General features: G+C 66.3%; 57 protein-coding genes and 1 pseudogene (2 of these 58 running past the window's edge). 30 read left to right on the forward strand and 28 right to left on the reverse strand.

Annotated features, from left to right (window positions below; translation table 11 throughout):
• The 6 genes from purD to QOL79_RS16440 form a co-directional block, all read left to right on the forward strand.
• On the forward strand, nt 1-571 hold the final stretch of the coding sequence (gene purD / locus QOL79_RS16415; protein ID WP_282949061.1) for a phosphoribosylamine--glycine ligase. Its footprint begins 707 nt before the window's first position; only the last 571 of its 1278 coding nucleotides appear in the window; the start codon falls outside the window, past its left edge; it ends in the stop codon at nt 569-571.
• A gap of 59 nt (nt 572-630) precedes the next feature.
• Nucleotides 631-1245 carry a helix-hairpin-helix domain-containing protein gene (locus QOL79_RS16420; protein ID WP_282949062.1) on the forward strand — a complete coding sequence of 205 codons (615 nt, stop codon included), beginning with the start codon at nt 631-633 and terminating at the stop codon, nt 1243-1245.
• A gap of 107 nt (nt 1246-1352) precedes the next feature.
• A complete protein-coding gene (locus QOL79_RS16425) occupies nt 1353-2276 on the forward strand; it encodes an alpha/beta fold hydrolase (RefSeq protein ID WP_282949063.1) in 924 nt (307 codons plus the stop codon).
• A gap of 203 nt (nt 2277-2479) precedes the next feature.
• Nucleotides 2480-3253: a helix-turn-helix transcriptional regulator gene (locus QOL79_RS16430; RefSeq protein ID WP_282949065.1), complete on the forward strand. Its 774-nt coding sequence runs from the start codon at nt 2480-2482 to the stop codon at nt 3251-3253.
• Nucleotides 3243-4487 carry a low temperature requirement protein A gene (locus tag QOL79_RS16435; protein ID WP_082657780.1) on the forward strand — a complete coding sequence of 415 codons (1245 nt, stop codon included), beginning with the start codon at nt 3243-3245 and terminating at the stop codon, nt 4485-4487. The genes QOL79_RS16430 and QOL79_RS16435 overlap by 11 nt, the downstream gene beginning before the upstream one ends.
• Before the next feature lie 3 nt (nt 4488-4490).
• Complete coding sequence (locus tag QOL79_RS16440) at nt 4491-4736, forward strand: hypothetical protein (protein ID WP_058455184.1); 246 nt, start codon at nt 4491-4493, stop codon at nt 4734-4736.
• On the opposite strand, the gene QOL79_RS16445 is transcribed toward QOL79_RS16440, so the two are convergent.
• Nucleotides 4733-5161, reverse strand: coding sequence for a hypothetical protein (locus QOL79_RS16445; protein WP_283420165.1), 429 nt, complete (start codon nt 5159-5161; stop codon nt 4733-4735). The two genes, QOL79_RS16440 and QOL79_RS16445, sit on opposite strands and share 4 nt — an antisense overlap.
• Between QOL79_RS16445 and QOL79_RS16450 the strand changes: the two genes are divergently transcribed.
• Nucleotides 5160-6317: a serine hydrolase domain-containing protein gene (locus QOL79_RS16450; RefSeq protein WP_283420166.1), complete on the forward strand. Its 1158-nt coding sequence runs from the start codon at nt 5160-5162 to the stop codon at nt 6315-6317. The genes QOL79_RS16445 and QOL79_RS16450 overlap by 2 nt on opposite strands.
• Nucleotides 6318-6368: 51 nt before the next feature.
• On the opposite strand, the gene QOL79_RS16455 is transcribed toward QOL79_RS16450, so the two are convergent.
• Nucleotides 6369-7028 carry a dienelactone hydrolase family protein gene (locus tag QOL79_RS16455; protein WP_283420167.1) on the reverse strand — a complete coding sequence of 220 codons (660 nt, stop codon included), beginning with the start codon at nt 7026-7028 and terminating at the stop codon, nt 6369-6371.
• A gap of 298 nt (nt 7029-7326) precedes the next feature.
• Between QOL79_RS16455 and QOL79_RS16460 the strand changes: the two genes are divergently transcribed.
• The 6 genes from QOL79_RS16460 to QOL79_RS16485 all read left to right on the forward strand — a co-directional run bounded on the left by QOL79_RS16460 (nt 7327) and on the right by QOL79_RS16485 (nt 14045).
• The gene (locus QOL79_RS16460; RefSeq protein WP_283420168.1) at nt 7327-7893 is read left to right on the forward strand and encodes a F0F1 ATP synthase subunit delta; all 567 of its coding nucleotides are present in this window, start codon (nt 7327-7329) and stop codon (nt 7891-7893) included.
• A gap of 40 nt (nt 7894-7933) precedes the next feature.
• Entirely contained in the window at nt 7934-9463 is a 1530-nt protein-coding gene (gene atpA / locus QOL79_RS16465; protein WP_283420204.1) for a F0F1 ATP synthase subunit alpha, read from the forward strand.
• Nucleotides 9464-9538: 75 nt separating this feature from the next.
• Complete coding sequence (locus QOL79_RS16470; protein WP_058455189.1) at nt 9539-10414, forward strand: F0F1 ATP synthase subunit gamma; 876 nt, start codon at nt 9539-9541, stop codon at nt 10412-10414.
• A gap of 24 nt (nt 10415-10438) precedes the next feature.
• Nucleotides 10439-11977 (forward strand): F0F1 ATP synthase subunit beta, encoded by a 1539-nt coding sequence (atpD, locus tag QOL79_RS16475; RefSeq protein WP_283420169.1) that lies wholly within the window; start codon nt 10439-10441, stop codon nt 11975-11977.
• 124 nt (nt 11978-12101) lie between these two features.
• Nucleotides 12102-12359, forward strand: coding sequence for an ATP synthase F1 subunit epsilon (locus QOL79_RS16480; RefSeq protein WP_058455190.1), 258 nt, complete (start codon nt 12102-12104; stop codon nt 12357-12359).
• 192 nt (nt 12360-12551) lie between these two features.
• Nucleotides 12552-14045, forward strand: coding sequence for a TadA family conjugal transfer-associated ATPase (locus tag QOL79_RS16485; protein ID WP_058455191.1), 1494 nt, complete (start codon nt 12552-12554; stop codon nt 14043-14045).
• A 22-nt stretch (nt 14046-14067) separates the two neighbouring features.
• Here the strand turns inward: QOL79_RS16485 and QOL79_RS16490 are convergent, their stop codons facing one another.
• Nucleotides 14068-15792, reverse strand: coding sequence for a hypothetical protein (locus QOL79_RS16490; protein ID WP_283420170.1), 1725 nt, complete (start codon nt 15790-15792; stop codon nt 14068-14070).
• Nucleotides 15793-15839: 47 nt separating this feature from the next.
• On the opposite strand from QOL79_RS16490, the gene QOL79_RS16495 reads away from it, so the two are divergent.
• A complete protein-coding gene (locus QOL79_RS16495; RefSeq protein WP_283420171.1) occupies nt 15840-16676 on the forward strand; it encodes a class I SAM-dependent methyltransferase in 837 nt (278 codons plus the stop codon).
• Nucleotides 16673-17464, forward strand: a complete 792-nt coding sequence (gene aat, locus QOL79_RS16500) for a leucyl/phenylalanyl-tRNA--protein transferase (protein ID WP_204992078.1) — start codon at nt 16673-16675, stop codon at nt 17462-17464. The genes QOL79_RS16495 and aat overlap by 4 nt, the downstream gene beginning before the upstream one ends.
• A gap of 35 nt (nt 17465-17499) precedes the next feature.
• On the opposite strand, the pseudogene QOL79_RS16505 reads toward aat, so the two are convergent.
• The 4 genes and pseudogenes from QOL79_RS16505 to QOL79_RS16520 form a co-directional block, all read right to left on the reverse strand.
• A pseudogene (locus QOL79_RS16505) lies at nt 17500-17736 on the reverse strand (DUF2155 domain-containing protein); the annotation flags it as partial.
• Between the two features lie 174 nt (nt 17737-17910).
• Nucleotides 17911-18297: an NADH:ubiquinone oxidoreductase subunit NDUFA12 gene (locus tag QOL79_RS16510; protein WP_204991991.1), complete on the reverse strand. Its 387-nt coding sequence runs from the start codon at nt 18295-18297 to the stop codon at nt 17911-17913.
• Between the two features lie 60 nt (nt 18298-18357).
• Complete coding sequence (locus tag QOL79_RS16515; protein WP_283420172.1) at nt 18358-18819, reverse strand: DUF192 domain-containing protein; 462 nt, start codon at nt 18817-18819, stop codon at nt 18358-18360.
• A 31-nt stretch (nt 18820-18850) separates the two neighbouring features.
• Nucleotides 18851-19423: a regulatory protein RecX gene (locus QOL79_RS16520; protein ID WP_058455196.1), complete on the reverse strand. Its 573-nt coding sequence runs from the start codon at nt 19421-19423 to the stop codon at nt 18851-18853.
• A gap of 181 nt (nt 19424-19604) precedes the next feature.
• On the opposite strand from QOL79_RS16520, the gene QOL79_RS16525 reads away from it, so the two are divergent.
• The 3 genes from QOL79_RS16525 (at nt 19605) to QOL79_RS16535 (ending at nt 24614) form a co-directional block, all read left to right on the forward strand.
• Nucleotides 19605-21356: a fatty acyl-AMP ligase gene (locus QOL79_RS16525; RefSeq protein ID WP_058455197.1), complete on the forward strand. Its 1752-nt coding sequence runs from the start codon at nt 19605-19607 to the stop codon at nt 21354-21356.
• Nucleotides 21357-21526: 170 nt separating this feature from the next.
• Entirely contained in the window at nt 21527-23881 is a 2355-nt protein-coding gene (locus tag QOL79_RS16530; protein ID WP_058455198.1) for a putative bifunctional diguanylate cyclase/phosphodiesterase, read from the forward strand.
• Between the two features lie 166 nt (nt 23882-24047).
• Entirely contained in the window at nt 24048-24614 is a 567-nt protein-coding gene (locus QOL79_RS16535) for a CHAP domain-containing protein (RefSeq protein WP_058455199.1), read from the forward strand.
• A gap of 104 nt (nt 24615-24718) precedes the next feature.
• Here QOL79_RS16535 and QOL79_RS16540 read toward each other — a convergent pair whose 3' ends face one another.
• The 5 genes from QOL79_RS16540 to QOL79_RS16560 form a co-directional block, all read right to left on the reverse strand.
• A complete protein-coding gene (locus QOL79_RS16540; RefSeq protein ID WP_058455200.1) occupies nt 24719-24997 on the reverse strand; it encodes a DUF3297 family protein in 279 nt (92 codons plus the stop codon).
• Nucleotides 24998-25083: 86 nt separating this feature from the next.
• Nucleotides 25084-27429, reverse strand: coding sequence for a TonB-dependent receptor (locus QOL79_RS16545; RefSeq protein WP_283420174.1), 2346 nt, complete (start codon nt 27427-27429; stop codon nt 25084-25086).
• A 141-nt stretch (nt 27430-27570) separates the two neighbouring features.
• Entirely contained in the window at nt 27571-28035 is a 465-nt protein-coding gene (locus QOL79_RS16550; protein ID WP_283420175.1) for a hemerythrin domain-containing protein, read from the reverse strand.
• A 121-nt stretch (nt 28036-28156) separates the two neighbouring features.
• Nucleotides 28157-28354: a hypothetical protein gene (locus QOL79_RS16555; protein ID WP_283420176.1), complete on the reverse strand. Its 198-nt coding sequence runs from the start codon at nt 28352-28354 to the stop codon at nt 28157-28159.
• Nucleotides 28320-29261 carry a LysR family transcriptional regulator gene (locus QOL79_RS16560; RefSeq protein ID WP_283420177.1) on the reverse strand — a complete coding sequence of 314 codons (942 nt, stop codon included), beginning with the start codon at nt 29259-29261 and terminating at the stop codon, nt 28320-28322. Before QOL79_RS16560 ends, QOL79_RS16555 begins: the two co-directional genes overlap by 35 nt.
• A gap of 114 nt (nt 29262-29375) precedes the next feature.
• Here QOL79_RS16560 and QOL79_RS16565 point away from each other — a divergent pair, with 114 nt between their 5' ends.
• On the forward strand, nt 29376-29927 hold the full coding sequence (locus QOL79_RS16565; RefSeq protein ID WP_058455205.1) for a carboxymuconolactone decarboxylase family protein: 552 nt from the start codon (nt 29376-29378) through the stop codon (nt 29925-29927).
• Between the two features lie 74 nt (nt 29928-30001).
• Nucleotides 30002-30967 (forward strand): alpha/beta fold hydrolase, encoded by a 966-nt coding sequence (locus QOL79_RS16570; protein ID WP_283420178.1) that lies wholly within the window; start codon nt 30002-30004, stop codon nt 30965-30967.
• Nucleotides 30968-31023: 56 nt separating this feature from the next.
• On the opposite strand, the gene QOL79_RS16575 is transcribed toward QOL79_RS16570, so the two are convergent.
• From QOL79_RS16575 to crtY, 10 genes are all read right to left on the reverse strand, one after another.
• The gene (locus QOL79_RS16575; protein ID WP_283420205.1) at nt 31024-31581 is read right to left on the reverse strand and encodes a pseudouridine synthase; all 558 of its coding nucleotides are present in this window, start codon (nt 31579-31581) and stop codon (nt 31024-31026) included.
• Between the two features lie 201 nt (nt 31582-31782).
• On the reverse strand, nt 31783-33615 hold the full coding sequence (gene typA / locus QOL79_RS16580) for a translational GTPase TypA (RefSeq protein ID WP_204992005.1): 1833 nt from the start codon (nt 33613-33615) through the stop codon (nt 31783-31785).
• A gap of 145 nt (nt 33616-33760) precedes the next feature.
• Entirely contained in the window at nt 33761-34327 is a 567-nt protein-coding gene (locus tag QOL79_RS16585) for a tetratricopeptide repeat protein (protein WP_283420179.1), read from the reverse strand.
• 64 nt (nt 34328-34391) lie between these two features.
• Nucleotides 34392-35042, reverse strand: coding sequence for a 5'-methylthioadenosine/S-adenosylhomocysteine nucleosidase family protein (locus QOL79_RS16590; protein ID WP_283420180.1), 651 nt, complete (start codon nt 35040-35042; stop codon nt 34392-34394).
• A 75-nt stretch (nt 35043-35117) separates the two neighbouring features.
• Complete coding sequence (locus QOL79_RS16595) at nt 35118-35636, reverse strand: AAA family ATPase (RefSeq protein WP_283420181.1); 519 nt, start codon at nt 35634-35636, stop codon at nt 35118-35120.
• Nucleotides 35633-36202, reverse strand: a complete 570-nt coding sequence (pnuC, locus tag QOL79_RS16600; protein WP_204992009.1) for a nicotinamide riboside transporter PnuC — start codon at nt 36200-36202, stop codon at nt 35633-35635. Before pnuC ends, QOL79_RS16595 begins: the two co-directional genes overlap by 4 nt.
• Complete coding sequence (locus tag QOL79_RS16605; protein ID WP_283420182.1) at nt 36199-37161, reverse strand: phytoene/squalene synthase family protein; 963 nt, start codon at nt 37159-37161, stop codon at nt 36199-36201. Before QOL79_RS16605 ends, pnuC begins: the two co-directional genes overlap by 4 nt.
• Nucleotides 37161-37742 (reverse strand): LOG family protein, encoded by a 582-nt coding sequence (locus QOL79_RS16610; RefSeq protein WP_283420183.1) that lies wholly within the window; start codon nt 37740-37742, stop codon nt 37161-37163. The genes QOL79_RS16605 and QOL79_RS16610 overlap by 1 nt, the downstream gene beginning before the upstream one ends.
• Nucleotides 37743-37893: 151 nt before the next feature.
• The gene (locus tag QOL79_RS16615) at nt 37894-39363 is read right to left on the reverse strand and encodes a phytoene desaturase (RefSeq protein WP_283420184.1); all 1470 of its coding nucleotides are present in this window, start codon (nt 39361-39363) and stop codon (nt 37894-37896) included.
• On the reverse strand, nt 39360-40517 hold the full coding sequence (crtY, locus tag QOL79_RS16620; RefSeq protein ID WP_283420185.1) for a lycopene beta-cyclase CrtY: 1158 nt from the start codon (nt 40515-40517) through the stop codon (nt 39360-39362). The genes QOL79_RS16615 and crtY overlap by 4 nt, the downstream gene beginning before the upstream one ends.
• Before the next feature lie 46 nt (nt 40518-40563).
• Here crtY and QOL79_RS16625 point away from each other — a divergent pair, with 46 nt between their 5' ends.
• The 8 genes from QOL79_RS16625 to QOL79_RS16660 all read left to right on the forward strand — a co-directional run bounded on the left by QOL79_RS16625 (nt 40564) and on the right by QOL79_RS16660 (nt 48097).
• Entirely contained in the window at nt 40564-41313 is a 750-nt protein-coding gene (locus QOL79_RS16625) for a sterol desaturase family protein (protein WP_283420186.1), read from the forward strand.
• A complete protein-coding gene (locus QOL79_RS16630; protein ID WP_283420187.1) occupies nt 41270-41668 on the forward strand; it encodes a DUF2141 domain-containing protein in 399 nt (132 codons plus the stop codon). Before QOL79_RS16625 ends, QOL79_RS16630 begins: the two co-directional genes overlap by 44 nt.
• Before the next feature lie 99 nt (nt 41669-41767).
• Nucleotides 41768-43894: a S9 family peptidase gene (locus tag QOL79_RS16635; RefSeq protein WP_283420188.1), complete on the forward strand. Its 2127-nt coding sequence runs from the start codon at nt 41768-41770 to the stop codon at nt 43892-43894.
• A gap of 73 nt (nt 43895-43967) precedes the next feature.
• Nucleotides 43968-44114 (forward strand): hypothetical protein, encoded by a 147-nt coding sequence (locus QOL79_RS16640; RefSeq protein ID WP_283420208.1) that lies wholly within the window; start codon nt 43968-43970, stop codon nt 44112-44114.
• A gap of 63 nt (nt 44115-44177) precedes the next feature.
• Nucleotides 44178-45125, forward strand: a complete 948-nt coding sequence (locus QOL79_RS16645) for a CorA family divalent cation transporter (protein ID WP_283420189.1) — start codon at nt 44178-44180, stop codon at nt 45123-45125.
• A 153-nt stretch (nt 45126-45278) separates the two neighbouring features.
• The gene (locus QOL79_RS16650; protein ID WP_283420190.1) at nt 45279-45689 is read left to right on the forward strand and encodes an Ohr family peroxiredoxin; all 411 of its coding nucleotides are present in this window, start codon (nt 45279-45281) and stop codon (nt 45687-45689) included.
• Nucleotides 45690-45792: 103 nt separating this feature from the next.
• Nucleotides 45793-46242 carry a MarR family winged helix-turn-helix transcriptional regulator gene (locus tag QOL79_RS16655; RefSeq protein WP_349306426.1) on the forward strand — a complete coding sequence of 150 codons (450 nt, stop codon included), beginning with the start codon at nt 45793-45795 and terminating at the stop codon, nt 46240-46242.
• Nucleotides 46243-46447: 205 nt separating this feature from the next.
• A complete protein-coding gene (locus tag QOL79_RS16660) occupies nt 46448-48097 on the forward strand; it encodes a M20/M25/M40 family metallo-hydrolase (protein WP_283420191.1) in 1650 nt (549 codons plus the stop codon).
• A 20-nt stretch (nt 48098-48117) separates the two neighbouring features.
• Here the strand turns inward: QOL79_RS16660 and QOL79_RS16665 are convergent, their stop codons facing one another.
• The 4 genes from QOL79_RS16665 to QOL79_RS16680 form a co-directional block, all read right to left on the reverse strand.
• Nucleotides 48118-49581, reverse strand: a complete 1464-nt coding sequence (locus QOL79_RS16665; RefSeq protein WP_283420192.1) for a S41 family peptidase — start codon at nt 49579-49581, stop codon at nt 48118-48120.
• A gap of 60 nt (nt 49582-49641) precedes the next feature.
• A complete protein-coding gene (locus QOL79_RS16670) occupies nt 49642-50355 on the reverse strand; it encodes an RlmE family RNA methyltransferase (RefSeq protein ID WP_283420193.1) in 714 nt (237 codons plus the stop codon).
• Complete coding sequence (locus tag QOL79_RS16675; RefSeq protein ID WP_058455224.1) at nt 50352-51443, reverse strand: Ppx/GppA phosphatase family protein; 1092 nt, start codon at nt 51441-51443, stop codon at nt 50352-50354. Before QOL79_RS16675 ends, QOL79_RS16670 begins: the two co-directional genes overlap by 4 nt.
• A 179-nt stretch (nt 51444-51622) precedes the next feature.
• Complete coding sequence (locus tag QOL79_RS16680; RefSeq protein WP_197410161.1) at nt 51623-52027, reverse strand: glycine zipper 2TM domain-containing protein; 405 nt, start codon at nt 52025-52027, stop codon at nt 51623-51625.
• A 169-nt stretch (nt 52028-52196) separates the two neighbouring features.
• Between QOL79_RS16680 and QOL79_RS16685 the strand changes: the two genes are divergently transcribed.
• The gene (locus QOL79_RS16685; protein WP_283420194.1) at nt 52197-53195 is read left to right on the forward strand and encodes an esterase-like activity of phytase family protein; all 999 of its coding nucleotides are present in this window, start codon (nt 52197-52199) and stop codon (nt 53193-53195) included.
• A 36-nt stretch (nt 53196-53231) separates the two neighbouring features.
• Here the strand turns inward: QOL79_RS16685 and rpmB are convergent, their stop codons facing one another.
• Entirely contained in the window at nt 53232-53525 is a 294-nt protein-coding gene (rpmB, locus tag QOL79_RS16690; protein WP_283420195.1) for a 50S ribosomal protein L28, read from the reverse strand.
• Between the two features lie 128 nt (nt 53526-53653).
• On the opposite strand from rpmB, the gene tadA reads away from it, so the two are divergent.
• Entirely contained in the window at nt 53654-54109 is a 456-nt protein-coding gene (gene tadA / locus QOL79_RS16695) for a tRNA adenosine(34) deaminase TadA (RefSeq protein WP_058455228.1), read from the forward strand.
• Between the two features lie 546 nt (nt 54110-54655).
• Here tadA and QOL79_RS16700 read toward each other — a convergent pair.
• Nucleotides 54656-55142 carry the 3' portion of an NAD-dependent deacylase gene (locus QOL79_RS16700; RefSeq protein ID WP_283420196.1) on the reverse strand. 218 nt of this gene lie beyond the right edge of the window, so only the last 487 of its 705 coding nucleotides appear in the window; the start codon falls outside the window, past its right edge — the gene reads right to left on this strand; the stop codon is at nt 54656-54658.

Below are 55142 nucleotides of genomic sequence, written 5' to 3' on the forward strand. Positions count from 1 at the left end.
CACCGCCGAGCTCGAATCGCAGGTCATGGACCGCATCGTCCGCCCGACGGTGGCGAGGCTCGCTGCCGAGGGTACGCCGTACGTCGGCGTGCTCTTCGCGGGGCTGATGCTGACCGGCGAAGGTCCGAAGCTCATCGAATATAATTGCCGCTTCGGCGACCCCGAATGCCAGGTGCTGATGATGCGCTTCAAGGGCGACTTCGCCGCCTTGCTTCACGCCGCCGCGACCGGGACACTCGCGACCGCCCACACCCCGACCTTCTCGCACGACTATGCCCTCGCCGTCGTCATGGCGGCGAACGGCTATCCGGGCACCCCCGACAAGGGCGGCGCGATCCGCCGCATCGCCGACGCCGAAGCGGGCGGCGTGCGCGTCTTCCACGCCGGCACCGCGCGCGAGGACCGGACGCTCGTCGCCGCCGGCGGCCGCGTCCTCAACGTCACCGCGACTGGCAAGAGCGTCACCGAGGCGCAGGCGCGCGCCTATGCCGCGGTCGACAAACTCGATTTCCCGGGCGGCTTCTGCCGCCGCGATATCGGCTGGCGCGAAGTCGCGCGCGAGTCGGAATAGGCCGCGCTGGACGGCGCTGACGCGTCCGCATAGGCTGACCACATTACAGGGAGATCGTCATGGCGTGGCTTCAGGAAAATTGGATCATCGCAGTCGTCGGACTGGTCGTCGCGGTCGTGCTGCTGTGGTGGCTCTTTGGGCGCAACAAGGCCGAAGAGATCGAGACCCCGATCGCGCCGTCCGACGAACCGAAGAAACCGCTCGAAGCGGTGAAGCCCGAGATTATCGCCGCCGAGCCGGCGCGCTTCAAACCGAAGGAACCGGCGCCCGCGCCCGTCGCCGCCCCTCCTCCGCCTCCTCCACCGGTACCCGAGCCCGTCGCCGAGACGCCGCTCGCTCCCGAACCCGAGCCCGCTCCCGAACCCACGCGCGAGCCGCAGCCTGCGCCGGAACCGGCCCCCGCACCGGCGGCCAAGGCCGACAATCTGCAACTGCTGAAGGGCGTCGGCCCCAAGATGGTCGCGCTGCTGAACGGCCTCGGCGTAACCCGCTTTCAGCAGATCGCCGACTGGACCGACGCCGACGTCGCGGTCATCGACCCACAGCTCGGCGCCTTCCAGGGGCGCATCGCGCGCGATGCGATCGTCGACCAGGCCGGCTATCTCGCCCGCGGCGACAAGGCCGGGTTCGAGGCGAAATATGGTGCGCTGGGTGGGGAATTACAGGGCAGCTGACGACCGACACCAGCCGCCGCCCCACCAGCGCCATCACCCGTTGCCGCTTGCCAGCCGCGCCGATCGCCGCCACATCTGGTTTCGAAACGAAACCAAAGGAGCGATGCATGATCGGTGATTTCGAGCAGCAGCGGGTGAGGCTTTCGACGGGCGTCGAACTCGACGTCGTCGATGTCGGGCCACGCGATGCGCCGGCGCTGGTCTTTCTCCATGGCTTCCCCGAATCGCACCGCACGTGGCGCTTTCAGCTGCCGCATTTCGCGAACCGCTTTCGCTGCATCGCGCCCGACCAGCGCGGCTATCGCGGGTCGTCGAAGCCGCAGGACGCCGAATCCTACACGCCCGACAAGCTGATCGCCGACGTCTTCGCGCTGGCGGACGCGCTGGGCGTCGGGACTTTCACGATCGTCGGGCACGACTGGGGCGGGGCGATCGCCTGGGGGGTCGCGCTCGGCGGACAGCCGGGCGGGCTGCATCCGGGATGGGCTGGACGCGTGACGCGCGCGGTGATCGCCAACGCGCCGCATCCCGCGATCTTCCAGCGCCTGCTGCTCGCCAACCCCGAACAGCGCGCGGCCAGCCAGTATATCCGAACCTTCCGCGACCCTGCGAGCGACGCGATCATCGAGGAGCATGGCATCGCCGGTATCCTGGCGCACGCCTTCGCAGACCGGGTGCCGAGCGGCGGCATCCAGCCGCCCGACGAGATCGCGCGGCTGCTCAAGGATTGGGAGGACCGCGACGCCTGCCGCGCGATGATCAACTGGTATCGCGGTTCGCCGATGGCCGTGCCCGCGATGGACGAGCCCTATGCCGAACCGCCCGCGGCGCCCTTCCCGAAACTTACGATCCCGACCCTGGTGGTCTGGGCGCTCGACGACGTTGCGCTGCCCGCGTGCAACCTCGACGGGATGGAGGAACTGGTCCCGGATGTGTCGATCGTGAAGGTTCCGGGCTGCGGCCATTTCGTGCCGTGGGAAGCCCCCGATGCGGTCAACGCGGCGATGGACGATTTTCTGGTCAACGGGTGACCCGCCACCGGCACCAAACCCTTGAATACCTGGAAAAAAGTTGGCAGGCGGCAGGGGTGCCGCCGCCTGCCGGGAGGGGTCGGTTCTGCGGGTGGTCCGCAATTCGTCAAATCAGGCGACCGAAAAAGCCGGGCGCGAGTTAACCATAAGTTTCGCCTCTATTGCAGGCTTTCAGATTCTCCCACCTTTGCCATATTCGCGCCATGGATGTGGGAGGACTCAAGGTCGCCTCGATCACCGACACGATCGATGGCCCGGCCAGCTGGACGGTCGAGCGCGACGTCCATATGCTGATCCTTCACGACGCTGGCAGCTATCACTGGCTCGAAACCTGGCTCGACGGTCATCGCACCGCGCTGGGGGATCCGTTGCCCGACGAGATATGGTTCGTGCCGGCCGGCCGACGGTTCAAGGCCACGGCCAAGGGTGGAACGGCGCGGTCGATCCACATCGAGATTCCGGCCGCGCGGCTTGCGGTCCCCGGCGGGGCGCGGGCGATCGCCGCGCATCGGGATCCGCAAATGACGGTCCTCGTCCGCAAACTGCTGGCCGGTGACACCAAAGCCGCCGACACGCTGGTCGCGGTACTGGCGGAGGCACTGGCGCGAAACATCGCACTGCCCTTGCCGCAGGCGCTTCTGCGCCGCATCGACGGGCTGATGGCGTCGATCCAGACGCAGCTCGAAATCCAGATCACGGTCGAGGATATGGCGGCAGAGACCGGCATGTCGGTCAACAGCCTGATCAGCAATTTTGCGCGCGCCACCGGCCGGACCCCCGCGCAATATGTGCTGCATCAGCGATTGCGGCGTGCCTGCTGGTTTCTCGCCAACCGGCCGCTCTCGATCGCCGAGATCGCCTTCGCCACCGGCTTTTCGAGCCATGCCCATCTCTGTGCTGTCTTTCGCCGCAAGCTTGCTATGTCACCGGGGGAGTGGCGCGCGTTTGCGAGCGGGAGGGTAAGTTGTGACGATTAGGGCAAATCTGTTCCGCATCCGCGACGCCCATGGTCATGCGCCGGTGACCAATATCGAACTTTTCTTCGATCTGGTGTTCGTCTTCGCGATCACCCAATTGTCGCACGGCCTGCTCGAACATCTAGGCTGGCTCGGCGCCTTGCAAACGCTGATGCTGCTGTTCGCGGTGTGGTGGGTGTGGATCTTCACCACATGGGTCGCGAACTGGCTCGACCCGGAGCGCGCCAATGTACGGCTGATGCTCTTCGCGCTGATGCTGGCGGGCCTTGCGCTGTCGAGTTCGATTCCCCAGGCTTTCGGCAAGTCCGGCTGGCTGTTCGCCGCAGCCTATTGTTCGATGCAGATCGGCCGTTCGCTCTACATGATCTGGGCGAGTCACGGGGTTTACCCCGCGCGGGCGCGCAACTTCACCCGCATCATCATCTGGTCGTTCTTCTCATTGCCCTTCTGGATCGGCGGCGCGCTCGCCGACCCCGGGCAGCGGATGCTGCTGTGGGCGGCGGCGCTCGCGATCGACTATGCCGGCCCGGCGACCTTCTTCCGCGTTCCCGGGCTCGGCCGGTCGGACGCCGGAAGCTGGGACATCTCGGGCGCGCATATGGCGGAGCGCTGCGCACTGTTCATCATTATCGCGCTCGGCGAAGGGGTGCTGATCACCGGCGCGACCTTTGCCACGACACCGCAAAGCCCGCTGCACTGGCTTGCCTTCGCGACCTGTTTCCTCGGGTCCGCGGCGCTGTGGTGGCTCTATTTCGACACCGGCGCGCGGCGCGGCAGTCAGGCCATGGAAACGGCCGAAGCGGCCGGGCTGCTGGCGCGGTACGCTTATACCTATTGGCATATTCCGATCGTCGCGGGGCTGGTCGTGTCGGCGGTCGCCGATGAAATGCTGCTCGCGCACCCGAACGGACATATCGAATTTCCGATGCTCGCCGTGTCGATCGGCGGGCCGCTGCTGTTCCTTATCGGCAATATGGGGTTCAAGCATGCCACATCGGGCCGACCGCTGCCGCCCTTCTCGCACATGATCGGCGCCGCGGCGCTCTTCGGCGTCGGCGCCGCGGCGTGGTTCGGTCATTGGCAGCCGGTCACGCTGGGGATCGCGACCTTCGCGGTGCTCGTCTTCACCGCGATCTGGGAATGGGGCAGCTATCATGGCGGCTGGCGGCGCTGGGCGCCGTGGCTCGGCCGGTTCGAGCGCGCCAGGCGAAGAGATCATGGGCAGGGAGAATAGACGATGTCGCATACCGCCATCATGCTGATCGCGGCGCTCGGGCTGCTGATCGGGCTGCGCCTGCTCGTCCGCGACAAGTCCCGGGCGACGCGTGCTTTCCTCGCGCTGTGGCTGCTCGTGTCGATCGCCAACCTTCTCTATGGCGTGCTCGGCGCGGGCTATGGCTGGGGCGAGGAAGCCGTCGTCTGGCTGTTCGTCTTCGGACTGCCTGCAGCGGTCGCCCTGATCGCCGCGCGCGTCGGGCGCTAGTCCGACGGATTGATCAGGCAGCCGCTTGCACCCGCGAAGCGGGCACTCCGCGAGGCGAGCAGGGGCACGCTGCCGGTCACGGTCTTCGTCGCCGGGTCGTCGCTCAGCGAGACCATTTCCATGCCGGGTTCGAAATCGGTCTGGCAGCTTTCGAGATTGCGCCCCTGCACATAGCGGCACGAACAGCCGACGCGCGCGGCATAGGCCGATCCCAGCTCGGCCTGCGCCTTGAACGCGGGGAATTTCCAGACGAGGAAAATCGCCAGCAGGACGCCAAAGCCGATTGCCCATGGCAGGCTCCCGCCGCTCTTGCCGTCGCGACGCTTGCGGCCGCGCAGGTGCGGGGGAACTTCGGGGGGCGGCGCCGACGGCTGGCGGTCGGGCGTTGCCGTCTCGGGCGGGTTGGTGTTAGTCACCGGCGCCATGATCACGAAAAAAGCCATGCTGGCAAGTGCGGCGCTGCTCCTTCTCGGCGGCTGGTCGCTGGGACAGGCCGCCGGGCAGGGAGGTATCGCACCCGGCGCACCCGCCCCCCGGCTTGGCGTGTCGCTCGACGAGATCACGCCGGTCGATGCGTCGCCCGCGCTCCCGGCGCTCGACCCCGCGATCAAGGCAAAGGCCGACGCGCTGTTCGACGACGCCGACGACGTGGGCGAGACGCGCGCGCTCTATGTGCTGCGCGACGGCCAGCCGGTCTACGAACGATATGGCGAGGGCTTCGGCCCCGATTCAAAGCTGATCAGCTGGTCGATGGCAAAGAGCATCACCGCCGTCCTTACCGGATTTCTTGTCGCCGACGGGCAATTGTCGCTCGACGCGCCCGCGCCGGTCAGCGGGTGGGAACGCAGCGGCGACCCGCGCGGGACGATCAGCCTGCGCCACCTGCTCCACATGGCCTCGGGACTCGAGCATGTCGAAAATGGCAATCCGGTGTGGAAGGGCGACACGGTCGAAATGCTCTTCGGCGCCGGCGCCGGAGACATGGCCGCCTTTGCCGAGGCCAAGCCCGCGGCAGCGCGGCCGGGCGAGCTTTTCAATTACAGTTCGGCGACCAGCGTCATCCTGTCCGACATATTGACCGACACGCTGACCCCGTCGCAAAATCCCGAGGCGCGGCGCGAGGCGATGCGCGAGTTCATCGCGGGACGGCTCGCCGAACCGCTCGGCATGACCAGCCTGACGCCCGAGTTCGACGCCAAGGGCACGATGATCGGCGGTTCGATCATGCACGCGACCGCGCGCGACTATGCGAAGTTCGGCGAGTTTTTGCGCAACCATGGCGTCGCGGGCGGCCAGCGGCTGCTGCCCGAAACCTGGATGCGTTTCATGCTGTCGCCCTCGCCCGGGGACGCGGGCTATGGCGGGCACATCTGGCTGAACCGGCGACGGCCCGCGGGCGCCGACGAGGCGCTATGGCCCGACCGCGGCCCCAACGACCTGTTCGCCTGCATCGGCCATCAGGGGCAATATATCATCGTCTCGCCCTCGCAGCGCGTGACGATCGTGCGGCTGGGGATCACGAAGGACGACCAGTTCCCGGCGCTGCGGCGGCATCTGGCCGATCTGACCGCCGCGCTTTGAATTGCTCACCGCGCCCGGGGCCGGCTCCGATCGGTTGCGGGCGCCATCGCCTTAGCCCCCGCACGCCTTGAACAGCATCAGCGTCCGCTCGCGCGCTTGGGTTGCGCTCGGTTCGTGATAATCCTTGCGCCGGTCGCTGTTGAAACCATGCCCGGCCTCGTAGACGAAGATCTGCGCGGTCGGGTGGTCTTTCGCGATCAGCGCCTCGACCCCCTCCATCGGAATACCGCCGTCGAAGCGGCCGAAATGGGCGATGGTGGCGCAGGCCGGGGCCTCGTCCTTGAACATCGTCGGGACGAGGCTGCCGTAATAGGAGGATGAGGCCGAGAGGTCGGGGCTGATCTGCGCCATCCGCCAGGCGACCGACCCTCCGTAACAATAGCCGGTGATGAATACCGGTCCCCTTCCCTTCAATGCATCGATGCACGTCTGCGCATCCTTGAGGCTCTGCTCGAACGGATGGAGCTTGCGAGCGAGCTCGACCGCGCGCTCGAACTGCGGCCCCGAATAGTCGCTCTCGAACCCCGGATGCTCGCGGTCGAACAGCGCGGGTGACAGCACCTCATAGCCGTCGGCGGCATATTCGTCGCAGAGCTCGCGGATATGGTCGGTAACCCCGAAAATTTCCTGGATCAGCACCAGCCCGCCCCGGCGGTCGCCCTCCGGCTGCACATGATAGACGGCGATCTCGGCGCCATCATCCATTGTCATGCGAATCATTTCACCCATGGGCTGCACCTCTCTTCCGTTCGTGCTGCGCTTGTCGGGCCGCCAGGCGACCGTAGGTCAAGCACCGTTCTTCTTTCTTTCAACCTTTGAAGGAAGGACGGCCCTTCGACAAGCGCGAGGCAAACGGACGAGAGATAGCGGACAGACTCCCCACCCCCCGCCTTGCATTGCAGCAAAATCGTTGCTACGCGCGCCGCGACTGTGCAGCGGGGGTGTCTTCGGACGCCGGGAAAATCCGCGCAGCCATCCCCCAAGGGATCGTAGAAAAGGACTTTCGCGCGTGGAGAATTCCGGCGGCATTCAGGGCAACATCACGGCGGGCCTCGCGGGCCGCTATGCCAGCGCGCTGTTCGATCTGGCGCGCGAATCGAACGCGATCGACAGCGTCCAGAAGAGCCTCTCGGTTCTCGGCAACGCGCTGGCCGAATCGGCCGACCTCAAGGCGCTCGTTTCGAGCCCGGTGATCAGCCGCGCCGACGCCGCGAAGGCGATCGCCGCGGTCGCCCAGTCGCTCGGCCTCGATTCGCTGACCGGCAATTTCCTCGGCGTCCTCGCCGAGAACCGCCGGCTTGCAGACCTCGGCGGGATGATCGGCGCCTTCAACGCGATCGTCGCCGCGCACCGCGGCGAAGTGACCGCCAAGGTCACCAGCGCGCATCCGCTGAGCGCCGAGCAGCTGCAGGCGCTCGCCGCGAACCTCAAGACCCGTGTCGGCCGCGACGTCCAGATCGCGACCACCGTCGACCCCGCCATCCTCGGCGGCCTCGTCGTCCAGCTGGGCAGCCAGCTGATCGACGGCAGCATCCGTACCCGTCTCAACAGTTTCGCCCAGGCGATGAAGGGCTGAGAAGCCCGCACGCCAAATTTGCCCGATGAAAGGCTCAACAATGGAAATCCGCGCCGCTGAAATCAGCAAGGTCATCAAGGACCAGATCGCCAATTTCGGCACCGACGCCACGGTCAGCGAGATCGGCTCGGTGCTGTCGGTCGGCGACGGCATCGCCCGCGTCCACGGCCTCGACAATGTGCAGGCCGGCGAGATGGTCGAATTCGCCAACGGCGTGAAGGGCATGGCGCTCAACCTCGAGGCCGACAATGTCGGTATCGTGATCTTCGGCTCGGACAGCGAGATCAAGGAAGGCGACACCGTCAAGCGCACCGGCACGATCGTCGACGTCCCCGTCGGCAAGGGCCTGCTCGGCCGCGTCGTCGATGGCCTCGGCAACCCGATCGACGGCAAGGGCCCGATCAAGGCCGACAAGCGCATGCGCGTCGAGGTGAAGGCGCCGGGCATCATCCCGCGCACCTCGGTCCACGAACCCGTCCAGACCGGCCTCAAGGCGCTCGACGCGCTCGTCCCCGTCGGCCGCGGCCAGCGCGAGCTGATCATCGGCGACCGTCAGACCGGCAAGACCGCGGTCGCGATCGACACCTTCATCAACCAGAAGGAAGCGAACAAGGGCACCGACGAATCGAAGAAGCTCTATTGCATCTACGTCGCCGTCGGCCAGAAGCGTTCGACCGTCGCGCAGATCGTCCGCCAGCTCGAAGAAAATGGCGCGATGGAATATTCGATCGTCGTCGCCGCGACCGCGTCGGAGCCCGCGCCGCTGCAGTTCCTCGCACCCTACACCGGTTGCACCATGGGCGAATTCTTCCGCGACAACGGCATGCACGCCGTGATCGTCTATGACGATCTGTCGAAGCAGGCCGTCGCCTATCGCCAGATGTCGCTGCTGCTGCGCCGCCCGCCGGGCCGCGAAGCCTATCCCGGCGACGTTTTCTATCTCCACAGCCGCCTGCTCGAGCGCGCAGCAAAGATGAACAGCGACAATGGCTCGGGCTCGCTCACCGCGCTGCCGATCATCGAGACGCAGGCGGGCGACGTTTCGGCGTATATTCCGACCAACGTGATTTCGATCACCGACGGCCAGATCTTCCTCGAAACCAACCTGTTCAACGCGGGTATCCGCCCGGCGATCAACGTCGGCCTGTCGGTGAGCCGCGTCGGTTCGGCCGCGCAGACCAAGGCGATGAAGAAGGTGTCGGGCTCGATCAAGCTCGAACTGGCGCAATATCGCGAAATGGAAGCGTTCGCGCAGTTCGGTTCGGACCTCGACGCCTCGACGCAGAAGCTGCTCAACCGCGGCGCGCGCCTGACGCAGCTCCTCAAGCAGCCGCAGTTCCAGCCGATGCCGTTCGAGGAACAGACCGCGTCGATCTTCGCCGGCACCAACGGCTATCTCGACAATGTCGCGACGACCGACGTGTCGCGCTACGAAGCGGCGATGCTCGCCTATCTGCGCAGCGACCATGCCGATGTGCTGAAAGCGATCCGCGACACCAAGGATCTGGGCGACGACACCAAGAAGAGCCTGGTCGCGGCGCTCGACGCCTTCGCCAAGATTTTCGCGTAACCCATAACGTGTACCCCCGCGAAGGCGGGGGTTCATGGGTCCCCGCCTTCGCGGGGACACACAGAGAGAGGCTTGATGGCCAGTCTGAAGGAACTCAAAGGGCGGATCGTCTCGGTCAAGTCGACCCAGAAGATCACCAAGGCCAAGAAGATGGTCGCCGCCGCCAAGCTGCGCAAGGCGCAGGCCGCGGCCGAAGCCGCGCGTCCCTACGCCGAGCGGCTCGAAGGCGTCGTCGCCAGCCTCGCGTCGAAGGTCGGCGCGTCGGATTCGGCGCCGAAGCTTCTGTCGGGCACCGGCAAGAGCGACACGCACCTGCTCGTCGTGCTCAACAGCGACCGCGGCCTTGCCGGCGCGTTCAACTCGAACATCGTCAAGGCCGCGCGCGACAAGGCGCTCGAGCTGCAGGCACAGGGCAAGAAGGTCCAGTTCTTCCTGGTCGGTCGCAAGGGCCGCCCGGTGATCAACCGCCTCTTCCCCGGCCAGATCATCGAGAATTACGAAACCACCGGCATCCGCGACATCGGCTTCGAGCAGGCGCACGAAATCTCGGCGAAGGTCATGGAGCTGTTCGAGGCCGGCGCCTTCGACGTCGCGCACCTCTTCTATTCGAAGTTCCGCTCGGCGCTTCTCCAGATCGCGACCGGCCAGCAGCTGATCCCCGTTCCCGCCCCGGCCGAAGCCCCGATGTCGAGCGGCGCGGCGGTCGAGTACGAACCCGACGAAGAGGCGATTCTCGCCGACCTCTTGCCGCGCAACGTCACGATCCAGATCTTCAAGGGCCTCCTTGAAAACGCCGCGTCCGAACAGGGCGCGTCGATGACCGCGATGGACAATGCGACGCGCAACGCGGGCGACCTGATCAACAAGCTGACCATCGTTTACAACCGCACGCGTCAGGCGGCGATCACCACCGAACTCATCGAAATCATCGCTGGCGCGGAAGCGCTGTAAGCTATCCAAGCAAGGAAGAAGACCATGGCCACCGCACCCGCCGAGAAGAAGGCTCCCGCCAAGAAGGCCGCCGCGCCGAAGAAGCCGGCCGCCACCAAGACCGCTGCCCCCAAGGCGAAGTCGAACGCGACCGCCACCGGCCGCGTCGCGCAGGTCATCGGCGCCGTTGTCGACGTCCAGTTCACGGGTGAGCTGCCCGCCATTCTGAACGCGCTGGAGACCGAGAACAACGGCAACCGCCTCGTCCTCGAAGTCGCGCAGCACCTCGGCGAGAACACCGTCCGCACCATCGCGATGGACGCGACCGACGGCCTGACCCGCGGCCAGCCGGTTCGCGACACCGGCGCGCAGATCTCGGTCCCCGTCGGCCCGCAGACGCTCGGCCGCATCCTCAACGTCATCGGCGACCCGATCGACGAACGCGGCCCGGTGAACAGCGACATGTCGGCGCCGATCCATGCCAAGGCTCCCGAATTCGTCGACCAGTCGACCGAAGCCGCGATCCTCGTCACCGGCATCAAGGTCATCGACCTGATCGCGCCCTATGCGAAGGGCGGCAAGATCGGCCTGTTCGGCGGCGCCGGCGTCGGCAAGACCGTTCTGATTCAGGAACTGATCAACAACATCGCCAAGGGCCATGGCGGCGTGTCGGTGTTCGCGGGCGTCGGTGAACGCACCCGCGAAGGCAACGATCTCTATCACGAATTCCTCGATGCCGGCGTTATCGCCAAGGACGCCGACGGCAACCCGACCCCCGAAGGGTCGAAGGTGGCGCTGGTGTTCGGCCAGATGAACGAACCCCCGGGCGCCCGCGCCCGCGTCGCGCTGTCGGGCCTCACCATGGCCGAATATTTCCGCGACCAGGAAGGCCAGGACGTTCTGTTCTTCGTCGACAACATCTTCCGCTTCACGCAGGCGGGTTCGGAAGTGTCGGCGCTGCTCGGCCGTATTCCCTCGGCCGTGGGCTACCAGCCGACCCTGTCGACCGACATGGGGGCGCTGCAGGAACGCATCACCTCGACCACCAAGGGGTCGATCACCTCGGTACAGGCCATTTACGTTCCCGCGGACGACTTGACCGACCCTGCTCCCGCAACCTCGTTCGCCCACCTCGATGCGACGACGACGCTGAGCCGCGCGATCTCGGAACTCGGCATTTACCCCGCCGTCGATCCGCTCGACTCGACCTCGCGCGTGCTGACCGCCGCCACGGTCGGCCAGGAGCATTACGAGACCGCCCGCCGCGTTCAGGAAACGCTGCAGAAGTACAAGTCGCTGCAGGACATCATCGCGATCCTCGGCATGGACGAGCTTTCGGAAGAAGATAAGCTCGTCGTTGCCCGCGCGCGCAAGATCCAGCGCTTCCTGTCGCAGCCGTTCCACGTCGCCGAAGTCTTTACCGGCATCCCCGGCAAGTTCGTCGCGATCGAAGACACGGTGAAGTCGTTCAAGGCCGTCGTCGACGGTGAGTACGACCACCTCCCCGAAGCGGCCTTCTACATGGTCGGCGGCATCGAGGAAGCGGTCGCCAAGGCCGCCAAGCTGGCCGCCGACGCTGCGTAATCAAATTCCCCTTCCCGCTTGCGGGAGGGGTTAGGGGAGGGCCTGTCAGGGGACTGCCCTCCGCTATAAACGAAACGGTCCCTCCCCCGACCCCTCCCGCAAGCGGGAGGGGGGAGATTTGAGAATGGCTCTGAAGTTCGAACTCGTCACCCCCGCCCGCCTCGAGCGGTCGAGCGATGTCTATATGGTCACCGTACCCGGCAGCGAGGGCGACTTCTCGGTGCTCGAAGGCCACGCGCCGTTCATGGCGACGCTGCGCAACGGCCCGCTGACCGTCTATGCGACCAATGGCGCCGCCCCCGAGACGATCGAGGTCGAAGGCGGCTTCGCCGAAGTCAACGAGGCCGGCCTCACCGTCCTCGCCGAGCATATCGCCGGCTGATTTTCGCCGTCCACGGCGCATCAAAAGGGCTCGCATCCACCGGATGCGGGCCCTTTTTACATGCGCGATGCCACAACCTCCTTCGCATTAGGAGAATGTCAAAGTTTCCGATTTATTCACCGTATCGAATGGGAACTTGGCCATGAAAATCGGCAAATTTCCCAGCTTGTTGGTTTAAAACAGGATGATGTGATGAGCGCATTCGGACGCCGACCCGGTACCGCTGGCCGCCCCGCCTTCGGCGTGGCCAAGCCGATGCAGACTGGCCCCGGCTTCGGCGGGGGGTCGCAATTCCCTGCCCTCGACACGCCGTCCGCCGAAGCGCCACCGCTCTCGTTGAACCTGTCGCCCGAAGAAGAGGCGATGGAGCGGCTGAACCAGCGCTCGACCGCCGAAATGGCCGAGCCCGAAAAGGCGCAGGGCTTCGAGGCCAGCGTCCACAAGATCAAGGAACAGGTGCTGCCGCGTCTGCTCGAACGCGTCGACCCGGAAGCCGCCGCGACGCTGAGCAAGGACGAGCTGACCGAGGAATTCCGCCCGATCATCCTCGAAGTGCTTACCGAACTGCGCATCACGCTGAACCGCCGCGAGCAGTTCGCGCTCGAAAAGGTGCTCGTCGACGAGCTGCTCGGCTTCGGCCCGCTCGAGGAATTGCTCGCCGATCCCGAAATCAGCGACATCATGGTCAACGGTCCGTACCAGACCTATGTCGAGCGCAAGGGGCAGCTGGTCATTGCGCCGATCCAGTTCCGCGACGAACAGCATCTCTTCCAGATCGCCCAGCGCATCTGCAACATGGTCGGCCGCCGTGTCGACCAGACCACGCCGCTCGCCGACGCCCGCCTCAAGGACGGCAGCCGCGTCAACGTGATCGTCCCGCCGCTCTCGCTTCGCGGCACCGCGATCTCGATTCGTAAATTCTCGGCCAAGCCGATCACCCTCGACATGCTCTGCCAATGGGGCGCGATGAGCCAGAAGATGTGCACCGCGCTCAAGATCGCCGGCGCCAGCCGCTTCAACATCGTCATCTCGGGCGGCACGGGCTCGGGCAAGACGACGATGCTCAACGCGCTGTCGAAGATGATCGACCCCGGCGAGCGCGTGCTGACGATCGAGGACGCCGCCGAACTTCGCCTGCAGCAGCCGCACTGGCTGCCGCTCGAAACGCGTCCCGCGAACCTCGAGGGCAACGGCGCGATTCATATGGGCGATCTCGTCAAGAACGCGCTGCGTATGCGTCCCGACCGCATCATCATGGGTGAGGTCCGCGGCGCCGAATGTTTCGACCTTCTCGCCGCAATGAACACCGGCCACGACGGCTCGATGTGTACGCTTCACTCCAACAGCCCGCGCGAATGCCTCGGCCGTATGGAGAACATGGTTCTGATGGGCGACATCAAGATCCCGAAGGAAGCAATCTCGAAACAGATCGCCGACTCGGTCGACATGATCATCCAGATCAAGCGCCTGCGCGACGGTTCGCGCCGCGTCACCAACGTGACCGAGGTGATCGGCATGGAGGGCGACGTCATCGTCACCCAGGAACTGTTCAAGTTCGAGTATCTCGACGAGGACAAGGACGGCAAGATCGTCGGCGAATATCGCGCGATGGGCCTGCGCCCCTATACGCTGGAAAAGGCGCGCCAGTACGGCTTCGACCAGCCCTATCTCGAGGCTTGCCTCTAGGGCCTGCCCCAACCCGCTCCGATCAGCGCGCGAGCATGTCGAGACCTTTGACGGTCGCGTCCACATCCGCGCGAATCTCCCTGCCGATGAACACCTTCGCGCCGTCGTGGCGCGCCTTGATGCGCACCGGTCGCCCGCGGCTGAATATCGACCGGCGCGCCCGAACGCTCAGCAATTGCGTCGGATCGTCCGACACGACCACCGACACCGTCAGGTTGACGTCGATTTCGTCCAGCGTCACTTTTACCGGGCCATAGTTTCCCAGAGCCCCGGTCATGAGCAGGTTGCGCACCGTCCCGTCGTCAGAAATTCTCGTCAGCGCGAATGCGCGGGGGCTCGGGTCGGTCGCGCTCGAATAAACGCTGACCAGCACCAATTTCGGGGTGCCGGTGCGATCCCGGATTCTTATGTCCCTGACCTCCCCGGCGGCATAGGGAAAACCACGCGCGCGCGCGCCGGTGCTGCCCATGCCGATGACGGTCGTAGGGGTGATGTGGGCGCGACCCGAATAGCTGATATCGATATCGGCAATCAGTCCGTCGCCATGCTGGTGATCGATCTCGACCGCGCCGGAGACGGTCGAAGGCACGGACCGGTAGATCTGGAGCTGGCGCGTCGTCCCGCCCCCGCCCGGCGCGAAAACCTTGACCGCGCGGCCGGCCGCCTCGCGGATGACACCGCGCTGGATCAAAGGGCGCGTCCCGCCCCTTTCTTCGGACTGAAAAACCAGGACGCCGTCCATATCCACCCGTCGGTCGGAACGCGGCGCATCCTCGCTATCGACGCGGACCACCGTGAAATCCTCTATCGCGACATGACGGGCACTCGTCGTCCCGCCGAGTTTCGCCGTCACGCCGATTCCCACGCAGCCCTGAAGGAACGGCGTTCCGGCGCCGGGCGCACGGGTGACATTTTCGACCGCCACATGCCGCAGGGACAGATGGTCGAACCCGCCGGCAAACAACATTCCGCAGGCCCCGTAGAGATTCACGCGCGCACCGTCGATCGGGCTGATGACAGGCGCCATGCGCGCGTTGCGACAGGTCAGGCCATCGACGACGAAGTCGCGGCGCAGCTCGCCGTCGACCTTGTCGAATTTCGCGTAAAAGGGAATGCACACCCGGTTGGTGCCATCGATGGTCAGCCTGCCCTCTATCCGTACCGGTGTCTTTCCTTCCGAATAGATCGACAGGGCCCAATGATAGGGCGGTCCGACATATCGCAGCGTTCGCGCGCCGTCGGTTTTCAGCAAATACGAGAGGTTTGGCAGGACGATGACAGTCACCGGGACTGCGAAATCATAGTCCCGATCGACGACGAGCGTACCGCCGACCTTCGCCCAGGCTTCAAGGGCGGCTTTCAGGTCGGGAAAGTCGGACGTCTTTAATCCGCCATCGGCCGCCTTTTCCTGCGCCAGGCAGGAACCCGCTGCGAATGCGGTCAACAGTCCCAGGATCAGTCTGCGACGGATCCAGGCCTCGCGGATGGGGTTGGATGGCTTCACAGCACGGCCTTCGCGCACGGCCGCCAAACCGGGGCTGAACGTCATGGCTGCGGATGAAACGCGAACGCGGCGGCGAGCAATGCGACCGCTACTCCCACCAGCGCGATCCCCCGCCACGGCATGAAACCGACCGCATCGACGTCGCGGCGGTGACGGCGGCGATAGTCGGCGATCTCGGCGACCACCGCGACCACAGCGCCCATCGCGCTCACCGTCAGCATCGACCCTTGCATTGACGCGCATCCCTTCGCAAACAGGGGCTCCTTCCCCCCCAAGAACGAGGTGCCGATATGCGTCATTTCCGTCCCGTTGCAATAGCCGCGCTGCTGACCGCCGTAGCCGCCGCCTGCAGCGCCCCTTCGCACGATGCGGTCGCGAAGGATTCCGCCACGAAGCCGGGCGATGCCCTCGCCGCCGCCGTCGCCGCGCCGACCCGCACCCCCGCCAACGTCGCCCGCGACAAATATCGCCACCCCGCCGAAACCCTCGCTTTCTTCGGCGTGAAGCCCGGCGACACCGTCGTCGAGCTGTGGCCAGGCGCCGGCTGGTACACCGAAATCCTCGCTCCGCTGGCGAAAACAGGCGGCGGCACGCTCTATGCCGCCGCGCCGTGGGACCGCGGGCTGACCCGCGTCAAGGCGAAGCAGGCCGCCGACGCCGCCACTTATGGCGCAGTGAAGCTCGCCGAATTTCCCGCGACCGGCGCCGGGCCGAAGGTGCCCGACGGCAGCGCCGATGTCGTGCTGACCTTCCGCAATGTCCACAATTGGCGCTTCGACGGCAAGGACAACACCGCCGAAGCCTTCAAGCAGATTTTCGCGATGCTCAAACCCGGCGGCACGCTCGGCATCGTCGACCACCGCCTGAACGAAAGCGACGACAGCGCGAAGGAAGAGAAATCGGGTTATATGAAGGAAAGCTCGATCATCGGCTTCGCCGAAGCGGCGGGCTTCAAGCTTGCCGGCAAGAGCGAGATCAACGCCAACCCGAAGGACACGAAGGATTATCCGAAGGGCGTGTGGACGCTGCCGCCGACGCTGACCGAGGGCGACGCGAACCGCGACACATATCTCGCGATCGGCGAATCGGACCGCATGACGCTGAAATTTGTGAAGCCCGCCTCCTGACGCGGCATCAGGAAACGATCGACCCCGCGCTGCTGCTCAGCGCCTATGCGCAGGGGCTGTTCCCGATGGCCGACGGGGCGGATGACCCGTCGGTCCATTGGGTCGAGCCGCGGCTGCGCGCGATTCTGCCCCTGGACGGCTTCCATTTGTCGCGCAGCCTCAAGAAGGTCATCGTCTCCGACCGCTTTCGCGTCACCACCGACACCGCGTTCGCCGACATGATGGCGCTCTGCGCCGAGCCCGCCGCCGACCGGCCGACGACGTGGATCAACCCGGTGATCAAGGCGAGCTACGAACGGCTGTTCCGCCTCGGCCACGCGCACAGCGTCGAAGTCTGGCTGGACGGCGCGCTGGCCGGCGGTCTTTACGGCGTCTCGCTCGGCCGCGCCTTTTTCGGCGAATCGATGGTCAGCCGAACCCGCGACGCGTCGAAGGTCGCGCTCGCCCATCTCGTAGCGCGGCTGATCGCGGGCGGGTGGCGGCTGCTCGATTGCCAGTTCATCACCCCGCATCTCGCCAGCCTCGGCGCGATCGAGATCAGCCAGGCCGATTATCTGGGACGGCTCTATTCGGTCCTGTCGGACGGGGCGGGCGACGGCGCAGCCTTGGGCGCCGCGGCAGCGGGGGCGGGCGCAGGCGCCGCGGGCGTGCCCTCGCCGCCGTTCGTCGCGGGCGACTGGGGCGCGCTCGACGCCTTGGGCGCCGCCGAGGCCGATTTGGGCGCGGGACGAGCCACCGGTTCGCCGCCCGGATATGTCATCGCGCAGCTCTTGACGAAGACGTCATAGATCGGGTGCTGGATGACATTGCGTTCGGGCCGTTCGCGAAACAGCCAGCCCGAAAAGACGCGATACCATTTGTCGTCGCGCTGATCCTGAACGGTCAGCTGGACGAACGCGCCGGTCTCGGGCGGATCTTCCCACGGCGCGGTCATCTCGCACGCGCGCAGGCGGACGATCGCACGGCCAATGCGCGCGCTTTCTCCGGGCTTCATCTCGATCTCGCGGACCAGCCCGTTGCGCTTGTTGAGCAGGCCGAGCACCGCGACGCGCTGCTCCATCGGGGTCGCTCCCGCGATGCCGCCGACTTCCTTCGGAACATGGTCCGACTTGGCGAGCTGCGCGCTCGTCTCGCCCGGCCGCTTGCCGCCCCCGCCGCGATCGCAGGCGGTGAGCGTGGTCGCTGCGACAAGCGCCAGCAGCGTGATCCGGGTTGCGGTGGGCGTCACGCGAACTCAGTCGGCGCCGGGACGCCACGCCTCGTAATCGCCGGTCGCCGCGGCGCGGTGGCCGCCGCGTTCGAGCGCGCCCGCGGGGCGATAGGCGCCAAGGCTGCCGGTCAGGTTGGCGCTCGGTTCCTTCTCCCAGGCGCGCGGCGCGGGCAGCGCATCGCCGGGCAATTCGTCGAGCGTGCCGTGCAGCCAGCCGTGCCATTCGGGCGGCACGCGGCTCGCGTCGTTCGATCCCTTGTAAATGACCCAGCGACGGTTGCCCTTGCGAGCGCGATAATAGGTGTTGCCGAGGCTGTCCTCGCCCACCTTCTCGCCATTTTTCCAGCTATCCAGCAGCGTGCCGAAGGTCGCGCCGTCCCACCAGGTGAAAATCTTGCCAAGGATGCTCATGGCGTGGCGTTTACAGGCAAGCCCCCGCGCTAAGCAAGCCGCAAACCGCGCGCCGCAACCCTATTTCTCGTCTTTCCACGTCACCTTCGCCGTCTCGTCGAGCCCGAGCTTCGCCGACGTCCCTCCCGCGAGTTCGAGCACCGCCGCGACCTCGCCGCCGCTGACCACGGGCTCGAGCGATTCGGGGATGGTATTCTCGGCGATCCGGTCGATGCTGCCGTCGGCGCGGACGAAGATCATGTCGAGCGGGATCACGGTGTTCTGCATCCAGAAGCTCGCGATCTTCGGCTTCGGAAAGGGAAACAGCATTCCGCCGTCGGCGGGCAGGCTGGTCCGGAACATCAGCCCCTTTTCCTGCTCTTCCGGCGTGCGCGCGACCTCGACGCGGAAATTGTGCGTCTGGCCCGCCATCGCGATCGTCAGCGGGATCGTCGCCTCGTCGGTTGCTTCGCGGCCATCGCGGCCGCACGCCGTCAGCGGCACGGCAAGCGACAGGGCAAGGGCGGTGATCAGGGCACGCATCGGCAAATCCTCTTTCTCGCTCGCCGGAGGCCTAATCGAGCGCCGCTTCGCCGTCCAGCGCCGCCAGCGCCGCCTCGTCGCCCGGCGCGACGGCGAGGACGCGCCGCGCGAGCGCCAGACTGTGCCCCGCGCGCGCAAAGGCGGCAATCTGCCGCTCGCGCTCCTTCGGATCGTCGGCCGCACGCAACGCGAACGGCCCGAGGCGCCGCCGCTTCGCGAAACCGACCGCGGACGCCAGCGCCCTCTCCTCGGCCTCCGAAATCGCCTCGCCGCTGTCGTCGGCCGAAATGCCGTCGACGAAGAGCTGCGCCTTCACCCGCCGCACCCCCAGCCCGCGCCGCGTCATCGCGCCGGCGCGCATCGCGGCATAGTGTTTGTCGTCGAGAAAGCGCAGCCGTTCCATCCGGTCGGCCACCGCCTCGCACGCCGCCATGGCCTCACCCTCGTCGATCCAGTCCGATTCGCGAACCTTTCTCGACAGATAGCGCAGCAGTTTGGCCCGACTCGTCGCGAAACGCGCCACATAGGCGAGCGCCAGTTCGTCGAGCCGCGCGGCGTCAAGTCGCGCCCTGCGCCGGTCGGATGGATTGCGACGATTGGCCATATGCCATGTTTGTGCCACAGTCGGGCCCGATTGAGAACGATCAGAACCCGCATATCGGGCCCAACGGCCCGCGAAAGGGCCAATTCGTTCCAACTGTCAGAGGTCGCGCAAACAAACGATGGCACCGAAAGATGACATGATTGTTGCCGCGCGCCCTGTTTCCCGGGACTCAGCATCCTTTATGACCGACACACCTGCCCCCGCGGCGGACGCGCTCGTGCCGACGCCGACCTTCTGCGCCCAGCCGCGCCGCTTTTCGGACTTCGCCACCGTCGGCGAAGCGCTCGACTATGCCGCCAGCGGCACGCGCGGCCTCAATTTCCACGATCCGCGCGGGCGCCTGACCCGCGCCTATTCCTACGCCGAGCTCAAGGCCGACGCGCTCAGCACCGCCTACCGCCTGATCGCCGCGGGGGTGCAGCCCGAGGACCGCATCGCGCTGATCGCCGAAACCGGCCCCGAATTCGCGGCGCTCTTCTTCGGCACGATCTACGCCGGCGCCTGGCCGGTGCCGCTGCCGCTGCCGACCAGCTTCGGCGGGCGCGATTCCTATGTCGGCCAGCTCGTCGTCCAGCTGACGAGCTCGGACCCCAAGATGCTGTTTTTCCCGCCCGAAATCGCCGCGATGGCGACCGACGCGGCGAACGAGCGCGGGGTCGAACCGATCGACTGGAGCGAGTTCGAAACGCGTGCCGCGCCGATCGCTGCGCTCCCCGAACAGAAGAGCGACGAGACCTGCTATCTCCAGTACAGCAGCGGCTCGACGCGCTTCCCGCATGGCGTCGCGGTGACCCACGGCGCATTGCTCAACAATTTGTCGGCGCATTCGCACGGCATGGAGCTGCAGGATAGCGACCGCTGCGTCTCGTGGCTTCCCTGGTATCATGACATGGGCCTCGTCGGCTGCCTCCTCTCGCCCGTCGCCAACCAGGTGTCGGTCGACTATCTCAAGACCGAGGATTTCGCCCGCCGTCCGCTCGCCTGGCTCGACCTGATCAGCCGCAACGAGGGCACGACGCTCAGCTATTCGCCGACCTTCGGCTACGACATCTGCGCACGCCGCATCTCGAGCCAGAGCCACGTAGCGGACCGTTTCGACCTGTCGCGCTGGCGCGTCGCGGGCAATGGCGCCGACATGATCCGCCCCGACGTGATGCAGAAATTCGTCGACGCCTTCGCCGACGCGGGCTTCAAGGCGAGCGCCTTCCTGCCGAGCTACGGCCTTGCCGAGGCGACGCTCGCGGTCAGCATCATGCCCCCGGGCGAGGGTATCGTCGTCGAACTGGTCGAGGAAACCGAGCTGTCGGGCGCCGCAGGCGACGCCGGCCGGCCGACGCGTTTCCGCGCGATCGTCAATTGCGGCAAGGCGGTCAAGGACATGACGATCGAAGTCCGCGACGAGGATGGCAACATCCTGTCCGACCAGACCGTCGGCAAGGTGTGGTGCACCGGCCCGTCGCTGATGACCGGCTATTTCCGCGACCCCGAATCGACCGCGGCCTGCATGAAGGACGGTTGGCTCGACACCGGAGATATGGGTTATCTGTCAGGCGGTTACATCTATATCGTCGGCCGCGCCAAGGACATGATCATCATCAACGGCAAAAATCACTGGCCGCAGGATATCGAGTGGGCGGTCGAGCAGCTCCCCGGCTTCAAGTCGGGCGACATTGCCGCCTTCGCGATCACCGCGCCGGGCGGCGAGGAGACCCCCGCGGTGCTCGTCCAATGCCGCACCAGCGACGAGGCCGAACGGCTCGCGCTGCGCGAGACGATTCGCGACCGCGTCCGTGCGATCACCGGCATGAATTGCCTCGTCGAACTGATCCCGCCGCGCACCCTGCCGCGCACCAGCTCGGGCAAGCTCAGCCGCTCGAAGGCGCGCGCGCAATATCTGGCCGGCGAAATCCAGCCCTTCGCGCTGGCGGCCTGAGGCGCGCGGGCGAGGCTTTCGGGCATTTCCCTTTTTCTTCATCCCGGACGTGATCCGGGGTGACGAGCGGCCAACGAGCCACTCCCCGCTGTCCCGCTGCGGGACGAAAAATCCAGCACCAAGAAGTGCATAGTTACCTTCGGGTAACCCGCGGGCGCTAAGCAGGCCCCGTGAAAAGCCTGCTGACCGACCAGATTGTTGCCAAGGATGTTTCTGTGCGGACCCTTTTGGGGCTGGGGCCGCGCGACGAGGATCTGGGGGACCTCCGACAGCTCCAGCTCGCGCCGCTCCGCGGCAAGGGTCCGCTGCGCCTGTGGGCGGGTGCGGCCATGGCGTTCGTCGCCGCCTTCACCATGGCGCCGTCGATGCCCTGGCCGATCGTCAGCGGCTGGCTCGCCTGTGCGCTCGCCTTCTGCCTCTGGTCGTTCAATCTCTTCGTAAAGCTTCCGCTCGGTGACCCCAAATTGTCGGGAATCACCGAATACCGGCTGTGCAACCGCCACGCCCTCTATGCCGCGGCGCTGTGGTCGGTCCCCTTCTGGCTGCGCGGCACCGCGCCGCCGCTCGACCATGTGCTGTCGCTATGGATGATCGTGCTGCTGATGATGCTGACACTGGCGATCATCGCGCACAGTATGCCGCGCGCCTGCCTGCAGTTCATCGTGCCCGTCAGCGTGTCGGCGGCAGGCGCGATGGTCGCCGCCGGATCGCCGCCGATGGCCGCGGTCGCCAGCCTCGCCGCGCTGATGCTCTCGACCTTCTGCATCCGTTTCGGCCAGCAGCATGTCCGGTTCCGGCGCGCCGAGGAAACGCTGCACGAAAAGACCGAGACGGTCAGCCTGTTGCTCCGCGAGTTCGAGGAAACCTCGGCCGACTGGCTGTGGCAGACCGACAACAACCGCCGCCTCATCCACGTCTCGCCGCGCCTCGCCTATGCGCTCGGCGGCACCGCCGAGGCGCTCGAGGGCGTGCCTTTGCTCCAGGCGCTGTCGGGCGATGCCTGGGAGTCGGGCAATTTCTCGAAGACGCTGCACGACATGGCCGAGCGGATGAAGCGGCGCGAAAGCTTCTCGAACCTGATAGTTCCCGTCACCATAGGCGGCAAGCCGCGCTGGTGGGAGCTGTCGGCCTCGCCGCGCCTCGACGAAACGGGCAAGTTCCTGGGCTTCCGCGGCGTCGGGTCGGACGTTACCGAACAACATGCCAGCGCCGAACAGATCGCGCGCATGGCGCGCTTCGACAATCTCACCGGCCTGCCCAACCGCCTCAGCCTCCATGAGGATCTCGCCCGCGCTCTCTCGCAGGCGATCGACACCAAGTCGCGCTGCGCAATGCTGATGATCGACCTCGACCGCTTCAAGGCCGTCAACGATACGCTCGGCCACCCGACCGGCGACAAGCTGCTGGCGCAGGTGTCGGCACGGCTCAAGGGGATCATGGAGCGCGGCATGACCTGCGGCCGCCTCGGCGGCGACGAGTTTGCGGTCGTGCTCCACAATGTCGCCTCGGCGACCGCGGCGGAGGAGCTTGCCGAACGGATCATCCAGACGATCAGCCGTCCCTATGTGGTCGAAAACCACCAGCTCTTCGTCGGCGCCAGCGTCGGCTATGCGATCGGTCCGCAGGACGGCGCGACGGTCGAAACGCTCACCCGCAACGCCGACCTTGCGCTCTACAAGTCGAAGGACAAGGGCGGCAATGTCGTCGCCGCCTATGTCGCATCGCTCCACGCGCAGGCCGAGGAACGGCGCGTGATGGAGCAGGAACTGCGCGGCGCGCTCGATCGCGGCGAATTCGAACTCTACTACCAGCCCGTCGTCACCGCCGAGGACGGGACATTGAACGGCTTCGAGGCGCTGATCCGCTGGCACAACCAGAAGCTCGGCAACGTCTCGCCCGGGCGCTTCATCCCGCTTGCCGAGGACAGCCGCCTGATCGCGCCGATCGGCGAATGGGTGCTGCGCACCGCGTGCCACGAAGCGATGAAATGGCCGCAGAACCTGAAGGTCGCGATCAACGTGTCGGCCGAACAGCTCACCGATCCGGCCTTCGCCTCGGTCGTCGTCTCGGCGCTCGCGCAGAGCGGGCTCCCCCCGCAGCGGCTCGAGATCGAGGTCACCGAAAGCGTGTTCCTGCGCGATGGCGGCGGCGCCGCCCAACTGCTCGACCAGCTCATCGGGCTCGGCATCCGCCTCAGCCTCGACGACTTCGGTACCGGCTATTCGTCGCTCGGATATCTTCGCAAGACGCAATTTTCGACGATCAAGGTCGACCGCAGCTTCGTCGTCGGCGCCGCCAAGGGCAGCATCGAGTCGATCGCGATCATCCGCGCCGTCGTCGCGCTCGCCGACAGCCTCGGCATGTCGACGACCGCCGAGGGCGCCGAGACCGAGGTCGAGGTCGATACGCTCCGCACGCTCGGCTGCAGCAACATCCAGGGCTATTATTACGGACGCCCGATGCCCGCCTCCGACGTGCTGACGCTGTTCCGTCGCCCCGACGCAGCGTCCACCGCCGCGGCCTGACGGCGACGACCGGAATGCCTCGCGCGACGAATCGAGCGGCTTAACAAAAGGTTCCCCCGCTCACCGCATCGACGGCGCGATTCACCGCTAGATGGTTGGTGACTTTTCGCGGCTGCGGCAAAGACGCTCCAACGCTTGAAGACAAGCCAAACGGGGGTCGCCTTCCATGTTCCATCGCCGCTTTCTGGGTGCTTTCGCCCTGTGCGCTACGCTGCTGTCCAGCGTCCCCGCTATGGCCCGCGACTATCTGCAGTGCGTCCCCTTCGCCCGCGCCGAGTCGGGTGTCGAAATTCGCGGCAATGCCAAGACCTGGTGGGCACAGGCCGCCGGCGCCTATGAGCGCGGGCGGGAACCGCGCAAGGGCGCGGTGATGGCCTTCGCCGGCACCAGCGGTATGCCGCTCGGCCATGTCGCCGTCGTCAAGAAGGTTGTCAGCGATCGCGAAATCCTGATCGACCATGCCAACTGGTCGCCGATCGGCGGCCGTCGCGGCCAGATCGAGCGCAACGTTCGCGTCGTCGACGTCAGCGCCGCCGGCGACTGGAGCGCGGTGCGCGTCTGGTACGCCCCGATCGGCGACCTTGGGCTGCGCGCCAATCCGGTGCAGGGCTTCATCTATGCCGATGGCGACGCGAAGCCCGACCACCGTTTCGGCGGCGGCGAGCCCAGATGGGCCGCGAACGACTGGAAGCCCGGCAACGGCCTCGACCTCGTCGTCGCCTCGCTCCGCTGAGCGGAAATTATTCCAGACACGTCATTGCGAGCGCAGCGAAGCAATCCAGGGCGGCCTGACGCTACTCTGGATTGCTTCGCTGCGCTCGCAATGACGATGGGTAGTTAGTCTTCCGACGCCGCGCCGTCGTCCGGCTTGTCGGCGCCCGCATCCTCGAACCACGCCTCGACCTCGCCCGACAGCTTGATCGTCATCGGCTGGCCGAACCGGTCCTTCGACTTGCCCGCGGCGACGCGGATCCAGCCTTCCGAGATCGAATATTCCTCGACGTCGGTGCGCTCCTTGCCCTTGAAGCGGATGCCGATGCCGCGCTGCAGCACCTCCATGTCGAAATGGGGCGAGCGCGGGTTGGTCGACAGATGGTCGGGGGGCGTGTCGGTCATGATGCAACTTCCGAAAAAAGAGAATGGCGCGGCCCTAGCTGGACCGCGCCATCCCAGTCAATCACAAGGCGTCGATCGGAGCGGCGTCAGAACCCCGCCTTCAGCGTCACGAAGAACTGCTGCGGCGCCCCAGCCAGCAGGGTCTGGCTGTCGCCGCTGTTCGCAAAACCGTTCGTCCCGATCGTCGAGACATAGGCCTTGTCGAACAGGTTCGTCGCATTCGCCTGGATCGAGATCTTCTCGTTCAGGCGATAGCCGATGCTGGCATCGACGATCACGAAGCCGCCGACCGCCGCGTCGTTGAGGTAGGAGTAATAGCGCTTCGACGTGTAGTTGGCGCCGATGCGCGCGAACAGATGGTCGTTGTCCCAGGTGATCTCGCCCTTCGCGAGATGCTTGGGCGAATTGACCACCGTCTTGCCCGCGGTCGCGACGATGACGGTGCCCGCCGCATTCACGACGTCGTCCCGATATTCGGAGTCGTTGTACGCGTAGGAGGCGAAGAGCGAGAGTTCGGGGGTGACATTGAACGTCCCCGCCGCCTCGATGCCCCACGAGCGGACGTCGCCGACGTTGCTGAGGATTGCCGGATTGCCCTGGATGCCCGACCCGTTGGCGAAGGCGATGATCCGGTCCTTGAAGTCGACATAATAGCCCGCGATCACGCCCTGGAAGACGCGCGACCTGGTGCGGAACCCCAGTTCATAGGTGGTCGAGGTTTCGGGCTTGAGGTCGAGCGCATCGAAGCCCGCCTGCGTCGTCGCGAAGGGACCGCCGGTGGCCGACGATTCGAACGCGCGCATATTCTGGGTATAGCTCGCGAACAGCTCGTTATCGTCGTTCAGGCGATAGAGCAGGCCCGCCTGCGGCAGGAACCAGTCCTTCGCCTCGGTCCGCCCCGAGGCGAGACCGCCGCTGACGATCGGGGTCGCTTTGTTGGTGACGCGCAGCCCCTTCCACCCTGCGTTGAGACGCAGCGCGCCCAGATCGAGCGTGTCCTGCACGTGATATTGCAGCGTCTGGGTGTTGAAATCGAACTCCCACTGCGTCGCGAGCGGGTCTTTCGGAAAGGTCAGGCTGCCACGGCTCGGGGCGCCGCGCGTGTCGGCGAGGCCATAGAAGCGCCGCGCCTGGTTGAAGTCGTTATCCTCGTACCACATGCCGATTTCGACGGTGTTGGCGCCCAGCGTGACGCTACTCGACGCGACGATGCCATAGCGTTCGATCTCATATTCGGTGGTGCGGATCGTGATCGGCGCGCCGCCGGGGGTCACGACATAGGGCGTGTACCAGAGACCGCGGCCGTCGTTACCGTGATAATAGCCCTGCAGCTTCATCGACCAATAGTCGTTGAAGGGGACGTCGAGCCCGACGCCCGCCAGCCAGTCCTTGCGCAGCCCCGACGCGTCATAATAGGCGTCGTCGACCGTCTTGATCAGCAGCGGAAAGGTCTCGCCGACCCCGGCATAGGGCGCGACGAACGGCGTGCCTGCGGGGATCGTTCCGTTCGCGATCCCGGCATTATAGGCGGCGCGGGCATTCTGGTTCTGGTAGATGCTGGCGATCAGCACCGCATAGTCCCAGTTCTTCGCGAAATTGTCCCACTTGTAGCCGAGACGGCCGATCATCTCGGCGCTGAGGTCCTGATAGTCGTTCTCGCGGCGGTTCGAGTAGTTGACGAAAGCGAAGACCTGCCCGTCGCCGACCGGCTGGACGATGCGCGCATTGACCTGGTCCTGCCGCTGCGCGCCGTCGCCCTTCCACTTGTCGGCATCCTGCCAGGCATAGCTCAGCGACAGGCGCGGCCCGCCGGGGACGATCTCGCCGCTGTCGAGCCGCGCGAAGACGCGCTTGTTCTCGTCGCTGCCCCAGGTGCCGGCGACGTCGATGCCGAGCTGTTCGGCGGGCTCGCGCGAGAAGAATTCGATCGTCCCGCCAAGATTGCTCGACGATGCCGCGGCGAGCGAACCCGCGCCCTGCGCCACTTCGACGCGGCCGACATTCTCGCTGATGATCGCACGGCTGATGTGCAGGCCGTTATGGTTGCCATAGCTCATGTCGCCCAGCGGAATGCCGTCCAGCGTGAAGCCGAGCTGGTTCTGCGAGAAACCGCGGATCGAGATGCGCGACGACCATTCATAGGCCCCCAGGGGATCGGCCGACTGGAAATTCACGCCGGGCAGCTTGTCGATCGCCTTCAGCGGGCTGATTCCCGACACTTCCAGCGCGATGTCGGCGGCGCCGATTTCCTGCACCTGCCGCGCCTCGCCCTGCCCGAGCACGACGATGTCGTCGCCATAGCCGGCCGCGTCATCGGCCGCGGCGTCGCCCGCCGCCCCGTCCACAGCCTCGTCCGCCAGCGCGGGCGTCGCGGCCAGCACCGCGATCGCCGCCACTCCGGCCCGCAAGCCGCGCGAAAAATAGGTCGTCATTCGGATATCCCCTTGTCCGGCACCGGAATGGCGCCGGGGTCGCGGGGGCTCTAGATCGGTCAGATTGCTGCACTGCGGCGAAGGCGTGACACGGCGATGACATGTCGATGAACCGTCTGTGAAAAGGCGAGAAAACCGACCTCAGGCGGCAGCGCGCGGCGGCGGCACCTGCCGCTCTCCGCCGATGGGAAGGCGTTCGGCCAGCGGATAAAGCTGCTGCTCCTCGCGCTCGATCCGCATTCCCAGCGCATCGAGGATACCGATGGTCTCGCCGCGGAACGCGTCCCAGTCGGCCTCGACCGCCTCGGGCGTCCAGCGCGCGTCATAGGCGGCGAAATCGCCCGCGATATGCCCCATCTCATCGACGAAGATCCTCGCGATCCGCATCACCTCGGCGTCGCCGCTCGACTGCATGCGCGGATAGAGCGCCCAATCCTCGCATTTCAGATGTCGAACCAGCGTGTCGCGCAGCATCCCGCGCACCGCGGCGAGTTCGGTCGGGCGCGGCGGATGCGGCGCCGCGACCAGCGCCAGCAGGAAGCGCGACAGCGTCTCGATCGCCGCATGTTCGGCGCGCAGCCGTTCGATTTCGCGGATATTGGGCATGACCGATCCAGAATGAGCGGTCCCTCGCCGCCTGCCTATCGCGAAGGCGATGAAGGGACCGTAAATGATGGCGTCACAATCGCCGCCATTGTGGCAATCTGGTCCGCCCGTCAGTCGGCCGCTAATTGTTGTTGCACTCGCCCCCGGTGCAATCACCCTTGGTGTCACCCAGCGCGACGAGCAGGCCGATGCCGACCAGCGCCGCGACCCCGACGACGATCAGTCCCGCATTGCCGCCCGACAGCTTGCTGCGCCCCTTCCCCGGCGCCAGGGGCGCCTTCGCCCTACCCGACGCGGCCTTCCGCGCGACGCCGGTCAAAGACCTGGTCGATGCGCGTCAAAACGCGCTCGATCCGCGGGATCATGAAATCCATGAAGGCGCGCAACTTCAGGGGCTGCAGCGCTTGGGCGGAATGAACCAGATGGACCGGGATCGGCGCCGGGCTGTCGGACTCAAGGATGGGAACCAGCCGACCTTCGCTGACCCCGACCGACGCCTGATACGACATGATCCGTGCCACGCCGAGACCTTTGATCGCGCCGTCGATGACGCCGTCGGCAGTGTTAATCGAAAAACGCGGCCGGATGGCTATCGACGCTGCGTTGCCTCCGATACCGAACGGCCATTGGCGATAGGTCTGCAGCCCCTCGAAAGCGATGCACGCATGACCGGACAAATCGGAGGGTTTTTCGGGCGCAGCGTGGCGCGCGAGATAGTCGGGGCTGGCACAAACGACCCACCGCACTTGACCAACCCGGCGCGCGATCAGGCTGCTGTCGGGAAGGTTGCCGATCCGCACCGCCACGTCGACATGATTTTCGACCAGATCGACCACCGCATCCGAAAGCACCAGTCGCACCGTCACATCGGGATAGATGGCCAGAAAATCATGAACGATCGGCGCGACGTGCAGCTTGCCGAACATGATCGGCGCGGTGACCAGCAATTCGCCGCGGGGCGCTCGATATTCGCCCGAGGCGGCGCGTTCCGCTTCGCCCAAATCCTCGAGAATGCGCCGCGCCGTGGCAATGAAGGGGGCGCCTTCCTCGGTCGGGATGAGTCGGCGGCTGGTCCGGACAACCAGCCGGGTACCCAGCCTTGCTTCCAGATCCGATACCCTGCGGCTCACGGTCGCCAGCGGAATGCCGAGGGCGCGCGACGCAGCGGAAAGACTGCCGCCGTCGATCGCGGCGACAAGCGTCCGCATGGCCTCGAACCGATCCATCTTCCTTCCATAATATGGAAGGATAGTTTTCGCAATCGACCAATACTCTCGGAAATATGGAGGATCTATATCAGCGGCAGGCCAACCCCGGCCCCCAGACGAAAGGTCGAACCCATGTCCCTGATCCCCACTCCCGCGACGATCGAGGCGGCGCCCGCCGCATCGCAAGCCATGCTTCAGGCCGTAAAGGCCCAGATCGGCAGCGTCCCCAACCTGTTCCGGCTGGTCGCGACGAGCCCGCAAACGCTCGAAGGCTATGTCGGCCTGATGGGCGCGCTCGGCAAGGGCAGCCTGCCCGCCGCGACGCGCGAGCGGATCGCGCTGGCCGTCGCCGAGATAAACGGCTGCGGCTATTGCCTCTCCGCCCACACCTATCTCGGGCGCAATGTCGCCAAGCTCGACGATGCCGAGATGACCGCGAACCGCAGCGGCGCGTCGAACGACCCGGTCGCCGATGCCGCCGTCCGCTTCGCCGCCGCGCTTGTCCACAATCGCGGCCATGTCGCCGAGGCCGATGTCGCTGCGCTTCGAGAGGCAGGATATACCGATGCACAGGCGCTCGAGATCGTTCTGCACGTCGCGCTCAACAGCTTCACCAACTACGTCAACGAAGCCTTCCGAACCGAGATCGACTTCCCCGTCGTCCAGGCGCGAACCCCCGCCTGAACCGCGCGGAAACGGGCGCCGCTTCTCCGTCCCCTAGCGGCGCCCACCCCTCACCCTGCCAACAGGAACCCGTCATGACCCAATATCTGATCCGCGCCGTCGCGATCGCCCTGCTTGCTGCGGCCCCGCTTTCGGCCGAGGCCGCGCCCGCCGCGTCGGCGCCCGCCGCCGCATCGGCGATCCACTCCACCAGCTACCATTTCGCGACCGTAAACGGCCGCAAGATCTTCTATCGCGAAGCCGGCGACCCGGCGGCGCCGACGATCGTGCTGCTCCACGGCTTTCCGAGTAGCAGCCAGATGTATCGCGACCTGATCCCGCAGCTGGCCGACAAATTCCATGTCATCGCGCCGGACTATGTCGGCTTCGGCCAGTCCGACGCGCCGCCCGCGTCCGAATTCGACTATAATTTCGACAATCTCGCCGCGCATGTCGCGGGCCTGATCGATCAGCTCGGGCTCAAATCCTACGTCCTCTATATGCAGGACTATGGAGGCCCGGTCGGCTTCCGGCTCTTCGCGCAGCGGCCGACGCAGGTGAAAGGCTTCGTGATCCAGAACGCCAACGCCTATCTCGACGGCGTCGGCGATCCGGTAAAGCAGGCACTGCTACCCATCGGTCAACAGCGCAACGCTGCGTCGGAAGCCAACGCGCGCACCCTCCTCACGCTCGACACGACCCGGTTCCAGTACAGCTATGGCGCAAAAAACCCGGACGCGATCAATCCCGACAATTGGACGATCGATCAGGCGCTGCTCGACCGTCCCGGCAACGACGCGATCCAGCTCGACCTGTTCGAGGATTATCGCTCGAACGTCGCGTCTTACGACAAATGGCACGCGCTGTTCCGTCAGTATCGGCCGAAGACGCTGATTCTGTGGGGCAAGAATGATCCGATCTTCATCGCGCCAGGCGCCGAAGCCTATAAGCGCGACCTGCCCGATGCGCGCCTCGTCTGGCTCGACGCCGGCCATTTCGTGATCGACGAAAATGCCGTGACGATCGGCCGCGAAATCAAGGCAAGCTTCGCCGGCCGCTAGTCTCGGGAACAGGGCGGCGTCGGTCGGGGGCAGCGCGTCCCCGGTCGGCGCCGCGATCACGCGATGCTACGCCACTCCCCCAACCCCAAGTCCCCGATCTCCCACGCTCCTATGCGCCACCTCACCAGCCGCAGCGTCGGGAACCCCACTGCAGCGGTCATCCGGCGGACCTGGCGGTTGCGGCCTTCGGTGATCGTGAGTTCGAGCCACGCATCGGGCACGCTCTTGCGGTATCGCACCGGCGGGTCGCGGTCCCAAAGCTGGGGCGCCTCGATGCGGCGGACGGTCGCGGGGCGGGTCGGGCCGTCGTTCAGCGTGACCCCGCGGCGCAGCGCCGCCAGCGCGGCGTCGTCGGGCTCGCCCTCGACCTGCGCGAGATAGGTTTTGGGCGTCTTGTGCTTCGGCGACGAAATCCGCGCCTGCAGCGCGCCGTCGTCGGTCAGGATCAGCAGCCCCTCGCTATCGCGGTCGAGCCGCCCGGCGGGATAGACGCCGGGCACGTCGATATAGTCGGACAGCGTCGCGCGCGGGCCATCCGCGGGCGCGGTCATGCCCTTGTCGGTGAATTGCGACAGGACGCCATAGGGTTTGTTGAACAGGATCAGGCGGCTCACGGCGTCGATCTCTTCATATCCCGTTCGCTCCACTCCTCGTCACCCTGAACTTGTTTCAGGGTCCATGGCCTGCCCCAGCCGGTAACGCGGCGCCGAACGAGAGCGCGAGCCATGGATGCTGAAACGAGTTCAGCATGACGAAAACCGAAAGAGACGCCCCAACGAAAAACCGGCGGCATTTTTGGGCCGCCGGTCCGTATCTTAAGCCGCTTCCTTCTTGCGGCTCGCCTTCTTCCGCTCGTGTGGGTCGAGGATCGCCTTGCGGATGCGGATGTTCTTCGGGGTCACTTCGACCATCTCGTCGTCGTCGATATAGGCGATCGCCTGTTCCAGCGTCATGCGGCGCGGCGGGGTCAGGCGGATCGCGTCGTCCTTGCCCGTCGAACGGAAGTTCGTGAGCTGCTTCGACTTCATCGGGTTGACTTCCAGATCCTCGGGCTTGGCATTCTCGCCGATGATCATGCCCTCATAGAGCGCCTCGCCGGGCGAGACGAACAGGATGCCGCGCTCTTCGAGCGGGCCGAGCGCGTAGGCGACGGCTTCGCCATTGCCGTTCGAGATGAGGACGCCGTTCTTGCGCCCCTCGATCACGCCCTTGTAGGGCCCGTATTTCTCGAACAGCCGGTTCATGATGCCGGTGCCGCGCGTGTCGGACAGGAATTCGCCGTGATAGCCGATCAGGCCGCGCGACGGGCCGCTGAAGGTGATGCGCGTCTTGCCGCCGCCCGACGGGCGCATGTCGGTAAGGTCGGCCTTGCGGATCTGCATCTTCTCGACGACCGTGCCCGAATGTTCGTCGTCGACGTCGATGACGACGGTTTCATAAGGTTCGGTGCGCGCGCCGCTCTCGTCGGTGCCGTACAGCACCTTCGGGCGGCTGATGCCGAGTTCGAAGCCTTCGCGGCGCATCGTCTCGATGAGCACGCCAAGCTGGAGCTCGCCGCGCCCGGCGACTTCGAAGCTGTCCTTGTCGGCGCTTTCGGTGATGCGGATCGCGACGTTCGTCTCGGCTTCGCGGAACAGGCGATCGCGGATCATGCGGCTCGTCACCTTGCTGCCTTCGCGGCCCGCCATCGGGCTGTCGTTGACGGCAAAGCGCATCGACAGCGTCGGCGGGTCGATCGGCTGCGCGGCGATCGGCTCGCTGACGCTGGTGTCGGCGATCGTGTTCGCGACGGTCGCGTTGGTCAGGCCCGCGATCGCGACGATGTCGCCCGCGCGCGCTTCGTCGACGGGAACGCGGTCGAGCCCGCGGAACGCCAGCAGCTTCGACGCGCGGCCGGTCTCGATGACCTTGCCGTCCATGTCGAGCGCGTGGATCGGCTGGTTGACCTTGACCGTGCCCGACTGGACACGGCCGGTCAGGATGCGGCCGATGAAATTGTCGCGGTCGAGCAGCGTCGCGAGGAAGGTGAAGGGCGCGTCCTCGTCGAGGCCCGGCGTCGGCACATGGCTGACGATCGTCTGGAACAGCGGCTCGAGCGTGCCCTCGCGCGCTTCGGGGTCGGGCGAGGCATAGCCGCCGCGGCCCGAGGCGTAGAGGATCGGGAAGTCGAGCTGTTCGTCATTGGCTTCGAGGGTCAGGAACAGTTCGAACACTTCGTCGAGCACTTCGGCGGCGCGCGCGTCGCTGCGGTCGATCTTGTTGACGACGACGATCGGCTTCAGGCCGAGCGCGAGCGCCTTGCCGGTCACGAACTTGGTCTGCGGCATCGGGCCTTCGGCCGCGTCGACGAGCAGGATGACCCCGTCGACCATGGAGAGGATACGCTCGACCTCGCCGCCGAAGTCGGCGTGGCCCGGCGTGTCGACGATGTTGATGCGCGTCGCATCGGCGCCTTCGCCCCACTCGACCGAGGTGCACTTCGCGAGAATCGTGATCCCGCGCTCTTTCTCCAAGTCATTGGAATCCATGGCTCTTTCCTCAACACGCTGGTTGTCGCGGAAGGTGCCCGACTGGCGGAAGAGCTGGTCGACGAGGGTGGTCTTGCCATGATCGACGTGGGCAATAATGGCGATATTGCGCAAAGACATGCGGAGAGGGCCTTGATGGGAGGGGGCAGCGCGCAGAGCGCCGCGAAACGCCGCGCCCCTAACAGAAGCGCTGCTGCATCGCAACAAAATTGCCGATGCGCTGCCTGAAGGCGCCGCGCCTGGGCCAGCGTGCCGCGCGGCCCCGCTACGCCAGCCGGATCTCGGGTTCGACCCAGCCTTGCGCCTGCGGACCAGCGGCGATCGCCGCCTCGATCCGCGCGATCCCGTCAGTGATCTTTGCCGAATTGGCGCAAATGCCGCCACACGCCTCCTGCAGGGCTTTCAGCGCCGCGAGCTGTTCGGTCGCCTTTTCCGTCTTGCCCAGCGTCGCCTGCGCAATGCCGAGGTCGCGCCGCGCGTCGATCATCTTTTCGTCATAGCGCAGCGCCGTCTCGAACGGCTTGACCGCGCGCGCGAAATCGCCTTGCGCCATCAGGCTGGCGCCGAGCAGATAATTGGCCTGCGGATTCTTCGGCACCGCCGCGACGATCTTGCGAAACGCCTTCGCGGCTGCGGCGAAATTGCCCGTCGCATAGGCGTCGGCACCCGCCTGATAGTCGGCGGTCGGGTCATAAGCGGCCGCAATCTGGTCGGGGGTCGAACCTCCCCCGCCGACGTCTCCGTCCGCCGCGACGGCTGGCGGCGCGGCAAACAATGCGCAGGCCGCCAATGCGCAGGCCGCGAACAGGCCAAACGAAGACCGATACCGCATGACGACCTCTCCCATGGCCGAGTCAGGCGGCGAGGCTAGCATAGGCTGCGCCGGCACGAAACGGTCAGATCATCGCGACCAGTCGCTCCGTCTCGCGCGCCGCGACGCGCGCCGCACGCACCAGATTCGCATGGAAATCGCCCGCGCTGTCGCCGTTGGCTTCGTCGGTCACCGCCTTGATCGCCGCCCACGGTTTGCCGAGCCGCGCCGCCACCTGGGCAACCGCACCGACCTCCATATCGACCAATGTCGCGCCAAGCGATTTGAGGTCCGCCGCAGCGTCGGGACAAGCGACGAAGCTGTCGCCGCTCGCGATCCGTGCGTGCGGCAGGCCGAGCCCCGGGTCGGGCATCGCCGCGAAATGCGATTCGCCCGCTTCGCCGATCGGCCACTCGCCCGCGCGGTAACGGCGGAACCGGCCGGGCTCGTTCGCGCCATAATCATGCTGCACCGCCTCGGCGAGCCAATACGCGCCGGGGGCCGCACCCAGCGACCCGCAAGTGCCACTCATCACCAACAGATCGGCATCGCCGCTGATCATCCCGGCGGCGAGCGCGGCATTGACCTTGCCGAGGCCCGAGATGACGATGGTCAGGTCGTGGCCGTTCACGGTGAGGCGGCGCGGGGCGAAGGCGCCATCGCGCTTCGTTCCCGCATCGGCGAACAGCGCATCGCCCTCTTCGGCGAGCGCGGCGAGGATCAGGATGTTGGCCATGGCGGCTGTGTAGCGACCGCAAGGCCGGATGGAAGAGGATTTGCGCAGAGATGATGCCAACCGACCGGTTTGCGTCTACAAAAGCCCCGCCGCGCGCATCGCCGCCACCGCATTCTCGAGCCGTTCGTTGCCGTCGCCATCGACCCACGCCCAGCGCAGGTTCCGCCGCTCGAGCTCGCCGATCGCGACGTCCATGAACTGGCGCCGTGCGAGGTCGCTGCCGAACAGGCGCGTTCCATCCTCCTCCCACGGCAGATCCATCGCCGGGACGAGATAGAGGTCGGCGGGCTCGTCCCAGAGGTCGATCTCGGGCAAGCGCCGACCGAGCAGCATGACCGCCCAAGCCTGCGTCATCAGCGGGTCGGTGTCCGATACCAGCCACTCGGGATTTTGCGCAAGCGCCGCCCGCGTCGCCGCGACATGGCCGTCGAAGATTGCGAGCAGGTCGATCTCGTCAAACTCGGTGCCGTGCTCTTCGGCATAGGTGCGGCCATATTCGGGAACGACGAGCGCGCCGAGGCGAAAGGCAAGTCGCGGCGCGAGCGTCGACTTGCCCGTGCTCTCTGCGCCGTGAAGGCAGATATGGCGTGTCATTCGGGGATCGCGCCGGTCAACGCCGCGCGGCGCCACTGGATCAGCCCATCGATCGACAGGCCGAGCAGGACGACATAGACCGCGCTCGTCGCATAGAGGCCGCGCCACGCGAACAGCGGCACCGCGATCAGGTCGACGGCAATCCACAGCCACCAGCTTTCGACTCGCCGCCGCGCGAGCAGCCATTGCGCGGTGATGCTCATCATCGCGATGCCGCCGTCGATCCATGGCGCCGCGGCGTCGGTGAAGCGGTGCATCGCGGCGCTCCAGACGATCCAGGCGGCGAAAGTGACGCTGCCCCAGATCCAGCGCGCGCGCTCGCTCAGCCAGCCGACCGGGATGCCACTGTCCTCGCGCGCCCGGACCCAGGCGATGAGGCCATAGAGGTTGAGGACGAGGAAAAAGCCCTGCAGCAGCATGTCGCTGTACAATTTCGCTTCGAAGAAGACGAAGGCGTAGAGGCTGACCGCGACGAGCGCGAAAGGGTAGTTCCACACGCTGCGAAGCGCGACGAGCGCGACATTGATGAGGACCAGCGCGGCGGCCAGCCATTCGATCCAGCTCATGCGGGCGCCTCATCGCTCCGCGCGCGCGTCCACAGACCGTCGCGGCTGATCCGCCGCTCCGGCGGACGGCGAAGCACCGACCAGCCGGCGCGCGCAACCCACCCGAGCTTGGCGAGACGCGAAGTCCCCGCGCGGTGGTCCCACGCATGATCGCCGCGCGCCCGCACCTCGCGCGCGATGTCGCCATAGATGCCGGCGGCGGCGAGCACCGCCCAGCGGCTGCGCGGAGGCAGCTTGCGCGCGCCCCAGCGCGCCGACGCCTCATATTCCCCGGCCATTTCGGCGAGCCATTTCGCCATGACCGCAAGCCGCGAACGATAGGCGGGGTGCATATGCTGGCCGGGTGGAATGTCGAGTTCGACCATCCAGTCGACGGGCAGGTAGCAGCGATCGGCGGCAGCATCCTCGGCGACGTCGCGCGCAATGTTTGCGAGCTGGAAGGCGATGCCGAGGTCCGAGGCGCGGTCGAGCGTGGTTGTATCCTTGGGGTCGATCCCCATCACCAGCGCCATCGCGACGCCGACGGCGCCCGCGACATGATAGCTGTAGCGCAGCAGGTCGGCCTCGCTGCGCGGACGCCAATCCTTCGCGTCAAGCTCGAAGCCCGCGACGATGTCATCGATCACGGAGCGTGGAATAGCGATTTCGGTCAGCAGCAGCCCGAGTGCGTCGAACGCGGGCTCGCCCGTCGGTTCGCCCGCGAACGCCTTGTCGGTCTGCGCGCGGATATGGGCGACCGCAGCGGCGGGATCTTGTCCCGGCCGCATCGTCCCGCCATGATCCTGCCCGTCGGTCAGGTCGTCGGCGGCGCGGCACCAGGCGTAAAGCAGCCAGACGCGCTCGCGGGTGATCCGGTCGAAGAGCTGGCTGGCGAGCGCGAAGCTTTTCGATCCGCGCGCGATGCTGTCGTGCGCGAAACCGTGGAGGGCATGTGCGTCATAGGCCCCCCCGTCGATCATTACAGATTTTCGGCCTTCATCGCGAAGATCGTCTGGTGCGGAACGTAAGACGCCATCTTGTCGAGCAGCTCGTCGAGGCCCGCGTCGACGATCATGATCCCGGCATGCGCGGGGCGGATGAAGCCGACCTCGACCATCTTGCGGTTGAACGCGATCAGCTCGTTGTAGAAGCCCGCCGCGTTCAGCACCCCCACCGGCTTGCTGTGATAGCCGAGCTGCGCCCAGCTGATCGCTTCCCACAATTCGTCCATCGTGCCGACGCCGCCGGGAATGGTCAGAAAACCGTCCGAAAGGTCGGTGAACATCTTCTTGCGCTCGTGCATGCCACTGACGACGTGGAGCTCGGTGCAGCCGCGATGCGCGACCTCGGCACCGACGAGTGCCTCGGGGATGATCCCGATGACCTCGCCACCGGCTTCCAAGGCGCTGTCGGCGACCGCGCCCATCAGCCCGAGGCGGCCGCCGCCATAGACGACGCCGATCCCGCGCTCCGCGAGCGTGCGGCCGACGTGGCGCGCGGTTTCGATATAGATTGGATCTTCGGGGGTCGCGGACCCGCAATAGACGGCAAGGCGTTTCATCGCTTCGTGGCTTTCACAAATTCCATTCGGGCTGAGCTTGTCGACGTCCCGCCCTTTTCTTCCGCTGCCTTTGAAGGAAGAACGGCCCTTCGACAAGGCTCTCCCGAGCGCCTGCAAGGCAGTCGAGTGGCTCAGGGCGAACCGATGTTTGTTATTCGAGCATCAGCGCCGCCGTCGCCTTCGCGCTCCCCACCACCCCAGGGATTCCCGCGCCCGGATGGGTGCCGGCACCAACAAAATAGAGATTTGCAAGCTTGTCGTCGCGATTGTGGGCGCGGAACCACGCGCTCTGCCACAGCACAGGCTCGAGGCTGAAGGCGCTGCCCAGATGCGCCGACAGGTCGCGGCCGAAATCGGTGGGAGCGCAATGGAAACGGGTGACGAGGTTGGCGCGGAGGCCGGGGGCGACGCGGCGCTCGACCTCGTCGAGGATCGCGTCGGCGAAGCGCGCGCCGAAATCGCCGTCCCAGTCGGGCTGCGTCTTGCCGAGATGCGCGACGGGCGCGAGCGCGTAGAAGGCCGAATGGCCGGGTGGCGCCATCGCCGGATCGGTGATGCTGGGATGGTGGAGGTAGAGCGAGAAATCCTCAGGCACCTTGCCACCGTATATGTCGCTCAGCAGGCCTTTGTAGCGCGGACCGAAGAGGATGCTGTGGTGCGCGATGTCCGGATAGTCGCCCTTCACGCCGAAATGGACGACGAAGAGCGAGGGCGACCAGCGCTTGCGGGCGAGGCTCTTTGCGACCTTCCGCCCACGCGGATGGTCGAGCAGATCCTTGTAACTGTGCATCAGGTCGCTGTTGCACGCGATCATGTCGGCGGCGGCGCGCCAACCGCTTTGTGTTGTCACCGCGGTTGCTCGATCCCCCACGGCGTGGATCGACGTGACCGGATCGGCGAGGCGCAATTCTCCGCCAAGCCTCTGAAATAGAGCGACCATTCCGCCAACGAGCGCATTGGTACCGCCGCGCGCGAACCAGACCCCGCCATCCTTTTCGATCGTGTGGATGAGCGCATAGATGCTGCTCGTCGTCATCGGATTGCCCCCGACGAGCAGGGTGTGGAACGACAGCGCCTGCCGCAGCCGCTCGTCGCGAACATAGGAGGAAACGATTGAATAAACGCTGCGCCACGCCTGGTATTTCATCAGCGCGGGCGCAGCTTTGATCATCGACGCGAAGTCGAGGAAGGCGACCGCGCCGAGCTTCACATAGCCCTGTTCGTACACGCCTTTCGAATAGTCGAGGAAGCGGTCGTAACCCGCGATATCGGCGGGGTTGAGCTTCGCGATTTCGGAGCGGAGCGCGGCCTCGTCGTTCGAATAGTCGAAGTTGGTGCCGTCGGGCCAGTTGAGGCGGTAAAAGGGCGTGACGGGGACGAGATCGACGTCGGCCGCCATGTCCTGTCCACTGAGCGCCCACAGCTCCTGCAGGCACGGCGGGTCGGTGATCACCGTCGGCCCCGCGTCGAAAGTGAACCCGTCGTGTTTCCAGTGGTACGCGCGCCCGCCAGGCTTGTCGCGCGCCTCGACGATCGTCGTTTCGACCCCGGCCGATTGCAGCCGGATCGCGAGCGCGAGCCCGCCGAATCCGGCGCCGATGACGATCGCGCGGCGGGTCATTTCCAGTCCAATCTCGAAAGCGCCGCAATCGCGCGGCCGACGGGTACGGGCGGTTTGCCCGACAATATCCTGAGCTTGTCGGCGGCGTTCGGCCGTCCGGCATAGAAGCGCGCGATCAGGCCCGGTGACAGGCGATAGAAGCGCTCGAAGATGCGGTAGCGTTCGGCGGGTTCGGCGGCGCGGAAGAGCATCGCGCCGAGCATGCGATAGAAGCGCTGGCGGCGCCAGGATGCTGCGGCGCGATCGCGCAATAGGATCGGCAGATCGGCACTGCCGATCAGATCGGGCAGCGCCGCGGCAGTTCGCACGGCATCGGGCAGCGAATATCCCGTGAGGGCATGAAACACCCCGGCGCGCACGCCGATCCGCGCGGTGCGGTCCGATTCGGGCCAGAGGCGGTCGAAATCGCCCGCGACGACCACCGGGAGCACGCCGGTTTCCTCGCGCGTGGTCGCGGTCACATTCCATTGGCGCCGCGCCGCATAGTCGGCGATCCGGTCACGGACCGCCGCAACGTCGAGATCGGGGCTGTCGCTATAATAGGTGTCCTCGACGAAGATCGTCTCGGCATCGAACGGGAGCAGATAGACGAAGCGGTAGCCGTCCAGCTGGTCGACGGTAGCATCCATCACGAGCGGGCGGTCGATGCCATGCCCGCCCTCGACGGTCAGCGCCTGGCCGACGAATTTCTGCCAGCCGCAATCAATGCCCGAAAGCTTGCCCGCGCCGCGCGCGTCGATGACATGCTTCGCCGAAAGCCGCCCGCCGCGCGCGAGCAGCAGATGGTCGGGCGCGACATGCTTGGCCTTGTCGGCGATGATGCGGCCCTCGGGCAGCGCCACCGCGACCGCCTCGGCCAACGCTTCGCCGGTAATGCTCTTATACCCCATGCGCAGCGTCCGGGCGTGCGCGGGGAAAGCGACGTCGTACCGATCCCAATGATACCGGACGAGCGGTGCGACGAGCCAGCGGTCGCGCTTCGCAATGTCGCTGTCGAAGAAGGACCAGATATGATTGCCGCCGATCGGGCCGGGCTCGACCAGCCGGACGTCGAGGCCCGGCCGCTTTGCCGCGAGCGCGAGCGCCGCGAGCCCGCCCGCGAGCCCGCCGCCGACGATCGCTATGTCACAAGAGTCGGTGTTCGACGCGGCCATGCGTCCGCCCTAGCCGCAGCGCGCGCGGGCGGCTATCGCTTCGTGCATGGCGGCGATCCTTTTCTCCGCGCTCGCGATGACGCTGATTGTCGGGGTGCGCTATCTGATCAGCAGCGGCGGCTTCGCGCTGGCGACGCGGATCAGGCATCCGGGCCTCTATCGCGGGCTGGAACACCAGATGAGGCGCGAGATCGGCTGGAGCCTTGCGAGCGCCGCGATCTACGGCATTCCGGCGGGCGTCGTCGCCTGGGGATGGCAGGTGCACGGCTGGACGCGCATCTACACCGACGTTCACGCTCTTCCGCTCTGGTATTTGCCGGTCAGCCTGCTCGCCTATCTGATGCTCCACGACACATGGTTTTACTGGACGCACAGGCTGATGCACCGGCCCCGCTGGTTCCGCATCGCGCATGCGGTGCACCATCAGAGCCGCCCGCCGACCGCGTGGGCGGCGATGAGCTTTCACCCGGTTGAGGCGATCACCGGCGCCGTGGTCATCCCGGCTTTGGTGTTCCTGATCCCGATCCATGTCGCGGTGCTGGGGCTGGTGCTGACGATCATGACCGTGATGGGTGTCGGCAATCATATGGGATGGGAGATGTTCCCGCGCGCGCTGGTGCATGGACCCGCGGGGCGCTGGCTGATAACCGCGACGAATCACGAGGCGCATCACGCCGCCTATCGGGGGAATTATGGGCTCTATTTCCGTTTCTGGGACAAGGCGTGCGGCACGGATATCGGGCTCGGTTCTTTTGCCGCTGCTGCTGACCGCCGCGAGCGCGCCGCCGACGGTTGACGTCAGCGTCACCGGCCTGCGCAACGACAAGGGCCAGATTCTCGTCTGCCTGACCACGAACCCCAAGGCTTTCCCCGATTGCAGCAAGGACAAGGCCTCGGTGCGGATGGCGGTCAAGGCGGTCGACGCCGGCAATTTTGTGATCCACGCGCCCGCCGACGGCACCTATGCGATCGCGGTGGTGCATGACGAAAATGCCAACAACAGGATGGATATGGCGCTGTTCCTGCCGAAGGAAGGCTTCGGCTTCTCGCGCAACCCGGCGATCGGCATGGGGGCCCCGAGCTTCAAGTCGGCGAGCTTCGTGGTGACGGGCGACACGCGCCAGTCCATCCGGATGAAATATATGCTGTAGGCAAGCCCCGGCGAGCGATGGCGCCATGCGACGGATCTTTCGTGTTTCGCGCGAAGGCACAAAGGCGCAAGGAAGAGGACAAAAGAGGAGAAAATATCGATGCGCAAGCCCGTCTGCTTCGGCGCCAGCCTTCTCATTCTCGCCGCCCAGCCCGCCTTCGCCGGGCAAGCGACCGCAGAAACCGAATCCGCTTCCGCCCCGGCCTCGGCAATGGGCAGCGCGCGGCTGGGGCCCGAGCGCCGCTTTACCGGTGCCGACCTCTTCGACCTCGCCATCGCGTCCGATCCGCAGATCAGCCCTGACGGCCGCCGCATCGCCTATGTGCGGCGGCAGAATGACATCATGACCGACCGCGCGGTCGGCTCGATCTGGCTGATCGATACGACCACCGGCGAGGAAATCCCGCTGGGCGCCAATGAAGGCGCAACCTTCGCGCCGCGCTGGTCGCCCGACGGCGGACGTCTCGCCTATGTCTCGACCGCGGGCGGCTCGGCGCAACTCTGGGTGCGCTGGATGAGCGGCGGCGAAGTCGTTCGTCTCACCGGCCTGCCGACCCCGCCCTCCGCGCTCGCCTGGTCGCCCGACGGCCGCTCGATCGCCTATACGATGCTGGTCAAGGACGATGAGCCGAGCTTCGGCAGCGCGCCGAAGAACAAGCCCGAGGGCGCCAAATGGGCCGAACCGCTCGAGGTCCACGACCTCCTTGCCTTCAAGGCCGACGGCGAGGGATTCCTCGAGCCCGGTTTCGAGAAGATATTCGTCGTTCCCGCGACCGGCGGTTCGCCGCGCCAGCTGACCTTCGGCCCCTATCACGACACCGGCCCCTTGAGCTGGTCGCGCGAGGGCCGCACCCTCTATTTCAGCGCGAACCGCAAGCCCGATTGGGAGCGCGACCCCGTCGAGAGCGAAATCCACGCGCTCGACGTCGCGAGCGGCGCGGTCACCGCGCTCACCGACCGCAACGGTCCCGATGCGAATCCGCTCGTTTCGCCGGACGGCTCGAAAATCGCCTACCTCGGCTTCGACGACAAGCTGCGCGCCTATGAGAACACCCGGATCTACGTCATGAACCGCGACGGATCGGGCAAGCGCAGCCTGACCGCAAACTGGGATTACAGCGTCGATGCGATCCAGTGGGCCGCCGACAGCAAATCGGTTTACGCGCAATATGACGGTCATGGCGAAACCAAGGTCGCGCGCATCGGCCTCGACGGCTCGGCACGCACCGCTGCGACCGGCCTTTCGGGCGGTGGGCTCGACCGGCCCTATACCGGCGGCAGTTTCAGCGTGTCGGATGGCGGCGCGATCGCCTTCACCGGCGGCACCGCGCAGCGCCCCGCCGAGGTACAACTCGCGCGCGGGGGCAGCGCGCGCATTCTGACCGACCTCAACCGCAGCTTGCGCGAGGTGAAATCGCTCGGCGCGGTGCGCAAGATCACCGCCGCCTCCAGCCACGATGGCAAGACGATCGAGGGCTGGCTGACCCTCCCACCCGGCTATCGCGAGGGACAGCGCGTGCCGCTGATCCTCGAAATCCACGGTGGGCCGTTCGCGGCCTATGGCGGTCATTTCTCGACCGACAACCAGCTTTACGCCGCCGCTGGCTATGCCGTCCTCTCGGCCAACCCGCGCGGTTCGACCAGCTACGGCGCGGCCTTCGCGAACGAGATCGACAAGGCCTACCCGGGCAATGATTATTTCGACCTCATCAGCATCGTCGATCGCGCGATCGAACTCGGCATCGCCGACCCGCAAGCACTCTTCGTCACCGGCGGTTCGGGCGGCGGCGTGCTGACCAGCTGGATCGTCGGCAAGACCGACCGTTTCAAGGCGGCGGTCGCGCAAAAGCCGGTGATCAACTGGACGTCGCAGGCGCTCACCGCCGACGGCCCCGGCTTCTTCGGCCCCTATTGGCTGGGCGCCGAGCCGTGGGAAAAGCCCGACCTCTACTGGTCGCTTTCGCCGCTGTCGCTCGTCGGAAATGTGAAGACCCCGACCTTGATCATCGTCGGCGCCGAGGATTATCGCACCCCGGTCAGCGAGTCAGAGCAATATTATACCGCGCTCCGCCTGCGCGGTGTGCCGACCGCGCTGATCAAGGTGCCCGGCGCCAGCCACGGCGGGATCGCCGCGCGCCCGTCGCAGTCGGCCGCGAAAGCATCGGCGATCCTCGCCTGGTTCGAGAAGTACAAGAAAGGCTGGTCGCCGCCGCCGACGGACGACTAGGGTCCGCGTCACAAGCCTGTCATCACGAGGGCATAGCCCGATCCGGCATCCGATTCCGGAGCGAGGCAAGCGCATGAACGCAACCGCCGCCGACACCCCGAACCGTTCGGGACTGCAAATGGCGACGATCCGCAACGTCGTAATGGCGTGGGTGCTCTTGCTTCCGGTTTCGATCCTGCTCTCGGGCGTGCTATACATGCTTTTGTCTGCCATCTTCTAAAGGATCAGGGCCACGGCAACGCGCGGAGACACGCCGGCCGCTCCGGACTTCGGGGCCATCGTGATGCAGCCCGGGCTGATCTGGGCCTGCGCGCGCACCGGCGAAGGCACCGCGCTGATCGACGAATGCGAGGCCTGCGCCGACGCTAGCTTTCGCTGGCTCCACCTCAATCTTGCCGACGATCGCACCCAGCGCTGGCTCGACCGCTCGATCAAGCTCCCCGAGCCGATCCACGAATTGATGCTCGCGCGCGAAACGCACCAGCAGGTGATCGTCGAGGACGGTGTCGTCGGCCTCGTCCTTCAGGACTTCGAGCGTGAGTTTGACGTCGCGCAGACGTCGCAGATCGGTGCGCTGCACATCGTCATCACCCCCGATGTGATGCTCACCGGCCGCTACCATCCGATCCATTCGGCCGACATCATGCGCCAGCGCATCGCCGCGGGCTTCGACGTCTGCGACGGCGCCGACGCGCTCGGCCTCGCGATCGGGACAATGGTCGACGGGCTCAGCGAGCATGTCCATGCGCTGTCGGCCGACATCCAGACCGCCGAGGACGAGTTTCTCAACGAACGGATGAGCCCCGCGACACGCGACCTCATCGCGGTGCGCCGCCGCGGCGCGCGGCTTCACCGCCTCGTCGCAGGGATGCGCGCGACGCTCGTCCGGCTCGAACGCGACCCCGACCTTCCGCCGCTGTTCGCCCCCGTCGCCGAGCGCCACGTCCAACGCCTCCACGCGCTCGACACCGACGTCGCGAGCACGCAGGCGCAGCTCCGCCAGCTACGCGACGAACTCGACCTGCAGGCCGCGCAAAAGACCAACCAGAATCTCTACTTCCTCTCGGTGATCAGCGCGCTGCTGCTCCCCGCGACGCTCGTCACCGGCTTCTTCGGGATGAACACCGGCGGGCTCCCCTTCGCGCATACCGAGGCCGGAACCTTTGTCGCGGCGATGGCGGCAGTGGCCTCTTCGGCGGCAACCTGGCTGCTTCTCCGCCGCCGTCCCTGAATTTCTTCTGTCCGAATTCAATGGCTTGGACAGTATCATAAATTCAATCGCACACGATTCAATCGCGCCCCATTGACTAGACGGCGCGACTCGCATATTTAGATCGCATCCGATATAACCGGATACGATCTAAATCCAGAAAGGTGTTCTAAAATGGCTGACAAGACTCTCTTCACCGGCACCACCCACGTCAAAGGCGGCGCCGAAGGCTATGCGCGCAGCACCAACGGCGTGCTCGACATCCAGCTTCCCGAGCCGCACCCTGCCGCCGAAAATCTCTTCGCCGCCGCCTGGTCGGCCTGCTTCCTCGGCGCGCTCGGCCTCGCCGCCCAGCAGAAGAAGGTCGCACTGCCGGTGACGCCGGAGATCGACACGACGATCGACCTGCTTCACAAGGACGGCGGCTTCGTCCTTCGCGCCCGCCTCGACGTGCAGGTTCCGGGCATCGACAGCGCCGTCGCGCAGGAACTGATCGAGGCCGCGCACGCGATCTGCCCCTATTCGAAGGCGGTTGCCGGCAACATCGACATCGAACTGACGCTGGCGGAACCCGCCCTCGTCTGACCCCGGCTTGCCGGGCGGCGCCGTCCCCTCCCCCAGCGCCGCCCGGTTGGCAAGCGGGTCTTGCGATCTTATCGTGTCCGACCGAACAGCCTTGGAGAGGACCATGATGACCACGCCCGCGACCCCCAAATCCCCTCCGCTCAGCGACTATCTCTGTTTCGCGGTCTATTCGGCGAACCTCGCCTTCGGGCGCGCCTACCGGCCGGTGCTCGAACCGCTCGGGCTCACCTACACACAGTATGTGGCACTTGTCGCATTGTGGGAGCAGGACGATCAGACGGTCGGGAGCCTTGGCGAAAAGCTGTTCCTCGAATCGAACACGCTGACCCCGATCCTCAAGAAGCTCGAACAGACGGGCTTCGTCGAACGCCGCCGCGATCCCGCCGACGAGCGGCAGGTCCGCATCCGCCTGACAGCGAAGGGCCGCGACCTGCAGAATGAATGTATCGGCGACAAGCTGATCGAGGCAACAGGACTCGGCGACGATTTCGTCAGGGTGCAAAAGGCGATCGCCAATCTGCGCGACAATCTGCTGGCGTCGACTGCGCCCTGATCGCGTGCGCAGCGCCCATGGCGCCAGAGTCGCGCTCCTGTGCCAGCACGGCGGTTCACAAATGCGGCCGCGCTGGCTAGGCTGCACAATCCATAAATGTTCGTGTTCGCCCGCGAAGGCGGGCCATCTCCGGCCGGCGCCATTATGATCCGGAGGGAGATGGAACCTCGCCTTTGCGGGCACACATATCGACCGAAAGCCCTGGATGACCCGACTCCCTGCCATCTGCCTCGCCGCTCTCCTCGTTGCCTCCCCCGCTGGCGCGCAGGAGATCAGAGCCTCGAATCTGACCGAAACCGTCCGCACCCTCGCCTCCGACCAGTTTCAGGGCCGCGCGCCCGGGACGGTTGGCGAGGAACGCACGATCGGCTATCTGATCGGCCGATTGCAGGCGCTCGGGCTTGAACCTGCAGGGACCAACGGCGGCTGGACGCAGCCTGTCCCCCTCCTCCACACCGCGCTCGGCGAGCCTTCGAAACTCGCCTTCGCGCGCGGGGGCGCGACAACCCCGCTCGTGCAGGGCACCGATATCTATGTCTCGACACTCCAGCCGGCCGACGTTGCGGCCGTCGCAAATGCGCCGTTGGTGTTTGTCGGCTATGGCGTCACCGCGCCCGAACGCGGCTGGGACGATTTCAAGGGCGCCGACCTCAAGGGCAAGGTCGCGGTCTTCCTGATCAACGACCCCGACTTCGTCGCCGCGAAGGGCGAGGACAGCGCGGGCAAGTTCGGCGGACGGACGATGACCTATTACGGCCGCTGGACCTACAAATTCGAGGAAGCGGCGCGGCGCGGCGCGATCGCCGCTCTGATCGTCCACGACAGCGACGGCGTCGGCTATGGCTGGAACGTCGTCAAAAGCGGCGGCGGCGAAAACTATGGCCTCGTCGTCCCGCCCGAGCAGCGGACGAGCCTCGCCTTACAAGGCTGGATTTCGGGCGAGACTGCGACGAAGCTCTTTGCCGACGCCGGACAGGATCTCGCGAAGCTCCGCACCGCCGCGCGGCGCAAGAATTTCAGGCCCGTCGATCTCGGTACCCGCTTCGATGCCGAGGTGCCGGTGAAGCATGAAGTCGTGCAAAGCCAGAACGTCCTGGCGAAAATCCCCGGCACGAAGCGGCCGAACGAAGTCGTGATGTATGGCGCGCACTGGGATGCCTATGGCGAGGGCAAGCCCGACGAGCAGGGCCGGATCTATCGCGCGGGGGCCAACGACGACGCGCTCGGCGTGGCGGGGCTGTTCGAGATCGCGCGCAATTTCAAGGCCGCGCCGCCGCCCGACCGCACCATCCTCTTCGCCTTCTGGACCGCCGAGGAGCGCGGCCTGCTGGGTTCGGAAGCCTATGCGCAGAGCCCGCTGTATCCGCCCGAGACGACCGTCGCCAATCTGGGCCTCGACATCCTTCAGACCGCAGGCCGTGCGAAGGACGTCATCCTCGTCGGCAAGGGCCAGGGCACGCTGGAGGACGATCTCGCGCGCCTCGCCGCGAAGCAGGGCCGAACGGTGAGCGTCGAGAGCCTCCCCGAACGCGGCCTCTTCTACCGCGCCGACCATTTCAGCATGGCGAAACGCGGCGTCCCCGTCCTGTTGATGATGGGCATCGCGGGCACCTCTGACCTGGTAAGCGGCGGGAAGGACGCGGGCCAGAAGTGGGTCGATGACTATACCGGCAAATGCTATCACCAAGCCTGCGACGCATGGGACGCCGGTTGGAACCTCGACGGTGCGATCGAGGATATTTCGGTTTTCTACGGGATCGGCGACGAACTTGCGCGCTCGGGTAAATGGCCCGGCTGGAAAGCGGGTAGCGAATTCAAGGCGGTCCGCGACGCGAGCGCGGCAACGCGAAACTGAAAGACGCCGCGCCTTTTCGGTCAGAAAAGCCCCGGCAACTCGCGCTGGGCCGCACGCGGGGTTTGCGCGATCAGCATTTCAGGCTCGGCCGCCAGTGCCCTCCCGCCGCGCGCGAGCGCGCCCGCCGACGCCTCGGCGATACGCGCGGTGCAGGCGTTGCCCGCGAGAAAGTCGATCGCGGCGCGCACCGAGGCTTCGCGCGGATCACCGAGCGGGAAGGACGGGTCGTCCGCCGCCGCGCAGCTGTTCGATATCTTGGGCGCGAGCCCGCCATAATAATCGCTCTGCCCCGTCGCATTGCCTGTCGCGAAGGCGATGACGCGGATGCGATCGTCGCATTCGGCCTTGTCGAGCGCGATCTGGCCGACCGGCTTGCCATAAGTGTTGCTGCCGACGAGCGTCATGTCGGTGCCGAGATAAGGCAGCATCCCGTTGATCACGAGTTCCGATGCCGAGGCGGTCGAGCCGGTGCCGATAAAGGCGATACGCGTCGGCGCGATCGATTGCGGCCTGGCTTCGAAGAAATGCCGGTCGTTCTCGGCCGATTTCGACGGACGGAAAAGCGTCTGCGAAAACAGCTCCGACGCCGTGCGATTCCGTCCGAGCAGGTCGCCCATCAGCTCCGCCGTGCTGACCAGCCCGCCGCCATTATAGCGGAAATCGATCACCACATCGGTGATCCCCTGGTTGCGGAAATTCAGGAACGCGCTTTCGAGCTGGGGGTCGGCCGAGCGGATGAAGGTGCGCAGGTTGATATAGCCGTAGTTGCGGCCGTTTTCGCTGATCACCTTGGCGCCATAGCGGTCGGACACCGGGTCGATGTCATAGTCGGCCTTGGTGACCGACACCTCGCGCGTGCCCCCGCCCGCGTCGACGATCCGCAGTACGCGGGTGACACCGGGATCGCTCGGCCCCAGCGCGTTGGTGATGCCCGCGGTGCCTTCGCTCGCGACGATCGCGGCGATCGTCCGGATATTCGACGTCGCCGTTCCGATCCCGACGATCTGCGTGCCGCGGTCGATACCGGCGGCAAAGGCGGGCGCGCCCTCATAGGCCTCGAGGATCGTGACGCGCTGGAGCGATGCATCGTAGCTGAGCCGTACCCCGAAACCCGCGCTCGACCCGCTGTTGTAGAAGGCATTCTCCTCGGCGATTGAGGTGATGTAGGTGAAATAGCGGTCCTTGCCGAGCGCGCGCGCCGGCGCGACCAGAGCGTCGATATAGGATTGGACGTCGGAATAGCCCACTGGATTCGCGCTGCTCGCGACATCGCCGGGGAACAGATACCATTCGTCGATCACCGCCTTGGCGAACGCCTGCCGCGCGGGCAGGCCGCAACTTGCGGTGGGGGCGGGAGTCGGGCTCGGCGTCGGCGTCACAGTGACCGGGCCGCTGCTTCCGCTGCCGCCTCCACCCCCGCCGCACGCCGAGAGCATCAGCGCCGCGAGCACCGTGCCCGCGACCGACCGCCTTGACCCGTTCATTCGCATGTCTCCCCAGTACGACCCAATATTATCTGTTGTGACCTATATCGCCGATGAACCTCAACCATCCTCTCCGGTATCCGTGCTTCGTCCCTTGAACCCCTGCGCGATGACGTAGAGTTCGGGCGATCCCTTGCGGCTCGCGGGCGGCTTCGCGTGCTTCACCGTCGCGAAGTTGCGTTTGAGGACGGTCAGCAGCTCGCGGTCGGCGCCGCCGGCGAAGACCTTGGCAACGAAGGCGCCGCCCGGCTGGAGATTCCGGACCGCAAAGTCGGCGGCGGTCTCTGCGAGCGCGATGGTCCGCAAATGGTCGGTCTGCGGATGGCCGACGGTGTTCGCCGCCATGTCCGAAATGACCAGGTCGGGCGCGCTGCCCAGCGCCTCGATCAGCGCATCAGGCGCGGCGTCGTCCATGAAATCCATCTCGAGGATCTCGACACCTTCGATCGGCTCGCACGGAAGCAGGTCGATTCCGGCGACGCGCGCGCGCGGGTTCGCCTTACGCACGACCTGCGACCAGCCGCCGGGGGTGATCCCCAGATCGACGACTGCGCGCGCTTTCTTGAGCAAGCCGAATTTCTCGTCGAGTTCGATCAGCTTGTACGCGGCGCGCGAACGATAGCCTTCGGCCTGCGCACGCCGGACATAGGGGTCGTTGAGTTGCCGCTGCAGCCAGCGCGTCGACGACGCGGTGCGCCGCCGTGCGGTCTTCACCCGCTCGTGCAAGCCGCCACGGCCGCCCGAGCGGCCGCCTCCCCCCGCGCCCTTGCTCATTTGCGATGCTCGCGCCGGGTCACGGGCACGTCGCGGCCCTGCATCGCCAGCGTGCGCAGGATGCCCTCGCGGATACCGCGGTCGGCGACCCCGACACGCGCGGCGGGCCACAGGTCGATGATGCTTTCGAGGATCGCGCAGCCCGCGACGACCAGATCGGCGCGCTCGCGCCCGATGCACGCGATGTCGGCGCGGTCGTCGAGGCTCGCTTCGGCGAGGCGGCGGCTGATGTCGCGCATCGCATCGGCGGGGACCGCGAGCCCGTCGACCGCGCGGCGGTCGTAGCGCGGCAGGTTGAGGAACACGCTGGCCAGCGTCGTCACCGTGCCGCTGGTGCCGAGCAGACGGAGCGGCTGGCCGGTGAAGCGTGTCGCGCGGTCGGCGAAGGCGGCGAAGGCGCTCTGCGTGACTTCGCGCATCCGCGCATAGCTCGCCTGCCGCGCGGGCAGGCTGTCTTCGCCCGGCGCCGCATGCTCGGTCAGCGAGACGACGCCCCAGGGCACGCTGATCCAGTCGTGAATCTTGACGTCCTGGTCGGACACGTCGACGTGCATCAATTCGGTCGAGCCGCCGCCGATGTCGAAGATCAGCGCGGGTCCGTCGCCCGGCTCCATGAGATTGTGGCACCCGAGCACGGCGAGTCGCGCTTCCTCGGCAGCGGAGATGATGTCCAGCGCAATCCCCGTCTCCCGCTTGACGCGGGCGGCGAGTTCGGCGCCGTTCGAGGCGCGTCGGCACGCTTCGGTCGCGACCGCACGCGACAGGGTGACGTGGCGGCGGCGGAGCTTGTCGGCGCAGATCGCGAGCGCGGCGACGGTGCGGTCCATCGCCGCGTCGCTGATCCGTCCGGTCGCGTGCAACCCTTCGCCCAAGCGCACGATCCGCGAAAAAGCGTCGATCACGACAAGTTCGCCGTCCTGCGGACGCGCGATCAGCAGCCGGCAATTGTTGGTCCCGAGATCGATGGCGGCATAGCTGCGGGGCCGGACAACCGGCACCGGACGGGACGGAGAATCCCCTTTTTGAATTCGCTTCGCCGGCGGACCGGGCCGCGGCGATCGCCCTGATGGCGCTGCCATTTGCCGCATGGCTATGTTGACCTGTCTCAATCACGCGTCCGCGCGAAGCCGCGAACGTGCACTTGACGTCAAACTAGGCGGCGCCAGCCCCGTTGGCAACCCCGCCCCCTGCACGCAGCAAAACCCCGCCCGGCGGCAGCCGGACGGGGCAAAGGGAGGGAAGAGACTTTATTGGGGTTCGGGTCTGCTTAGCGGCAGCCGTCATTACCCTTGTCGATCGCGCGGCCGGCGATCGCGCCTACGGCCCCGCCGATGATCGTGCCGACGGTCTTGTCGCCGCGGCCTGCGATCTCGTGGCCGGCGAGGCCGCCCGCGATCGCACCGATCACGGTTCCGCCGGTGCCATTGTCGCACTGGCGATAGTTACGGCGGCTGCCCTGATAATAGCGGCGATCGTTACGATAATCGCGGCGGTCATAGCGGTCGCCGCGGCGGTCGTAGCGATCATAGCGACGATGGTCGCGATCATAGCTCGCCGAATAGGCGTCGTAGCCGCCATTGTAATAGCCCGGCTGCGCTGCCGCCGGTGCCGCCATGCCCAGCGTCGCGGTCGACATCAGGGCGGCGAGGGAGAGGGTCACCATCTTTTTCATCGTCATTCTCCTTCATCTTGTGTCAGCCCGTGTCGGGCAGTGGGTGGGTCGATGACGCTGTTCTGCCCGATTCGCTTTGAGCGAAGCCTGAACGCCGCTGTTGGCTAAGGTTCAGCTTTCATTGCCTTCCCCTTGCGCTTTTCCGTCGTTCGGCCCTATCGCCGCGCCGATGCGCCGCCTGTTCCTTGCCGCCCTGATATTCGTCGCCATCGGCCCTGTCCTTGGCACGCGGCAGGTGCGGCCCGTCGTCGACACCGCGCCGCAAGACATCGCGGTCCACGCACTCGGCCATCCGGCGGGCCGGGCCGGCGCGTTGCGGTTTGTTCGCGGCTGGCGGCTCAGCAGCTCCAACGCGATGTTCGGCGGCTTTTCATCGCTTGCCGTGACGGGGCCGGACCGGTTCCAGCTCATCGCCGACAATGGCTATTGGGCGCGCTTCGCGGTGCTGCCCGGCGACCGCGTCGCGGACGCGCGGATCGGCAAGATCCCGGTGCCCGGCGGCAATGTCGGGAAGAAGTCGAAAAGCGACGTCGAGGCGCTGCTCTTCGACCCGGCGACGGACCAAAGCCGGGTCGCGCTCGAATTTGTGAACGAGGTCTGGCGCCTCGATCCGACGCTTGGCCGGATCGAATCGCGCGCGGCGCTTCCGCGGCCGCACTGGCCCAAGAATAGCGGGCCGGAGGCGATGGCACGCTTGCCCGACGGGCGGATCGTCATCTTCTCCGAAAATGCCGACGACGACCCGCGCGGGTGCGAGGCGCTGCTGTTCGAGGGCGATCCTTCGGTCCCGGGGACGCGCGCGCAGCGTTTCTATTACGACGCGGAAGGCAAGGGTGCGGTCAGCGACGCGACGACGCTCCCCGACGGGCGCATTCTGCTCGTGCATCGGCGGGTGGGTTTCGATCCGGTGTTCACGACGACCGTCGCGATCGTCGATCCCGCCGACATCCGCCCCGGTGCCGTCCTGCGATCACGGACGATCGGGCGCGTGCCGGGGGCGCTCGCGGACAATTACGAAGGCGCGGCGGTAACGACCGATGGCGCCCGCATCTTTCTCTGGCTCGTATCGGACAACAATTTCAATCGCTGGCAGCGAAGCCTGCTCGTCCAGTTCGAACTCGTCGGCCTGCCGGTTCGCGCGCCGGACAGCAAAAAGGCCGCGCGGTAAACCGGCGGCCTCCTGCAATTCGAAAAACCCGGAAGGTCAGGCGGCCTTTTCGGCCAGCTTCTTCGTGACTTCCTTCTTCAGCTTGCGGGCGTTCGCCGAAAGCTGCTCGTCACCGGCCTTCAGCAGCCAGTTGTCGAGACCGCCATTGTGCTCGACCGAGCGCAGGCCGTGGGTCGACACGCGCAGCTTCACACCCTTGCCGAGCGCGTCCGACAGCAGCGTCACATTCTGCAGGTTGGGCAGGAAGGTGCGCTTGGTCTTGTTGTTGGCGTGGCTGACATTGTGGCCAATCTGGCGGCCCTTGCCGGTCAGTTCGCAAATGCGCGACATCGTCTTCTTCCTCGAATCAATGGGCGGCGTCCGGGGCGGGCCGAAAGGCTCCGAAAGGACCGGATGGGCCGGGAAAGGCGCGCGCTTATCGGCTTGCCGGAGATTCGTCAAGCGATTAGCGGGGACGAATGGCTCGATTTCCCCTTCCCCAACCGATGCGCCGCGCGCTCGACCTGGCGCAGATTGCCGCAGACTGGGGCGAAGTGCCCGTCGGCGCGGTGATCGTCAAGGATGGCCGCATCATCGCCGAGGGCCATAACCGCCCCCGCGAATCGCACGATCCGACCGCGCACGCCGAGATCGTCGCGATACGCGCCGCGGCGGCGAAAATCGGCAACGAGCGGCTCGACGGTTGCGATCTCTATGTCACGCTCGAGCCGTGCGCGATGTGCGCCGGGGCGATCGCGCACGCGCGAATCGCGCGCCTCTATTATGGCGCCGACGACCCGAAGGGCGGGGCGGTCGCCCACGGCCCGCGTACCTTCGCCCAGCCGACGATCCACCATAGGCCCGAGATTTACGACGGGATCGGCGCGGGCGAGGCGGCAACGCTGCTGAAGGACTTTTTCGCCGCGCGGCGGTGAGTCCGGCGCTGTCTGCCGAGGCCGGGAAGCGGCCACGCTTTCGTTGGTGATCGCGAGCTGGATTTTTCAAAGTTCAGGAAAGTTCAGCCTATGGCATCCTCGGTTCTGGAGATGGGGGTTGCCGGACGCATCGCGCCCGCCGCGCCTGCAAGCCGAACCGGGACCGCTTTTATCCGCCAGATGGAACAGCCGGAGGAAGGCTGGCACCGCGGGATAATGTAGGAAAGGCCTATTTGAAGGCGGTGGCGGCTTTGGGGTGGTTTCCAGACCTTCGTCATCGCGGACTTGATCCGGGATTCATTGCAGCGCCGAAGTCATGGATCCCGGATCAAGTCCGGGATGACGAAGAAAGGAATATCCGCCCTGTGGCGTAGCCATGGGGAGGGGGACCGTCGCCGCAGGCGATGGTGGAGGGGCCGCGACCTCGCGCCATTTGCCCCTTCGTCAGCGCTTCGCGCTGCCACCTCCCCATGGCTTCGCCACGGGGAGGAACCAAACGGCAACCTTCGGTCGAAACCGGCCCGTGCCGTATCGATCTGAGTGGGTTCACCCCTCCAGCACCTGCTCGACCCACTGCGGCACCAGCTCGGTCGCCGGGCCGTGGCGCGCCTCGTCGAACCAATGGCTGCCCTGGCTCGGCTCCATATTGAGCTCGAGCGTCAGCGCCCCCATCGCGCGCGCCTCGCGCACGAACCCCGCCGCGGGATAGACCGCGCCCGAGGTGCCGATCGACACGAACAGGTCGGCGCGATTGATGGCGTGGTAAATCTCGTCCATCCGGTACGGCATCTCGCCGAACCACACGATGTCGGGGCGCAGGTGGCCGCGCACGCCGCACGCCGGGCAGGCAGGCCGGTCGATCAACGGGCCGGTCCACGGCACATGCGCGTCGCAGCCGGTGCACCAGGCGGTCAGATGCTCGCCGTGCATATGGATGAGCCGTCTCGCCCCGGCACGCTCGTGCAAATCGTCGACATTCTGCGTGACGATCGTCAACTCGCCGGGCCACTTTGCGTCGAGCCGCGCGAGCGCC

This window comes from Sphingopyxis sp. Geo48 (genome assembly GCF_949769155.1).
GTDB lineage: Bacteria > Pseudomonadota > Alphaproteobacteria > Sphingomonadales > Sphingomonadaceae > Sphingopyxis.

Excerpts from the sequence above, each read along its gene's own strand:
- QOL79_RS16420 (WP_282949062.1), top strand. The coding sequence starts at position 631 with ATGGCGTGGCTTCAGGAAAATTGGATCATCGCAGTCGTCGGACTGGTC.
- QOL79_RS16425 (WP_282949063.1), top strand. The coding sequence starts at position 1,353 with ATGATCGGTGATTTCGAGCAGCAGCGGGTGAGGCTTTCGACGGGCGTC.
- QOL79_RS16430 (WP_282949065.1), top strand. The coding sequence starts at position 2,480 with ATGGATGTGGGAGGACTCAAGGTCGCCTCGATCACCGACACGATCGAT.
- QOL79_RS16440 (WP_058455184.1), top strand. The coding sequence starts at position 4,491 with ATGTCGCATACCGCCATCATGCTGATCGCGGCGCTCGGGCTGCTGATC.
- QOL79_RS16450 (WP_283420166.1), top strand. The coding sequence starts at position 5,160 with ATGATCACGAAAAAAGCCATGCTGGCAAGTGCGGCGCTGCTCCTTCTC.
- QOL79_RS16445 (WP_283420165.1), bottom strand. The coding sequence starts at position 5,161 with ATGGCGCCGGTGACTAACACCAACCCGCCCGAGACGGCAACGCCCGAC.
- QOL79_RS16455 (WP_283420167.1), bottom strand. The coding sequence starts at position 7,028 with ATGACAATGGATGATGGCGCCGAGATCGCCGTCTATCATGTGCAGCCG.
- atpA (WP_283420204.1), top strand. The coding sequence starts at position 7,934 with ATGGAAATCCGCGCCGCTGAAATCAGCAAGGTCATCAAGGACCAGATC.
- QOL79_RS16470 (WP_058455189.1), top strand. The coding sequence starts at position 9,539 with ATGGCCAGTCTGAAGGAACTCAAAGGGCGGATCGTCTCGGTCAAGTCG.
- atpD (WP_283420169.1), top strand. The coding sequence starts at position 10,439 with ATGGCCACCGCACCCGCCGAGAAGAAGGCTCCCGCCAAGAAGGCCGCC.
- QOL79_RS16480 (WP_058455190.1), top strand. The coding sequence starts at position 12,102 with ATGGCTCTGAAGTTCGAACTCGTCACCCCCGCCCGCCTCGAGCGGTCG.
- QOL79_RS16485 (WP_058455191.1), top strand. The coding sequence starts at position 12,552 with ATGAGCGCATTCGGACGCCGACCCGGTACCGCTGGCCGCCCCGCCTTC.
- QOL79_RS16490 (WP_283420170.1), bottom strand. The coding sequence starts at position 15,792 with ATGCGCGTCAATGCAAGGGTCGATGCTGACGGTGAGCGCGATGGGCGC.
- QOL79_RS16495 (WP_283420171.1), top strand. The coding sequence starts at position 15,840 with ATGCGTCATTTCCGTCCCGTTGCAATAGCCGCGCTGCTGACCGCCGTA.
- QOL79_RS16510 (WP_204991991.1), bottom strand. The coding sequence starts at position 18,297 with ATGAGCATCCTTGGCAAGATTTTCACCTGGTGGGACGGCGCGACCTTC.
- QOL79_RS16515 (WP_283420172.1), bottom strand. The coding sequence starts at position 18,819 with ATGCGTGCCCTGATCACCGCCCTTGCCCTGTCGCTTGCCGTGCCGCTG.
- QOL79_RS16520 (WP_058455196.1), bottom strand. The coding sequence starts at position 19,423 with ATGGCCAATCGTCGCAATCCATCCGACCGGCGCAGGGCGCGACTTGAC.
- QOL79_RS16525 (WP_058455197.1), top strand. The coding sequence starts at position 19,605 with ATGACCGACACACCTGCCCCCGCGGCGGACGCGCTCGTGCCGACGCCG.
- QOL79_RS16535 (WP_058455199.1), top strand. The coding sequence starts at position 24,048 with ATGTTCCATCGCCGCTTTCTGGGTGCTTTCGCCCTGTGCGCTACGCTG.
- QOL79_RS16540 (WP_058455200.1), bottom strand. The coding sequence starts at position 24,997 with ATGACCGACACGCCCCCCGACCATCTGTCGACCAACCCGCGCTCGCCC.
- QOL79_RS16545 (WP_283420174.1), bottom strand. The coding sequence starts at position 27,429 with ATGACGACCTATTTTTCGCGCGGCTTGCGGGCCGGAGTGGCGGCGATC.
- QOL79_RS16550 (WP_283420175.1), bottom strand. The coding sequence starts at position 28,035 with ATGCCCAATATCCGCGAAATCGAACGGCTGCGCGCCGAACATGCGGCG.
- QOL79_RS16560 (WP_283420177.1), bottom strand. The coding sequence starts at position 29,261 with ATGGATCGGTTCGAGGCCATGCGGACGCTTGTCGCCGCGATCGACGGC.
- QOL79_RS16565 (WP_058455205.1), top strand. The coding sequence starts at position 29,376 with ATGTCCCTGATCCCCACTCCCGCGACGATCGAGGCGGCGCCCGCCGCA.
- QOL79_RS16570 (WP_283420178.1), top strand. The coding sequence starts at position 30,002 with ATGACCCAATATCTGATCCGCGCCGTCGCGATCGCCCTGCTTGCTGCG.
- typA (WP_204992005.1), bottom strand. The coding sequence starts at position 33,615 with ATGTCTTTGCGCAATATCGCCATTATTGCCCACGTCGATCATGGCAAG.
- QOL79_RS16585 (WP_283420179.1), bottom strand. The coding sequence starts at position 34,327 with ATGCGGTATCGGTCTTCGTTTGGCCTGTTCGCGGCCTGCGCATTGGCG.
- QOL79_RS16590 (WP_283420180.1), bottom strand. The coding sequence starts at position 35,042 with ATGGCCAACATCCTGATCCTCGCCGCGCTCGCCGAAGAGGGCGATGCG.
- QOL79_RS16595 (WP_283420181.1), bottom strand. The coding sequence starts at position 35,636 with ATGACACGCCATATCTGCCTTCACGGCGCAGAGAGCACGGGCAAGTCG.
- pnuC (WP_204992009.1), bottom strand. The coding sequence starts at position 36,202 with ATGAGCTGGATCGAATGGCTGGCCGCCGCGCTGGTCCTCATCAATGTC.
- QOL79_RS16605 (WP_283420182.1), bottom strand. The coding sequence starts at position 37,161 with ATGATCGACGGGGGGGCCTATGACGCACATGCCCTCCACGGTTTCGCG.
- QOL79_RS16610 (WP_283420183.1), bottom strand. The coding sequence starts at position 37,742 with ATGAAACGCCTTGCCGTCTATTGCGGGTCCGCGACCCCCGAAGATCCA.
- QOL79_RS16615 (WP_283420184.1), bottom strand. The coding sequence starts at position 39,363 with ATGACCCGCCGCGCGATCGTCATCGGCGCCGGATTCGGCGGGCTCGCG.
- crtY (WP_283420185.1), bottom strand. The coding sequence starts at position 40,517 with ATGGCCGCGTCGAACACCGACTCTTGTGACATAGCGATCGTCGGCGGC.
- QOL79_RS16625 (WP_283420186.1), top strand. The coding sequence starts at position 40,564 with ATGGCGGCGATCCTTTTCTCCGCGCTCGCGATGACGCTGATTGTCGGG.
- QOL79_RS16635 (WP_283420188.1), top strand. The coding sequence starts at position 41,768 with ATGCGCAAGCCCGTCTGCTTCGGCGCCAGCCTTCTCATTCTCGCCGCC.
- QOL79_RS16640 (WP_283420208.1), top strand. The coding sequence starts at position 43,968 with ATGAACGCAACCGCCGCCGACACCCCGAACCGTTCGGGACTGCAAATG.
- QOL79_RS16645 (WP_283420189.1), top strand. The coding sequence starts at position 44,178 with ATGCAGCCCGGGCTGATCTGGGCCTGCGCGCGCACCGGCGAAGGCACC.
- QOL79_RS16650 (WP_283420190.1), top strand. The coding sequence starts at position 45,279 with ATGGCTGACAAGACTCTCTTCACCGGCACCACCCACGTCAAAGGCGGC.
- QOL79_RS16655 (WP_349306426.1), top strand. The coding sequence starts at position 45,793 with ATGATGACCACGCCCGCGACCCCCAAATCCCCTCCGCTCAGCGACTAT.
- QOL79_RS16660 (WP_283420191.1), top strand. The coding sequence starts at position 46,448 with ATGACCCGACTCCCTGCCATCTGCCTCGCCGCTCTCCTCGTTGCCTCC.
- QOL79_RS16665 (WP_283420192.1), bottom strand. The coding sequence starts at position 49,581 with ATGAACGGGTCAAGGCGGTCGGTCGCGGGCACGGTGCTCGCGGCGCTG.
- QOL79_RS16670 (WP_283420193.1), bottom strand. The coding sequence starts at position 50,355 with ATGAGCAAGGGCGCGGGGGGAGGCGGCCGCTCGGGCGGCCGTGGCGGC.
- QOL79_RS16675 (WP_058455224.1), bottom strand. The coding sequence starts at position 51,443 with ATGCGGCAAATGGCAGCGCCATCAGGGCGATCGCCGCGGCCCGGTCCG.
- QOL79_RS16680 (WP_197410161.1), bottom strand. The coding sequence starts at position 52,027 with ATGAAAAAGATGGTGACCCTCTCCCTCGCCGCCCTGATGTCGACCGCG.
- QOL79_RS16685 (WP_283420194.1), top strand. The coding sequence starts at position 52,197 with ATGCGCCGCCTGTTCCTTGCCGCCCTGATATTCGTCGCCATCGGCCCT.
- rpmB (WP_283420195.1), bottom strand. The coding sequence starts at position 53,525 with ATGTCGCGCATTTGCGAACTGACCGGCAAGGGCCGCCAGATTGGCCAC.
- tadA (WP_058455228.1), top strand. The coding sequence starts at position 53,654 with ATGGCTCGATTTCCCCTTCCCCAACCGATGCGCCGCGCGCTCGACCTG.